The sequence below is a fragment of the Gammaproteobacteria bacterium genome (assembly GCA_022340215.1).
Classification (GTDB): domain Bacteria; phylum Pseudomonadota; class Gammaproteobacteria; order JAJDOJ01; family JAJDOJ01; genus JAJDOJ01.
Genome location: JAJDOJ010000229.1, coordinates 1 through 45728, shown reverse-complemented (window position 1 = coordinate 45728; position 45728 = coordinate 1). Strand labels below are relative to the sequence as shown.

The following is a 45728-nucleotide window of genomic DNA, read 5'->3' as shown; positions in this document are numbered from 1 at the left end:
GATTTGTGGGTCAGCACCTGGTGGCCAGGTTGGCGGATGAGGGACAGGCGATGCGCGTGCCGACGCGCAGACCGCATCGCAACCGTGACCTACAGGTGTTGCCCACCGTGCGACTGGTCGAGTCGGACGTCCACGACCCGGTGGAGCTGGACACGCTCTTCACCGGCTGCGATACCGTGATCAATCTCGTCGGTATCCTCAACGAAAAGGGTCACGACGGGAAGGGATTCGAGCGGGTGCATGTCGAACTCCCGAAGCGGGTCCTGCAGGCCTGCCAGTCGACCGGTGTTACCCGCCTGTTGCACATGAGCGCGCTGCACGCCGACGCCGGGTGGGGCCCGAGCCACTACCTGCGGAGCAAGGGTGAGGGCGAGGACGCCGTGATGGCCGCATCGGGCAAACGGCTCAAGGTCACCGCGTTCAGACCTTCGGTCATCTTCGGTCCCGGAGACAGTTTTCTCAACCGCTTCGCCGGAATCCTCAAGGTTGCGCCACTGGCCCTTCCGCTCGCCTGTCCGGACGCGCGGTTCGCCCCAGTCTTCGTCGGCGACGTGGTCCGAGCTTTCAGCGAGGCGCTGGACGATCCGGGCACCTGGGGTCGCCGCTACGATCTCTGTGGACCGAACGAGTACAGCCTGCAGGAGCTCGTTTCCTACACCGCGCGGCTGACGGGGCGACGGCGCATTATCGTCGGTCTGCCCGACTGGCTGTCTTACCTGCAGGCCGCGGTCCTGGAATACGCGCCGGGCAAGCCGTTCTCGAAAGACAACCTGAGCTCCCTCTCCGTCGACAGCGTCTGTGACGAGGGAGAACGGTGCCCGACGTCACTGGAGTCCGTGGCGCCCGTCTACCTCGGTAGACGCGACCTGCAGTCCAGGATGCAGGCCCTGCGGACAACCCGCGTCGGTGCGCAATCCCGCACCTAGTTAGTTGGCGTCCATGAACACCCGTAATGGTGGAACCGCTGCGCTTGTTCCACCCTACGGAATGTTATAACTCATTGAAAACCCGCAGGTTGGATCAGGCGAAGTGGATCCAACAGGTTGTCGAGAAGAAAAACACAGGCGTTTGTGAACGGATACTGGCTATGTAACCTGCGACTTCTCGCCGAATTTGCCGTGCCTTGCGCTCACCTGCGCCTTTCTTGCCAACCTGCCAGGCGTTCCCCGACCCGGCAAACGTGCCGGGCTCATAAACCCGTTTCGCATTCCGGATTCGCTGCAAGCGTCGCCCGGCGCCGCGACGATTCAGTGGCGCCGATTTTGCGGCTGCGGGCGTAGAACCGGTCAAAGTCACCCCCGCATGCCTCGAGCAGCGCCAGAAACGCCGCCACCTTGTCCGCGTACAGGGACACGGACAGCAGTTTTGCGTTGTTCAGCTCACCCTCGAACCAGGGGTCGTACCCCGGGTAACCGCCCCAGGATACCTTCAAGGCCTCGTAACGCACGCGCATGTCCTCCAGCACGCCGGCCTTTCGCGCACGTTTTCGCGCGTCACTGTCTTCGCTCTCGTAGACCAGGGCCAGCACTTCCCGGGTGTCCCGTACCAGTGTCACGAAGTCCTGCCTGATCCGCAGGCTGCGCCGATAGCCGTCGATCTGCGACTGGTTACCCTGCAGAGCGAGCCAGCGCTGTACACCGGCCTGCTGGACGGCCACCGCAAATGACTCGTTGAAAGAGGTGTCGCCATTGATGTATAGCTGCTGATGGGCGAGCTCGTGAAAGATGACACCGGCCATCGAGGTCTCGCCGCGATCGACCAGGGTATTCAGCAGCGGATCGTCGAACCAACCCAGGGTGGAATAGGCCGCAGCGCCGCCGACATACACGTCCCAGCCCTGCGCTGCAAGCCGGCGTGCGTAGTCGCGTGCATCGACCTCGCGAAAGTATCCGCGGTACGCAATGCAACCTGCGATGGGAAAACACCACTGCTTCGGCTTCAGCGACAGTTCCGGCACGGCGAACACGTTCCACGTCACGACCTCGCGCCCGATGTCTGCGTAACTGCGGTAGCTCCCGTTGTCCGGTAGCGAGAGTTCACGACTGGCGAACTCCCTGACCTCCAGGGCGCGCGCCAGGCGTCTGGCGAGATCGGGGGAAGTAGACGTGTCAGCAATCACGGAATCGACGGGGTCCCGACGTGACATGATGTCCATGTGACCCGACACGGCCTGGTGGTAATAGGCGAGATGACTGCAGGCGCCGAACCCGAGGCTGGATGCGATCAACATCACCGATACGCCAATACCGGCAGTTGGACGGAAAGGATTCCGTTGGTACGGATGGCGGTGGTTGCACGGCATATCGGGGGAGTAATGCTACCATAGCCCTATGAAGATCTATCTGGTTGGCGGCGCCGTGCGTGACGAACTGCTCGGCCTGCCGGTGACGGAGAAGGACTGGGTCGTGGTCGGTTCCACACCGCAGGAAATGGAGGAACAGGGTTACCGTCCGGTGGGAAAGGATTTCCCCGTGTTTCTGCACCCGGACACCTCGGAGGAATTCGCACTGGCCCGCACGGAGCGAAAAACGGCGCCGGGTTACAAGGGATTTACGATCCATGCTGACCAGGATGTCACGCTGAAGGAAGACCTGTTACGCCGCGACCTCACCATCAACTCGCTGGCCCGGGATGACGACGGGACCATCATCGATTACCTGGACGGGAAGCGGGACATCGAGCGTCGTTTGCTGCGCCACACCTCACCCGCGTTCGTCGAGGACCCGGTCCGTATCCTGCGCGTGGCGCGCTTCGCCGCCCGCTTCAAGGCGCTCGATTTCCGCGTCGCCGAGGAAACCATGGACCTCATGCGGCGCATGGTCGAGGCAGGCGAGGCGGATGCACTGGTACCGGAGCGTATCTGGCATGAATTGCTCAAGGCGCTCACCGAGGATGCGCCCGCGGAGTTCTTCAAGGTTCTGAAGGCCTGCGGCGCCCTGGCCGTTATCTTTCCGGAGATCGACCGGCTCTGGGGCGTGCCGCAATCCGAGGTTTACCATCCCGAGGTCGACACCGGCGTCCACACCATGATGGTACTCGAGCAGTCCGCCCGCCTCTGCACCAGGCCCGAGGTCCGGTTCGCCGCGCTGACCCACGATCTCGGCAAGGGCGTGACCCCGCGTGCCGAGTGGCCGAAACACCACGGGCACGAGGAGCGCGGCGCCGCCCTGGTCGAGCATCTGTGCGCGCGCATCCGTGTCCCCAATGCCTTCAGGGATCTCGCGGTGCTGACGGCGAAGTTTCATCTGCACGCCCACCGGGCGCGGGAGCTACGACCCGCGACCATACTCTCCCTGTTCGAATCCCTAGATGCGTTTCGCAGGCCCGCCCGGATTCGCGATTTTCTCACCGCCTGCGAGGCGGACCACCGCGGACGCGGGGGGATGGAGGACACCCCCTACCCGCAGGGCAAGCTGCTCGACAGGTGTCACGAGGCAGCCGCGCAGGTGGACCCCAAGCCGATCGTCGCCGCAGGCGCACGCGGTGGCGCGGTCATGAGCGCGTTGCGGGAGCGTCGACTGGAATCGATTACCGAGGTCGTCTACGGGAACCGGGTGGAGCCGGCGGATTCCTCACCGGCGCACTGACATCGGGGAGTATGCGTTGACGGGCCACGTCAACGCTCCCTTTTTCCGCCGGAGGCGGGGATCCTGGGAACCTGTTCGGCCTCGATAATCCTCGGCGAGGCCTGCCCCCCGTCTGCAGCCCCGATTGACCGCTTGGATTTCGAGAGCCTGTCCTGACGGGCGCGGGCACCGTATCCGACCAGCGCACCTCCGGCGGTCGACAGCGTCAGCAACCCCATGGTCAACAACTCGGTAAACAGCATGATGATCCCGGCACCAACAGCGCCCGTCACCGCCAGTCCCACCTTGAAGTTGGCCTTTGCATGGGCCCGGTTCGCCCCTTTCAGCACCCGCCGGTGGCTCTCCTCGATGACCCGCGTTTTTTCGCGCTCGGTCTTGACCCGCAGATTCTCCCGTTCCTTCGCGTAGCGCTCCTTGACGCGCGAGACCGTGTCCTTGTGCATATGGTTCGCGATGGAGGCAAACCAGAACGAGGCCAGCAGACTGATCACCACGACGATCAGGGAGACCGTGATCCACCAGATCCGGGTTCCGGGGTTCTGTATCGCCAGCACCAGCGCCACGGTCGACGCCAGTACGATGAAGATACCCGGCAGGAATCGGAACATCTCAATCCCCGGTTGGAAGACACACCACGGCCACGGGTATCGTCACGGTAAGCGACGCGCGCTTGCGTGGACCGGGGCAATTCCGGCGCGGGGGTATCGGCAATGCTTGCATCGATCTCTCCAGTTTCCATAACAATGGACGCGTGCCTGCGATCTTACCCCAGCGATTGACTCGAATGTGCCGTGGCGCACGGGGAGCTTGGAAAACCATCCGGGAGCCAAGGCGATGTCTGTCGGTTGACATATGCCATTTTCCGGCAATCGCCTAAACGAACAGGACGAACAGGAAACCGCCCAGCACCAGGCGGTAGACGACGAAGGGAAACATACCCATGCGATCGAGCAGCTTGAGGAAGTAGTGGATGCACAGGTAGGCGCTCACGCCGGAAAGCACGACACCGGCCAGCATGGCGCCCCAGATGGCCGGCTCGGCCTGAGTCGCCAGCTGCAGGCTCTGGTACCCGCCGGCCAGCAGGATGATCGGGATCGACAACAGAAAAGAGAACCTCGCCGCGGCCTTGCGGGTCAGTCCCATGGCGAGTCCCGCTGTCATGGTGACGCCGGATCGCGACGTGCCCGGGATCAGGGCCAGGGCCTGCGCGCACCCGATGACCACGACGTCTTTCCAGCCCACCCCATGCTCGTCGCGGGTCCGCCGGCCACGCACGTCCGCCCACCACAGCAGCAGGCCGAAGACGATCGTGGTCGTCGCGATGACCAGGGGCGAACGCAGGTGTTCCTCGATGAAGTCGTTGAACAACAGTCCGGTCAACGCCGCCGGTACGGTACCGATCAGGACCGCCCAGGCAAGCCTGGCGTCCTGGGTGGGCTCGCTGTGGAAGGACTTCAGCCAATCACGCGTCATTCGCAGGAGGTCCTCCCTGAAATAGGCGAGAACGGCCAGCAGGGTGCCCACATGGACCGCCACGTCGAAGGCCAGCCCCTGATCGCTCCACTCCGTGAGCGCGGGTACCAGGATCAGGTGCGCCGAACTCGAGATCGGCAGGAACTCGGTCAGTCCCTGTACGACGGACAGGACAACGATCTGGGTCAGGTCCACTACGGTTCTCCTCGGGGCATCAAAGACGGTTCCGGAAATCACGCAACGAGAAACCGGACAGGCGCCGCGTCACACCCTTCGACAACGCCATGACATGAAAACGGTCGCCCATCTCGCCCGGCAGCGTCAGTCGCTTGATCTGCTGGGCGACGTGCAAGCGCTCGAGATCGTCCCCGGCCCGCTCCACGAAACCGGTGATCCCGGCACCGAGAAGAAACTGCGCCTGGGTGGTAAACCCCTGCACCGCGAATCCCGCCGCCACCGCGGCCTCGGCCACCGCGGTGAAATCCACATTGGCGCTGATGTCCTGCAAGCCGGGCAAAAAAAAGGGATCGTCGTGCGCCCTGTGCCGGTAGTGACAGAGAAGCGTACCCTCCCGGCGCTGGGGATGGTAATACTCGGCGCGAGGATACCCATAGTCAATCAGCAGCACCACGCCCGCCTCCACAGCATGATAGAGGGCCTCAAGCCACGGCCCCAGGCCGGGATTCAGCTCGGATTCGTAACCCGGTTCCCAGGGATTGCCCAACGACGCGGAGAGGTTTGTCACGAGACTCCGCAAAGCCGGGTCCGCCGGACCGGTTCGCCAAACCGGCTGACCGTCCCCGATCCCAACCCGGCGCTCCCGGACACCGCGATCGCCCCAGCGGAAACAACGGACGGGCATTGCATCCAGCATCTCGTTGGCCACCACCACACCCCGGAACCCGGGTCCGGGCAGAGAGTCCTGCCAATGTGTCCTCTCCAGGTGCGCAGCTGCGCGGGAAGCGACCCGGCGGCGCTGGCGCTCACGCAGGTCGCCGCTCACCTCGAGGATGGCATAGGCCCCGGGCAGGCTGCCGGTATCGCCCAGCGCATTCAGCATATCGGACGCCATTGTCCCGGAACCACCGCCGAACTCGAGGATGTCCCCCCCGCCCAGTTCCCGCAGCACCTCGCCGCACTGATGCGCGAGACAGGCGGAGAACAGGGGGGACACCTCCGGTGCGGTGACGAAGTCGCCCCGCTCGCCCAGCTTCTCGGCCCCGGCACTGTAATAGCCGAGTCCCGGCGCGTACAGTGCCATCTGCATGTATCGATCGAAACCGATCTCGCCGCCGGACTCCCGGATCTCATCCAGGATGCGATCCAGAAGCTCGCGACTGTGGGCCAGCGCCGCATCTCCTGGCGGTGGCAATCCAAACGCCCGGTGACCGGATATCGAGTCAGTCGCCATTTCTGCGATGACGCGGCGGTACGAGGTGTTGGATAATCGGGGATCTCACTCGGCCCATCCGCCTGTTCACATCGAACCTGCGCCGGGCGACGTCAAAGGCATTCACCGGGCGCAAAGGCGATGCAGAATACAACACCGGATCAACCCGGGAAAACAGCACTGATCACCGGGGCGGCCCGGCGGGTGGGCGCGGTCATCGCGCGTGCCCTGCACACCGAGGGAATGAACGTCGTGATCCACTACCGTAGTTCACGGGACGACGCACTGCGACTGCGCGATACCCTTGAGACAGCACGCCCGGATTCCGTCGACCTGCTGCAGGCCGACCTGCTCGACACCGGCTCCCTGCCCGACCTCGCAGCCCAGGCCCACGGGCGCTGGGGCAGACTGGACGTGCTCGTCAACAATGCGTCCAGCTTCTACCCGACCCCCGTGGGAGAGATCACCGAGGTCGACTGGGACGTACTGACGGGCCCGAATCTCAAGGCCCCGCTGTTTCTCACTCAGGCCGCCGCGCCGTACCTGACGTCCAGCCGGGGATGTGTGATCAACATGGTCGACATTCACGCGGACCGACCGTTGAAGAACTACACCGTCTACAGCCTTGCCAAGGCCGGACTGGTATCGCTGACCCAATCGATGGCCCGCGAACTGGGTCCCGGTGTTCGGGTCAACGGAATCGCGCCGGGCGCGATCCTGTGGCCTGAGCGTGAAGACTACGCGGGCGCTCAACGGGATATCATCGAACGCACGGCGCTGAAACGCCAGGGAGAGTCGGCCGACATCGCCCGTACGGCGCTGTTTCTGATCAGGGACTCGGCCTATATCACCGGACAGATCATCACCGTCGACGGCGGACGCACCCTGTCCAACTGATCAACTCCGGCCACCGGCCAATAGATGCGAGTGAGCGCTAACCCCAACAATTAAGGAGTAAATCGAAGCCATGAAAGCCGTCGTCATGACCGCCGCCGGCGGTCCCGAAGTCCTTGAATTCCGAGATATCCCGGAACCGGAAATCCTCAGCGATACGCAGATCAAGGTGCAGGTGAAGGCGGCGGGTGTCAACCCGGTGGACACCAAACTACGCTCGCGTGGGGTATTCTATCCCGACGCGCTGCCCGCGGTGCTGGGTTGCGACGGGGCCGGGGTCGTGGTCGACAGTGGTGCGGCGGTCAAGCGGTTCCGGGAAGGCGACGCGGTCTGGTTCTGCAACGGCGGGCTGGGGGGGGACCAGGGCAACTATGCCGAGTACACCGTCGTCGAGGAGAGCGTGGCCCAGTCCAAGCCGGTGTCCCTTTCCTTCGACGAGGCGGCGGCCGCGCCACTGGTGCTGATCACCGCCTGGGAGTCGCTGCACGACCGCACCCGCCTCGGCATGGGAAAGACGGTGTTGGTGCACGCGGGCGCCGGGGGTGTCGGTCACGTCGCCATCCAGCTCGCGAAATTCGCCGACTGTCCTGTGTGCACGACCGTGGGATCCGAGGAGAAGGCGGAGTTCGTCAAGTCCCTGGGTGCCGATGAGGCGATTCGATACCGGGAGCAGGATTTCGTAGAGGCCGTGAAGCACTGGACATCGGGTGCCGGCGTGGACATCGCCCTCGATACGATCGGCGGCAGGACCTTCGCCCGAACGTTGGCAGCCATGGCCTTCTATGGCGACCTCGTCACCATTCTTGCGCCGGGCCCGGATATCGACTGGCAGGAGGCCCGCCGTCGAAACCTGCGCATCGCCTTCGAACTGATGCTCACGCCCATGCTGGAGGCGCTCCCCGATGCGCGCCTTCACCACGGGGAGATCCTCGAATATTGCGCGCGTCTGTTCGAAAAGCAGGAAATGCGGATCCACGTGTCGCACCGATTTCCCCTGGAAGACGCCGCCGAAGCTCACCGCCTTGTCGAGGAGGGCCACGTCACGGGCAAAGTCGCGCTGATTATCTAACCAGAGAGGGGATCAACGACTGGAATCGAAAGGGTTACGGGGACCCTGCCCGCCGATCGGGCGCCACCGCTACTTCCACAAGCTCTATGCGCTCGTCACCGTATTGCCGGACCTGGACGCACCTACCCAGGAGACGCTGCTCGCGGCGATGGAAGGCCACCGACCGACACGACGACGCCCCCGCGAGTCAAGTGCCTTTACCACCCGCATTCGACGGCCTCCGGGCCAGAAACGCACCGATCACCGCTCGGGAGACCCGATGTGCCTCGGGCCAGTTGCTGGCCCGAGGCCCCGCCACGTTGAGGACGTGAATCGAACGGCCGGCGACGAAGTCGCTGAGCATATCCACCGCTCGGGCCTGCGAAAGCCGCGCCATATCGAGCAGCAGACAGATCTTGTCGAAGCGTCTGCAATACGCTGCCGTCAGCCGGGTCCCTCCCTCGAGCCTGCCGAAGTGCAATATGACCGTCGCGTCGCTGTCCCGTACATTCTGCTCGGTACGTCGGGAATAAACCGCCGATCGGTGCTCGCGCAAGGGATAGCGACCGGGGATGGGTCCATCCTCGGCCAGGCGCCCGCGCGGGCACCATCCACCCGCGGGAACACCCAGATCGAGCGCCGCGTCGAGTGCCCCCCGGTCGACACCGGTCTGGCCACCGGAGACGATCCGGATCGCCCGGACCTGGCCAGGTCCCCCGTTGCTCAGCAAGAGACCGTCCCGTCCGATCGCAGGGCATCCCCGGCCTTGGGCCTCCCGCGCGGGGTCAGCCGGTTCTCACCACGAGTTCGGCGCTGGTGGTCGCTCGGCGGAGGGGCTCCGCAGGGATTTGCGTCAGACTCCGCCAACTGCGGAACTCCGGGCGACCCATCGGGTCGATGAGGAAACCGATAGATTCCTGTAGACTTCGTGCTGCCGATCCCTGTAAACGGCCAACTCGCCCAATGAACCTGACACGCCTCCTCGCGATGCTGGGAGCTGCGATCCTCGCGTCACCGGACACCGAAGCCGCAACCTACCCGCTGCCGCCGGAGGGCGACAGCGTCATTGGACAGATACGCTATGTCCTTCCCGAATACGACGACACCTTCGTCGATCTGGCCTGGGAAAACAATGTGGGCTACCGTGAACTGCAACTCGCCAATCCTGGTATCGATCCCTGGATCCCAGGTGCGGACGCCCGTGTCGCGATTCCATCCAGCCATATCCTCCCGGATACACCGCGCGAGGGAATCGTTCTCAATGTGCCGGAGATGCGGCTGTATTACTACCCCAAGGCCGCGAAGGGAGAGCCGGCCAAGGTCATCACCTACCCGATCAGCATTGGCCGGCAGGACTGGCGAACCCCGCTCGGACTGACCCGGTTGATCAGGAAGGACAGGAATCCCGCCTGGTATCCTCCAGAATCGATCCGTGCCGAACACGAAGCCCGGGGCGACCCTCTGGAAGAGGTGGTTCCCCCCGGACCCGACAACCCCCTCGGCACCCGTGCACTGCGCCTTGGCATCCCCGGATACCTCCTGCATGGCACCAACAAACCCGCCGGGATCGGCATGCAGGTCACCCACGGCTGCATTCGGCTTTTCCCCGAGGACATCGAGAACCTGTACGAGCAGGTCGCGGTGGGGACACCGGTGCGGATCGTGGACCAGCCCTACAAGACCGGATGGCACAATGGGGAACTCTATCTCGAGGTTCACCCTCCTCTGGACCGTGAAGAAGGCGGCGCGAAGGACCTGACACCGATCGTCAGGCACCTCGAGGAAACTGCCGAATTAGAGGGAATCAAACTGGACTGGGCCCTGGCTAGAAACCTCGCGAGCAACCCGAACGGACTCCCCGTAGCGGTTTCCCTTTCGAACACCGCCGGCGGCGGGGCGTCTCCGAATGGGCTGAGCACCGTACAGACGGCGACGCGGGACGACGAGCCGACCGAAGACACCGTCAGCCCGGAAATTTTCTGAACATCAAGGCACCCGCAGGGATCTCAACTGAAGTGGATCAGGCGGGGCATCAGAGAGACTGCCTCCCCGGCGGAAGACCAGTGATGCCATCTGGGAAGCTACGGCGAATCAGGCCTCCCAACCGGGGGCGTCTAGGATTTCGTCAGCGAAGCGTTCGACGAACGCTTACTTGCGCTGTGACTCCTCGAACATCCGGTCCATCTTCTCGTTGGTGCCGACGCAGCAGACCGCCGACTCTTCGGCGGCCGCCTTCGCATCCTCGGCGATCGCCATGGCCCCCGCCGCCTCGTCGTTGGCTGTCCTGGCGTCCTCGCTCGCGGCATTTGCCGTGGCCTCAACCTCGCTGAGATGTTGCTTGACCTTTTCAAGTTGCTGACTGGTCGCACATCCGGACAGACCCAACACCAATGCCACACCGGCAGTGGTCAGAATCTTGCTCGCTGAAACTTTCATTTGTTATAGCCCCTGTTGACTCGATTAAGATGCCAAAATTCGTAAAAAACTTACGTGAAGACTCGCCACAACAGCGATCCGAGTGCAAGTATAAAAGTTTTTCCAGGGGCGAGCAAAAGACAGCATGGCCGATCTACCGGGGAGGTTCGGGAGGGTCGTTCCGATCGTTTTTGGCCCGGGAATCCATCACGACGGGACCATCGGGGTGTTCGATATGGACGTACTCGACGAACCGTGCCAGAACGATGGCGACGCCATGCCAGCGATCGGCGCCATTGAGGCTGTACTCGAACACATAGAACCTGCGCAATCGCACCCGTCCGTTCCGATCCCGGCCCAGCCTCATTCGGCCGAGCCGAACCGTCTGGTCCAGCAACTGGATGTCCATATCCCGGCAGATTCTGGCCACGCGATCGAGCGCGGTCTCCCGTGCATGGAGGCTATCGACCCAGAACCAGGTCAGCAGTGCGATCGCCAGCAGCCCGAAACCGGTGCTCATTACCCGCGACAGTCCTTTAATGAATATCCAGATATTTTCCGAATCAACCGGAAACCCACCGCGTTTCAGCGCGGAGAACTGCCTCACGGGGCCCCATAAGGACCACTGCGTCCCCTGATCGCAGTACGAGTCCCTCACTCGGATCGTCGCCTCTGACAGAACCACGACGCAAGGCGCTTATCCGCGCTCCGGTCCGGTCCAGGTCCAGTTCGCCGCGCGCGGCCCACCTCGCGAGCGCCCTTCTGCAACACGAAGGTATGCCGTTGAATGAAGGAGCGTTCCGTTGCGGAGCTGCAAAATTCAGAACATCGGGGCCCGACAGGGCTGCCGCTGAGGGTCGCCGCAAATGCACTGTGCAATAGAGCGGGCCATTTCCCTGTTCCGCAACGAAAGAACCCCCGACCATTCGAGTCAGGGGTTCGTCGATTCCGCTGTATCCGGAACCGGATCAACCGAGGCCCGCGAAGATCTTGTCCCGAATCTCGTCGACCTTGCCGATACCGTCGATCTTGATGTATCTCGGGGCATCGGCCTCACCGCTGGCCGCCCAGTCCGAGTAGTAGCGCACCAGGGGCTCGGTCTGGTCGTGGTATATCGCGAGACGCTTTCGTACCGTCTCTTCCTGATCGTCGTCGCGCTGGATCAGGTCATCGCCCGTCTCGTCGTCCTTGCCTTCCACGCGCGGCGGGTTGAAAACCACGTGATAGGTCCGCCCCGAAGACAGGTGCACGCGCCGCCCGCTCATCCGCTTGACGATCTCCTCGTCGTCGACATCGATCTCGACCACCGAATCAATCGGCACGCCATCGGTCTTGAGCGCCTCGGCCTGCGCCAGGGTGCGCGGAAACCCATCGAACAGGAACCCGTTGGCGCAGTCGGGTTCAGCGATGCGTTCCTTCACCATACCGAGGATGATTTCGTCCGAGACCAGGCCACCCTCGTCCATGATCTTCTTCGCCGCCTTGCCGAGTTCGGTACCCTGCTTGACGTGCCCTCGCAACATGTCCCCTGTGGATATCTGGGGAATATCGTACTTCTCCTTGATGTAATTGGCTTGAGTGCCCTTACCCGCACCCGGGCCGCCCAGCAGAATGACGCGCATGTCAAATCTCCGTCAGTGTGAAAACTGCTGCGGGATTCTGCCACACTCCCAACCTCTATCACAGTCCGTGGCACCGCAGGTGAGCGGGAATCGTGCCGAGACCGGGTGCCGCGGCAAGCGGCGCGCCGTTACAGCCAAGTGGCATGACAAAGGGCTTTTACGGTATTCTCGGGCGTTCCGCAAATTCAGCTGTTACGGCCCCGACCTTAATGAAGGCAATTCCGGATTTCACAGAAACCGAACGCTGGACCATCCAGACAACCGTCGACGAGCGCTGGGGCAAGGGCAACACCGAAATCCTGGTAGCGGACGTCGATATCAAGCTGAAGCCGGGCGACCCGGGGCTCACCAGTTGTCCTGCCATGTTCTGGAACGTCGGGCAGTGGAACTTCGTCGTGCTCAAATCGGCGGACAATCGCTACCGCTGCCGGTTCTTCAGAAGGGAGGACCTGGAGCAGATGGGCACGGGGATCGACGAATACGACGATATCGCCGAGTGCGTGGTCACCTTGCTGCAGACCCAGGCGGACTGCGCAAGATCGCTGGACCAGGGGTTCCCCGGCTAGGCTTCGGGGGCAGCGCCACTCGACAAACACTCAAAGTCTTTAAAGTCTTTAGGGAGACAAGCATGTCCAAGAAGAACGCCTTTTACGCCCAATCCGGGGGGGTCACCGCCGTCATCAACGCGTCGGCCTGTGGCGTGATCGAAACCGCCCGAGATCACAAGGACAGGATTGGCAAGGTCTATGCGGGCCGCAACGGCATCATCGGTGCACTGGCTGAGGACCTGATCGACACCAGCAAGGAATCGAAACGCGCCATCGCGGCGCTCCGTCATACACCATCGGGCGCGTTCGGATCCTGCCGCTACAAACTGAAGAGTCTGGAAGAGAACCACGCGGAGTACGAACGCCTGATCGAGGTATTCGAGACACACAATATCGGATACTTCTTCTATAACGGTGGTGGTGACTCGGCCGATACCTGCCTCAAGGTGTCACAACTGTCCAAGAGTATGGGCTATCCGATACAGGCGATCCACGTCCCCAAGACTGTCGACAACGATCTCCCGATCACGGACAACTGCCCCGGTTTCGGATCCGTCGCCAAGTACATCGCTGTCTCCACCCGCGAGGCCAGTTTCGATGTCGCATCGATGGCCAAGACCTCCACCAAGGTCTTCGTCCTCGAGGTGATGGGGCGTCACGCCGGCTGGATCGCGGCCGCAGGCGGCCTGGCCTCGGACGAGCATACCGAGATCCCGATCATCATCCTGTTTCCCGAAGTCACCTTCGACAAGGACAAGTTTCTCGCCCGCGCGAAGGAGCTGGTCGAGAAGTTCGGATACGTCACTGTCGTCGTCTCCGAGGGCGCCCGCTGGCCGGACGGCAGTTTCCTCGCCGAGGCGGGAACCCGCGATGCGTTCGGTCACGCCCAGCTCGGCGGGGCCGCTCCCGTGGTGGCCGGTATGGTCAAGGACGCGCTCGGCTATAAGTATCACTGGGCCGTGGCCGACTACCTGCAGCGCGCGGCCCGCCATATCGCCTCGAAATCGGACGTCGACCAAGCCTACGAAGTCGGCAGGGTGGCGGTCAAGTATGCCCTCAAGGGCAAGAACTCTGTCATGCCCGCGATCGTCCGCACCTCCGACAAGCCCTATCGCTGGAAGATCGGCCAGGCCGATCTTTCCAAGGTCGCCAACAAAGAGAAGATGATGCCGGCAGGTTTCATCAGCCAGGATGGATTCGGGATCACGGCGAAGTGCCGCAGCTATCTGGAGCCGTTGATCAAGGGCGAGGCCTATCCGCCCTACAAAAACGGCCTACCGCAGTATGTTCGACTGAAGAATGTCGCCGTGCCGCGCAAGCTGGACGATTTCGACGTCAAGCCCTGATCTATCGCCATCGGGAGCGGGACCGTTTCCCACTCCCGGGACACTCCGATTTACACTTCAACTAGCTGTCGTACCGCCAATGACATTGGACAAGGCAAGAGAACTGCTGGCGAACCAGGTCAAGGTTGCCGGCGGCTATACCCGCAACGGCGCAAAACTGGTCCTGGCCGAGGTTCAGAAAGAGCACGGCCAGGACACCGTCGACGAGCTTATCCGGGAATTCGACCTGGAAAACCTGTTCGGTTTCAAGCCCGGCAGCAAGTTCCGGGGTTTCTGACTATCCGGCCACGTGCCGGAGCAATGCGGGCAACATTCGTCTGGGCCGAAGCGGCTAGAGAACGGACCCTCCGTTCCGAAACCTGTCCAGGGCCCAACCAACCGCAGCTCCCTCCATCGTATCTGCACCGGTGATTCCCGATGTTACAGGCCATTTGTCCGCAGAGCCGAAGATTAAATCTTGGTAATGTTGCGGAGCAATTCAGAACTCCCCGTCGGCCCACCCTGTCTATACGGGGTACTGCGGGCATTGCAGCCGAAGCAAACCTAAAATTTTATTTCTTCCAGGAGTCAACTATGAAACGAAGAGGGCCCTTGCAGATCGTCTGGGTGCTTTTTTTGATGCTGGCCGTGGGGACCGCGCAGGCTGCGCTTCCCGAATTCACGGGACTGGTGCAAAAAAACAGTCCGGCCGTGGTCAATATCCGTACGGTCCAGGTCGCCGAGAACAGCCGGACCAGTATCGGACCGGAGATGCTCCCGGACCTGCCGGACGGCAGCCCGTTCAACGATTTCTTCAATCGCTTCTTCGAAGCCCAGCCCGAGATTCCGCAAGAACACAGGGCGCGCGGCGTCGGTTCGGGTTTCATCATCTCCTCGGATGGCGAGATCCTCACCAACGCCCATGTCGTCAAGGATTCCGACGAGATTATCGTTCGGCTGTCGGACGAGCGGGAGCTGCCAGCAAAGGTGCTCGGTATCGATGAGAGAACCGACGTAGCGCTGATCAAGGTGGATGCCGACAACCTGCCGGTGGTCAAGATCGGTAACTCCGACGACCTGGCGGTCGGCGAGTGGGTCCTCGCCATCGGATCGCCGTTCGGCTTCGAGCACACCGCAACCCAGGGTATCGTCAGCGCCATCGGGCGCAATCTCCCCAGCGAAACCTACGTCCCCTTCATCCAGACCGACGTGGCGGTCAACCCCGGCAACTCGGGCGGCCCGCTGTTCAACACTGAAGGAAAGGTCGTGGGGGTGAACTCGCAGATCTTCAGCCGATCAGGCGGATACATGGGCCTTTCCTTCGCCATCCCGATCAACGTGGCCATGAACATCTCCGGACAGTTGAAGGAGCATGGACACGTCAGCAGGGGCTGGCTGGGGGTCACTATCCAGCCAGTGACTCGCGAACTGGCGGAATCGTTCGGGTTGGATCGTCCCCGGGGGGCGCTCATCGCCGAGGTCAGCGACGGCAGCCCGGCCGACAAGGCGGGCCTGAAGCGCGGCGACATTATACTCGAGTACGATGGTCGCGCCGTCAGCGAGTCGGCAAAGCTTCCACCGATGGTGGGTAGCACCAAAGTCGAGAGCAAGGTGCGGGTCAAGATCCTGCGCGGCGGTAGCGAGAAGACGATGCGCGTCCGCATCCGTCCCCTGGAGGACCCGGATCAGGTGGCCACCGCAAGCCCGCAAGGAGAAAAGGGCAGAATGGACAAGATGGAGATGTCCGTTGCAGCACTCGGCCAGGAAGAGCGCAAGAACCTCGGTCTCAAGCGCGGAGGTGTCAGGGTCACCAGTGTGGCGTCGGGTCCGGCGGCGCGGGCGGGTATCCGTCCGGGTGACGTCATCCTGAGCATCAACAACAAACCCATCGAAGGAGTGGGTGACCTGAAAGGCAGTCTGGACTCCCTGCCCGACGGCAAGCCGGTCCCCGTCCTTGTCCAGCGGGACAGCAACGCCATCTTTCTGGCACTGACGGTCCCCAAGGCCTAATTCTCCGGTGCAGGCGCGGAGGGGCGGCGCCGAAACGGCCCGCCCCTCCGCGACCGGCAGCCCTTCTTGTCAGGTATCATGGTAAAGAAATCCAGGCGGGGACGCGGCGCCGTCTGGGGAACCTGCGCAGTGAAAATCCTCTCATTGCCCCATCCGAAGGACTCGGGCGCGGCAATCCCGCAAAGGCGCAGGTGACCGCCTCCAACCAGTGGCGTTCGGACTGGGCGGACTCGAGTCCGATGTTTGAGGACCTGCGCGAACTGGCCGGGCGGACCGCTTGGTCGGACTGGCCTGATTGCGGCGAACTGAACGCGCTGCTGGCAGACCGGGTGAGCACAGCAACCGGTAAAAACATTCGCTTTTCACCGCAAGACCACACCCTGCCGCTACCCGGGATGTCCTATGAAGAGCGCATCTTCCACACAGGCGTCGTCAGCACCCGGTGTGGAAACTGGCACGACCTGTTCAACGCCCTGATGTGGGTGCAGTGGCCGGGGCTGAAGGCGGCGATGAACGCTGCGCACTGTCGGGGACCGGCGCCCGGCAAGGGAACCAACCGGTCCCGCTTACGGGACGCCATTACCCTCCTCGACGAATCCGGCCTCGTTGTGGCGGCCAGTGATCGCGCACATCTCGAAGCGCTGCGCGAGCACCAGTGGAAGACGCTGTTGTTCTGGGACCGCGGGCAGTGGAATCGTTCCATTCGCACCTTCATCGTCGGACATGCGCTGTACGAGAAGGCGCTGAAGCCCTACCCTGGCATGACCGGACGCAGCCTGCTGGTCCAGGTCGACCCGGATTTTTTCTCCCTCGAACCGAAACTCCGGTACGAGGTCCTGGATCGACACGCCGCAAGTCTGCTGACCGGCTCGCCCGTACCGAAAACACCCCGCGAACTCGGCGTCCTGCCGCTATTTGGCGTTCCGGGATGGAACTCGAACAAACCGGATGAGGCGTTCTACGAGGATCCCTGGGTCTTCCGCCCCAGGGAGAACCCGGCCCGTTCACCGGGTCCGATCATTACGAGGTGCGCACTGACTGCATAGCTTTCGCGAACCGGCGCACAGGACCAGCCACGGACGACCGAACCCACCTGTGACCGGTGCCTACGACTCGACTTTTTATATTATAATGTTCTAATATATGGCTGGCTCACCAGGCGGCGGCAACCGTACCCGAGTCGACGGCGGGTGGCAGGTAGGTTCCGCCGAACGTCTCAGGAAGATCTCGGGACGACATCCTCGAGTTGCGGCAGTTCGGCGCGGACTCCTCTTTCGCCCATAGCGACAGAACTCTCAGAAAGGCCAGGGGATTACGTATATTGTATCGTAAGGAAAGCTGGGCGGAACCCCGGGGATTGACGAGAAGATCACCGGTCGAACTGCCTCGCGAGCGGATACCTACAGACTACACCCATCGGCAAGAGCGATATGTACGAAGCATTCTACAAGTTGCGCGCGGACCCCTTCATGATGAGCCCTGATCACCGGTTCTCGTATCCGCACCGCAGCTACACAAAGGCTCGCAGCCACCTCGAATACGGATTGCTGCGAGGTGAAGGGCTGGTCGTCGTTACCGGCGCCCCCGGCATGGGCAAATCCACGGTGATCAGCGATGTTCTGGAGCAGTACTCCAGACAGCACAACATTCAGGTTGCGCGCCTGCAGACTACGCAACTGGAAACCAACGAACTGCTGCGAATGGTGGCCTATTCCTTCGGGATCAACGCCGATCGAATGGACAAACCCACGGCGCTCAACCGGATCGAGGAATACCTGCACCAGCAGTATGACGCGCGTCGCAGAGTCCTGCTGATCATCGACGAAGCGCAGCACCTCACCGAGGGTTCGCTGGAGGAGCTTCGGTTACTGACCAACATTCAGCGCGACAGCAATCAACGCTTCCAGATCTTCCTCCTTGGGCAACCGCAGTTGCAGAGTCTCGTGAGAGGGCCTTCGATGGAGCAGTTGCGACAGAGGATCGTCGCAATCAGCAACTTCGAGCCGCTGGACGAGGAGGAGACCCGGGAGTTCATTCTCCACCGTCTCACTGTAGCCGGCTGGGAAGGCGATCCGGAGATCACTGGCGAGGCGGTGTCGCTCATTCACCGGTTCAGCGAGGGGATCCCCCGGCGGATCAATATGATCTGCAGCCGTTTGCTGCTCCACGGCGCGGTCGATGAAAAGCACCTGCTGGACGTGGATGATGTACGCGGCGTGCTGGACGAACTGCCCCTCGAGATGACGGAGGATTCGAACCGCAAAACCCACAACCCACCATTGAGAATACCGGGCAGGGGATCGAAGACGATCAAGAAATACGAGCGCTGGTACGCGGCCGCGCGCGGCGAGGCCTCGGGAAAACCGTCAGCGAAACCGACGATGTCCAGCACTGCCGAGAAACAACTAGAAACCGTGGCGCACGATGCCTTAAGTGACACGGATCTCGACGTGGACGAATTCGACACCGCACACCCGGAGACACGGAGTGTCGATGACGAAGTCGACTCGTTGGCGAATCTCCAGGACATCAAGGCGCCGGTGCATCTGAGGACGGTCGCAACGCGGGAAATCCCCGAGAGTCCCCAATATGATTCCCCGACCGTGTCCATGGACAGCACCCGGGTCCGAAACGAGACCGAACCCCGCATGTACTCCAGCGACGATGTCGCCGGGGATAATCAGCACATCGACGAATGGGAGCGGCTGAAAAGCTCCCAGTCTCGCGCCGCCATGCCGACATGGGTCGCGGCGGTGTTGCTGTTCGGTGTGATCTTCATCGGTACGCTTGCGGTGCTGTACTGGGTCAGCGGTGCGAACGGTACGGTACCGGACCGTGAGGTCAAGGGACTCGACATTCCGAAGAAACAACTGCTGCACGGTCACTCGGGCCCCGACCAGGGCGCACGGGAGACCTCTCCCCGGGTTGCCGCGATGGAGTCTACTCGCTCCGAGACGCCGGATTCGGGCGACGCACCCGGTGTCGCTCAGGTGAGCGGCAGGGCAGTCATCAGCGACGAGGTGGAACAGGCGCTCAAGACCCGTTCGATCAGCGTCGATCGTCTCTCTCAATCACTCAGAATCTCACTGAATTCCAACGCGCCCTTTAAGCAGGACAGTGCCCAACTGCTACCCCCGACGCGGCACTCCCTTGAAGAACTTGCCCGCGTACTGGGCCACTATAACGGGTTCACCGTCAACGTCGTCGCCTACTCCAACGACAGCGCTAAAACCGCCGGTGACGAGTCGCCCAGGCTCTCCCGCCTGCGTGCCAGGGTCATCGCTGACTACCTCATCGCCCACGGCCTGGAAGGATACCCAATGCGCACCGAGGGGCTCCCCGCGGACGTCAGGGTTGGTAGCCCGGGCAGCGCCGTCGCTGCTGATCAGGTGATCGACATCTACCTGACCCCGGTGGCGTAGTCCCGGCAGGGCCATCGGCGCCTCGCCGCAAACCGGCGTCCCTCTGTCCCCCAAGGATCGGGGTGGCGCTTAGCGATATCACCCTGTCAATGCCCCCGGGGGGGGCCAGCGAATCCGCTGACCTTCGCCACCGGCGGCGGCGTGCCCGTCGATCTCGCGCCTTCGTAGCCGCCAGGGGATTCCCGACGAGGATACCGCCTGCATTTGGAACTACACTTGTTTTGGAGGGGTCCCAAATCACATGCATCCCCTTCGACACCCGGGCAGAGGGACTGCAAGCGCGATCACAATGTTCATCCATTCGGCGATTCGAATCGGTGCTGTCGGTCTGGCGATGGCACTGCTCCCGGCCCAGGTATCCGGCAGGAACGACGAGGCGGAATTTGCACAGATGCGGCAGGAGATGGTCAGCGATCTCAAGCGCTATACGAGGCGCGTCGGAGACGAGTCGGGCTCGCCTACCCTCAGTGACGAGGTCTGGGCATCCATGGAGAAGGTACCCAGGCACCAGTTCGTACCAGACGACGAAAAGGACTACGCCTATGAAAACCGGCCCCTGCCCATCGGTTACGGTCAGACCATCTCACAGCCCTATATCGTGGCCCTGATGACCGACCTTGCCCAGGCGGACAAGGACGACATCGTGCTGGAAATCGGCACCGGATCAGGATATCAGGCGGCCGTGTTCTCGGAAATCGCAGCGCATGTCTACACGATGGAGATCGTGGAACCCCTGGCGGAAGCCGCTGCCCGAAGATTCGAGGACCTCGGTTACACCAATATCACGACACGTACCGGCGACGGCTACTACGGTTGGCCGGAGCACGCCCCCTACGATATCATCCTGGTCACAGCAGCTGCCACGGGTATTCCCCCGCCGCTGATCACGCAACTCAAGCCGGGAGGGCGAATGGTCATTCCGGTCGGGGAGGTCTTCTTCACGCAACAGCTCCTTGTGCTGCGCAAAGACGACCAGGGAAAGGTCACGACCCAGCACATACTGCCGGTACGATTCGTCCCGCTCACGGGCGATCACCGATCCCGGAGATGAGCGATGACCTGCCGGGACACCCCACCCGGCGGTACCGAATTGTCCAACTGACACCGGGACATCGGCCGCAATGCGAAACCGATCGACGCCCGCTGACGCCCCGGCCTGGCACCCGGGCGGCGATAGCGCCCGGCAAACGGCCCCTCACACAGATCTGTATCCCTGCATCGGACTGGTCTCGGCCGCGGCGCTGGCCTACGAGATCCTCCTGATGCGGCTTTTCTCTATCGCCCACTGGCACCATTTCGCCTACATCGTCATCAGCCTCGCCTTACTGGGCTATGGTCTCAGCGGCACCCTGATCACACTGGTCCGGGAGCGCTCGAAGATGCAGCCCGCGGTCTGGCTGCGGGGAAATGCCCTGCTGTTCGGCATCACGGCGTTGCCCTGCTATGTCCTGGCGATGCATGTGCCGTTCAACGGTCTGGAGATCGTGTGGAACCTCGATCAGATCGGCTGGTTGACGATCCTCTACACGCTCCTCGCGATACCGTTCTTGTGCGCCGCCAATTTCGTCGGCGCGGCGCTGACGATCTATGCCGACCGCGCGCCGCGGATCTACGGTTGGGACCTGGCCGGCGCTGGAATCGGTGTCATCGTCGTCGTCGCGATGGCCTGGTTTCCGCCGCAATGGTCCCTGAAAGGTGTCTCCATGGTTGGAATCGCCGCCGGCGCATACCTGTGGAGGCCGTGGAGGCCGGGAACGATCGTCGCCGGCCTGCTGCTGTGTGTCGCAGTCCTCCTCGTCCCCCAGGCATGGTTGAGTCCCGTGATATCGGAGTTCAAGTCCCTCCCCCGGACCCTGACCATCAGGGGCGCCAGAATCGTGCACGAATCGTTCTCGCCCTGGGGCATGCTCACCGCGGTCGAAAACCCCGATATCCCCTTCCGCCACGCACCCGGCCTGAGCCTGGTCACCACCGACGAACCGCCTCCCCAGGTGGCTGTGTTCACCGACGGGGACGCGATGACCACCATCACGCGGACTGGCGGGTCACAGGATTCCCTGCGTTATCTTGAGCAACTCCCCTCCGCCCTGCCCTACGCCCTGCTCGACGAACCCGATGTGCTGATACTGGGCGCGGGCGGCGGGACCGACGTCGTTCAGGCCCTCTACCACGGCGCCACGCGGGTCGACGCTGTTGAACTCAATCCCCAGTTGTCAGAACTGGTGCGTGTCGCTTACCGCGACTTCACCGCAGGGCTTTACGATCGATCGGATGTCAGCATTCACGACTCCGAGGCGCGAGCCTTCCTTCGCCGCAGCGAGCGGCGCTACAAGCTCATTCAGATCCCCCTCCTGGGTTCGTTCGGTTCCTCGAGTGCCGGGACTCGCGCGCTGGACGAGAACTACCTCTATACCGTGGAGGCGTTCGAAGACTTTCTCTCTCACCTGACCGATCACGGGATTATCGCTGTCACTCGCTGGCTCAAACTGCCGCCCCGGGACTCGCTGAAGTTGTTCGCCACGGCCCGCACCGCACTGGAGCATGACGGATCGTCGTCTGCGGAATCGCACCTGGCGATGATCCGGGGATGGCAGACCGTGACGCTGCTCGTCTCGCGACGACCCTGGCGAGCTCAGGATCTGGAACGTATCCGCCGGTTTGCGGAATCGCGACGCTTCGACCTGGCGTGGATTCCCGGCATGCGCCCCGAAGAGGCCAACCGTTACCACCTGATCTCCGGACCCTCCCTGCACGACGACCTGAGGACACTGCTGGGGGAAAATGCAGAAGCGTTCCTCGAGTCCTACAAGTTCGATATCTTGCCGCCGTCGGACGACCGCCCGTACTTCTCGAACTTCTTCCGCTGGCGGCTGCTGGGTGAACTGCTGGAACGACGAGAACAGGGCGCGCTCGTGCTTCTGGACTCGGGATACCTGGTAGTGGTCGCTGCCCTGGCGCAGGCCATACCGCTTGCCGTCGTCCTGATCCTTTTACCACTGCTGCTCCTGCGTCGCAGTCGCCGGCCCGCATCCGGTGGTGTCGGGACGGCCACGTATTTCCTGCTTCTCGGCCTTGCCTTCATGTTCATCGAGATGGCCTACCTGCAGCGCTTCGTCATGTACACGGGACATCCGGTATTCGCCGCGGCGATCGTGCTCGGCAGTTTTCTCGTGTTCGCGGGACTCGGGAGCGTGACCGTGTCGCGGCTTCAAGCCGCCGCGGCGCACCGCGGTCTCGACATCGTCGCGCCCGTAGCCTCAATTATCGCGTTGCTCGGACTGATTGATGCCGCCGTTCTGCCGTGGCTGTTTACGATGAGTGCAGGGGCCGCGTTCGGCGTCAGGCTGGCAGTCGGTGTCCTGGCCGTCTCACCCCTGGCGTTCGCCATGGGTATGCCGTTTTCACTGGGGCTATTGCGGCTCGAGCGGACTTCGCCCGAGTTCATCCCCTGGGCATGGGGTATCAACGGCTGCGCCTCGGTCCTGGGCAGTCTGACCGCGCCCCTGCTGGCGATTCACTTCGGATTCAGTACGGTCATCCTGATTGCGGCCACATTGTACCTGGGCACGGCCTTGATACCCTGGGGTCAGGGCAGCGCGGGACCGGCCGGGCACCTCGCGACCTGAACGACCTTTGCGGAACCCGACCCTGCGGCAATGCCGCCGCGAGCGGGTGACGGAAGGCCCGGGCGATTGTGCTAATCTTTACCCCAGAGCAAGGTACCGGTAAACAGTCAATGGACTCCATCAACACCATTCTCGCGCCCACCGACCTGTCGATATCCTCAGTGACGGGGGTGCGGTATGCGCTCGAGCTGGCGGCGACGGTGAAGGCAGACGTCATCGTTCTGTACATCGCCAGTTACGAGGACGAGTTTCCCTATCCGCTGGGTATCGGTGACGTCCCAGCTGCGTACGTCCCGCCGCAAAGTTTCGACGACTACATGAATGACAGCAGACAGGCGCTGGAGCGGTTCGTCGAGGAACATTTCAAGTTGTTGACGCGTAACCTGGACGTACGTCTCGAACTCGACGTCGGGAACGCGGACTCGCTGATCATCGAGAAGGCGGAGCAGCTTGGGGCGGACCTCATCGTCATGGCAACACACGGACGCCGTGGCCTCGAGCACATCCTCATCGGCAGCGTCACCGAACATGTGGTCCGCCGCGCCGGGTGTCCGGTACTCTCGGTTCGCGTCAAATAGTTCGCGGCCGGCAGCGGGTCGCTCTTCCACAGGGCTCGCGAACCGAGCCAGTCGGTCGGAATGACACCAATTGGGACATTCCGTTCCCTGCCGCTCAGGCGGAATTGATGTATTCCCTCAGCGCCTCGGCCTCTCGCTCGATTTCCGCGATTCGCGTCTTGACGGCGTCCCCGACACTGACGATGCCCTTCAACTCGCCACCCTCCAGGATGGGAACGTGACGCAGGCGCCTGCCCGTCATCATTGACATTGCCTTGAACATGGTGTCGTTCGGGGAACAGGTATGGAGTTCCCGCAGCATGAGGTCTTTGACGCGTTTGCGGAGCACCGACTCCCCGTAGGACGACAGACCGAAGATGATATCCCGCTCGGAAAGGACGCCGCTGATCCGCCCATTGGCGTTGGTGGCAACGACAGCACCGATCTTCTTTTCGACCAACTGATTCAGCGCGTCCGCGACACTGGCATCTTCCGCGATGGTGGCGACATAATCCCCTTTTTCGCGCAGTACCTGAGAAATCTTCATAGCCCGTCTCCCGTTCGTACGTTAAGGCGATTGCCGGAAAATGGCATACCAGATTGCGCCGGATTTTCGTTCGTCATCAAGGCGCGACAACAGGCGCATAGTCGAACTATGGAACGGTTGTCGCAACACAGGGGACGGACGAAAAGACAAGCTGGATGGTATGTCATTTGACAGAACTCGCCTAAGTATAGCCCCGGATGCGGGACCGATCCCGGATCAGCGGGGGTGCGATTACCTCACCCATTGGTCGACCAGGCGGGGATCTGGCCCACCGGGCCATGCCCAGCCCGCGGACGCCCTGGCGATCTCCAGGGGGCGGGACACCTGCAAACTTTGTCGCGGCGCAATCACTTATACTTTCACGTTGCTGCACGAGCGCCAGCCGATCCCCAATCCAGGAATCCCTTCAGGATCATGTCCAGCCCGGGTCATATCTTGATCATTGACGACGACGTCTCCCTGAACAAGATGCTCATATTGCATTTCGAGGACCAGGGTCACGAGGTTTCCAGTGCGCTCGATTGCGCCCAGGCCCTCGACAAGCTGGCCGAGCACGAACCCGACATCGTGCTCCTGGATCAACAGCTACCGGATGGCACCGGTCTGGACCTGATGCCCAGATTACTCGAACGAGATCCCGGACTCGCCGTCGTCATGATGACGGGCCAGTCCGACCTCGAGATAGCCATCGAGGCGATTTCACGCGGCGCGCTGGATTTCGTACACAAGCCACTCAAGACCGACGAGCTCAATCACGTTGCGAACCGGGCACTGGAGCAGCGCAGCATGGCCCGGCAGCTGGCTGCCGCCCGACAGGAACCGCAGGCCAGCCAATCGCCCGCACGCCTGATCGGTGGAAGCCAGGCGATGGTTGAGGTCAGCAAGGAGATCGCACGGGTATCCCCCACCGACGCGACGGTACTGATAACCGGGGAGAGCGGGACCGGCAAGGAGCTGGTCGCCAGGGCGATTCACGTGCACAGCAAACGAACCGGCCCGTTTGTCGCAGTCAACAGCGCGGCAATCGTCGATACACTGCTGGAGAGCGAGTTGTTCGGTCACGACAAGGGGGCGTTCACCGGCGCCACCTCGCGCAAGGAGGGTAAATTCGAACTCGCCCGGGACGGTACGCTGTTTCTGGACGAGATCGGGGACCTACCCCTGTCGATGCAGGCGAAGCTCCTGCGCGTGCTGCAGGAACACAGCTTCGAGCGCGTCGGCGGAAACCAGCAGATCACGACCAACGCACGCATCGTCACCGCAACCAACCGTAACCTCGATGAGGACGTCGCCCAGGGTCGATTCCGGCGCGACCTCCTGTACCGGCTGCGGGTCATCAATATCCAGATCCCGCCACTTCGCGAGCGGCGCGAGGACATTCCGGCGCTCACAGGCGCCCTGCTGGAGAAGATCGCGATCGCTCTGCACCACAGGCCCCTGACAGTCGAGGACACGGCGATGCGTGCGCTTGAGGACTATCACTGGCCCGGAAACGTCCGCGAACTGGATAACGTATTGACTCAGGCTGCCGTTCGCGCGGTCTCCCCCCTGCTCACCCTTGAGCTGATTGCCCCCGCGCTCGGAACCGCCCCCGAAATGCGCACCCCGCCGCAAAGCGAGGCCTACCCGCTGCTCAGCCTCGACGAAGTCGAGGCGAAACACATCCAGACCGTCCTGGACCACGTTTCCGGCCACAAGGGCAAGGCATGCGGAATCCTGGGCATATCCCGACCGGCACTCGATCGCAAGATTCAGAAATACCAGCTTCGCTTGAACAAGTAAGGTCCCGCCAACCGGTGTATCACGCCCCGGAATTGCAACGATTCGTTACGATTCAGTCATACGGGTTAACGATCCGTACTGACTCCCACTGAAACTGATATCTATAACGCATTGTTTTATCGAAAAACATAGCCCTGGCACGTTCCGTGTATTACCAGATTGGCAAGCACCACTTTTCGCAGAAGGAGAACCTCATGCTGGCCATTCAATCCACCCGGAACAACGCCGTATCGACACCGGAGCGCGGGACCGATTCACGCACCGATCGCTTTAACTCGCTGGTCGAACTGCACGCTTCCTACCTCTACCGCTACGCTTACTGGAAGTGCCAGAACCGTGCCCTGGCCGACGATCTGGTCCAGGAGACCTTCCTCAGGGCATGGCGGCACCTGGACCAATTGAAAGGCCCTGAAACGGCCAGAAGCTGGCTCACCACGATCGTGCGCCGTGAGTTCGCCCGGCTCTTCGAACGCGCCAGGGTGGATATCGATCCCGAGGCCTCCCCCGACAATGTCGCCGCGGCGATGGACCACGACACGCGTCCCGAGGCCTTCGCGCTGCGTCAGGGCCTGCGGGAATTGCCCGAGAAGTATCGCGAGCCGCTGCTGCTGCAGGTGCTCGGTGGATTCAGCCTCGTGGAGATCGCCGACATCGTGGGAATTTCGACCAGCGCGGCGACCACAAGGTTGTTCCGGGCGCGCGAGAAGATGCGTCAGATCCTGACCATTGAAGAGCCCGGTGAACACATTGACGTCAATGCATTCCGCAGTTGACGAATCGACCGTGGGCAGCACCCGGGCGAGACGCGGCACGGCCGATATGGGAACGACTCGCGAGGGCGGGCGCCTGCTGATCGTCGACGATGACGCTTCACTGACCGCCATGCTGGCCCTGCACCTGGTGGATCGCGGATACGAGGTGACCCGGGCCGACTGTTACACCCGGGCCAGACAGCTGTTCAAGCCGGGCGCGTTCGATGCCGCCCTCCTTGACTACCGGCTGCCTGACGGCTCGGGCCTGGAACTCGCACTGGAACTGCGAGCTGCGGATCCGCGGATCAGGCTCATTCTGATGAGCGGCAGCACGGAAAACGGGCTGGCCCGCCGTGTCGCACGGTGTGGTATCCAGAGCTTTCTCGGCAAACCCTTCCCGACGTCCGAACTCGATGTTGCGCTGGGCGACCGATGGCCCGCACCGCGCCTGTGAGCCGCAGAAACCATCCGGTCTACCCCCCCGGCATCCCCCGCGACAGATCGGACTGACGCCCCGAACCCCACGCGTGTCAATGTACAAATCAACGGAATAAACCCCATAGCCAATCGGAAAATCCTGTAGCATAATCGCGATACGGCTGACGACCCGTCCCGGAAAAACTAATAACTGAGACTCTCCCGAACCTGACGCATGCACAATCCGTGAATCGTTGCGCGGGCCGCCTGGACTACGCACGCGCGGAACTCGTAGGAACCGCTGTCCCACGTTCGAGAGGTGTGGCCTGTACGGTCAATGCACGGACGCGTTGGTCCTGTTTACAAGGGATCGTGGAAACGTTCGATCCGTGTCGCCGGCTGTCATACCAAGGGGGGGCATTTCGATTCCAGAAAAGGTTTTCCAACCCCGGCTCTCGGTGACCCCCGGCTTCTGCCTCGCGAGGCCGCGGAGCGCAATTCGCGTTGCGTTCCGCGCGCGGTTCGTTCATGCAATCGGGCGAATCTATCTGTTATAAGGAGAACTGACCTTGAGCAAAATCATCGTTGTCACCTCCGGCAAGGGGGGTGTGGGAAAGACGACTACCGCCGCGGCGATAGCGACTGGCCTGGCACAGAAAGGCCATATGACCGCGGTCATCGATTTCGACGTCGGGCTGCGAAATCTCGACCTGATTCTCGGCTGCGAACGCCGGGTGGTCTACGACTTCGTCAACATCATCAAGGACGAGGCCCGGTTGAGTCAGGCGCTCATCAAGGACAAGCGCACCGATAACCTGTACATACTCCCGGCCTCACAGACACGCGACAAGGAAGCGCTGACCCACGAAGGTGTGGAATCCGTGCTGAACGACCTGCAGGAACAGGGATTCGACTACATCGTCTGCGACTCACCCGCAGGGATCGAGCACGGCGCGTTGATGGCGCTGTACTTCGCGGACGAGGCATTTGTCGTCTCGAACCCCGAGGTCTCTTCCGTACGCGACTCCGACCGGATTCTCGGTATCCTGCAAAGCCGCTCCAGGCGGGCCGAGAATGGTGGTGAACCGGTCAAGGAGCACCTGATCCTGACCCGGTACGACCCGCAACGTGTCGACAACGGGGACATGCTTTCGGTGGACGATATCCTGGAGATTCTCGCCGTTCCGCTACTCGGCGTGGTGCCGGAATCGAAGAGCGTACTACAGTCCTCAAACTCGGGGGTCCCCATCATCCTGGATGAGCTCAGCCCGGCGGGTCAGGCATATCAAGACATCGTTTCGAGGTTCCTGGGTGAGGACCTGCCTCATCGCTTCATGCGCGTCGAGAAAAAGCCACTACTGAGAAGACTGTTCGGGTGACACGATATGAGACTGCTGGATTATTTTAAGAGTACGCGAAATACCGATTCCGCCAGTACGGCAAAGGATCGCCTTCAGGTCATCATTGCACATGAACGGCAAGCGACGCGCGGACCTGACTTTCTCCCCGCACTGCGTCGAGACATTCTGGCGGTGATAAAGAAATACATACCCGTCTCTGAAAATCAGCTGGATCTGCATGTCGAGCAGGAAGGTGGCTACGAAGTGCTGGAACTGAACGTCACCCTGCCAGACGAAGAGAAGATCGCGAGTTGAGCACCCGACCCCGGCATGCGATGCCGATCGGGGCAGGCGGATTCACCGTCGACAAAGTGACAGTACAGATGCCAACACGATCCATCGCCCTGACACTGGCGCTACTGATTCTGCCTGGCCTGTGCGCCGGGGCAAACCCGGAAAAGGTCGGGGCAGCTTGGATATACAGCGCCGACAGCAGCTTTGAGTTCGCCAAAGAGGACCTGGTCTCGGCCATCGAGGGAAGGGGCCTGGTTATCAGCTACGTCTCTCACCCCCAGGATATGCTGTCTCGCACCGCCGATGCAGTAGAGGGATCCCGGTCAGTCTACGGCGATGCCGAGATACTGCTGTTCTGCAAGGCTGACCTGTCTCACCGGCTCGTCGGTGCGAACCCGCACAACATCGTGCTGTGCCCCTATGCCATCGCAGTCTATACGCTTGCCGGGGAACCGGAAACCACCTACCTCGCCTTCCGGTCGCCCCCGCCGGACAACGAAGCCTATCAGCCGATCGAGGAGCTGCTGAAGGGTATCGTGGAGGAAGCGATAGGACAAACCCGGGCATCCGTCGACGCTCTACGGCCTGGCAAATAGACCCGGAATGAACCGTCCACGACCTATGGTTTTGCGTTCCCGTCGTGATGATCACGGGTCATCCTGGCAAGAACCTTGAAAACGGCAATCTTGATCGCGACAAGGACGGCAGCGAATCCAATCCCGACCCATAGCATGTTCTCGATGATCCAGGTCGTCATGATTCCGGAGCCGCACGCCGGCATGGCTCCAAACGCCGTATTACCGTCCCCGAAAAACCCGGGTTTATCTCACACACCTTCGTCTGATTGAATCGAAATCCATGTATCGTCCCGCCCGCGGGCATCGGTCCAGGTCGGCACGAGGATAACCCGAACCTCATCACAAAGAAATTCGCGCGCCCGGTTCAATCGCTGGCCTAGTTTTGGAGCAAGATCAAATGCCTGAATTTTCAGAGAAAACCGTCATGATCACTGGCGCCGCCGGCAACCTGGGTAAGGCCGTCGCGAGCCGTTTCCTGGCAGAAGGCGCCAACCTTGTCCTGGTCGACCTGTCTGCCGACCGCCTCGGGCAGGTTTACAGTGAACTGGAAGCGTCACGCGATCGGCGTCTGCTCATACCCGCCGATCTGACCAGCGAGCAAGGTGTGTCGGGGATGACGCAGCAGGCCATGGCAACTTTCGGTCGTATCGATGTTCTGGCAAATATCGCCGGTGGATTCACCATGGGACCGCCACTGCACGAGACGCCGTTGATCGACTGGGACTTCATGATGAACCTCAACGCACGAACCATGTTCCTCACCTCTCGTGCCGTCATACCCCAAATGCTGGCTCAGGGGGGAGGCAAGATCGTCAGCGTGTCGGCCAGGGCGGCCAGGTCGGTAAAATCCGGGATGGCGCCCTATTGCGCATCGAAGGGCAGCGTCATCACGCTCACCGAATGCCTGGCGGTCGAACACAGGCATGACAACATCAAGGTCAACTGTGTCCTGCCAGGGACCATCGACACCCCACAGAACCGCAATGCGATGCCGGACGCCGATTTTGCCCGATGGGTCAGTCCCGAGGAACTCGCCAATGTGATCCTGTTTCTCGCGTCGGAACAATCCCGCGCGGTCTCGGGCGCTTCGATACCCGTTTACGGCGAGAGTTAGGGAGTCGGGTCGGCGGAGCTGGAGGTGCCGGGCACCGAGGCCCGGCTCGAATTCGACATGGATCGCAATCTTGTGATGCCGGGCGTCAGGGAACGACGACGACGTCACCGCTTTGCAGCGTGATGTTCTGCTGCAGTTTCCTTCCCTTCTTGACATCGGAGTAGTCAAACTTGAAGACAATCTCCTTGCCACCGGCCCGGCGCAGGATATTGATGTTGTCCTCGTTGGCGAAGGGGGTGACCCCGCCGGCAAGGGTGAGGGCTTGAATGACGTCCACGTAGCGACCGAGGGTAAACTGGCCCGGATTCTCGACCTTTCCGATCACGAAGACCGAGTATCCCGAAATGGTCTTGACCGAAACCGTCACCACCGCCTCGGGAATATAGCGCCTGATCCTGCGGGTGATCTCCGCCTCTACTTCGGGCACCGTCTTACCCGCCACCTGCAGATTTCCTGCCAGGGGAAACGAGATGCCGCCATCGGGCCGCACCGTCACCTCACGCTGCAGTTCCTCCTCCTTCCACACGGAGATGAACAGGAGATCTTCCGCACCGATACGATATCCCTCATAGACCTCGGCGGTCGTTGCAGGCTGCTGCTTTGTGGAAGCGCCGGAACTCCCCGCACTGGCGGCCGCTCCCGTGGTCACGGCACCCATCGACGGCGTCGAGCTGCCCGAGTCACCCGTCGGCACGGTCTCGCAGGCGCTGAGTGCCCATACGAGAAAAACCCCGGCCAGCAGCCGCGTTAAAGTGCTGATTGTCGATCCAAACATTCTACGTGTACCTGTAACCTGTTAGAGCGCACAAGTCTAACGGCTTTGCGCGTAACCCAAAAGCGGGAAGGGAAAAATGTGAGCGGCGAATCACAGGGTGAAGGGATTCTACCGCGTTGCCGGGGTGGCCGCCCGGTCCCGCCCAACCAACCCGGCCGACCATTTCCGGTCGCAGATACGTCCCGGGAATGAGGCTTCGACATCCTCGACCGATGCGTGGCCATACTCCTGAGGCATGGAGGGTCCTACGGATGCACCCCGCCGACGTGTCATGTCCCAGTCCGTTGAGCCGCCTTCACCGTATTCCACATCAGCATCGCGACGGTCATCGGACCGACGCCACCCGGAACCGGCGAAATGGCGCTGGCGACGCGACTCACGGAGTCGAAGTCCACGTCGCCGACCAGCCGATAGCCGCGCCTGGCGGCGGTGTCATCGACACGATTGATACCTACGTCGATCACCACCACGCCTGGCTTGACCATGTCAGCGGTCACGAATCCGGCTCGCCCTACCGCTGCAATCAGGATATCCGCCTGCCGTGAATATGCCGCGAGGTCGCGAGTGCCGCTGTGGCAAACCGTCACCGTCGCGTTCGCACCACGGTCCTTCCGGACCAGGAGATTCATCAGCGGTTTGCCGACGATATTGCTTCTGCCGAGGACCACGACGTGCTGTCCCTCGATCTGGACGCCCGAGCGCACGAGCAGTTCGACAATCCCGGCCGGTGTGCAGGACCTGAAGGAGTCCAGCCCGATCACCAGCCGTCCGATGTTGACCGGGTGGAAACCGTCCACGTCCTTGTCGGGATCTATCCGTTCGATGACACGATGCGAATCGATCTGATCCGGTAGTGGCAACTGAACCAGGATTCCATGGATGGAACGGTCGTGATTGAGTTCCGCGATGAGTTCCAACAGCCCCGACTCGGGTATGTCCACGGAAAGGCGGTGGAGCACCGAGCGGATCCCCACCGCCTCACAGGCCCTGCGCTTGTTCTTCACGTAGGCCATGGAGGCGGGATCGTCCCCGACCAGCACGGCGGCCAGCGTAGGCTCGGTTCCCCTCGACCCCAGCGCCAGAACACGTTCCCTGACCTCGCCAAGGACTGAATCCGCGATCGCCTTGCCGTCAATGATTCTAGCAGTCACCTGCCCATCCTTGTCTGGCGTGACACCGAACACCGCATCAGCACTCGCTCCATCCTTTTCTCCTGCGCCAGGGTATACGTGGAATGTCCAGGCCCAGCAACAGACTCCCTAGCGCAACCGCCGCTCCCGCAAGAACCTTGGTCCCCTTTCCCTTGCCGGCGGGGATCTCTGCCTCATCGGTGATGCATCTCACGGATTCCGCCCCGAGCGTACTCGCCGCCAGCGCGAATAGTGTAATCAGGATCGTCAACTTCGCCATAGATCTGAGGATGCCGGGCTCTGGAGGTGCGAGCTTCGCGAGTGGTAGCGGACGCCGGTCGTGACGAGCGGCATTGTATCGATCGCACCGCAGACAGGAAAGGGGCCTGGATCCGAAACCTGGCTCCGCGCAGGGTAGGGTTAGCCAACCCTGCCGGAATGGGATATCCTAACCGCGCTGGAAAACACTAGAATAAGCCGGTCTTGCGCCCATGGGCCGCTCGGATTCAAGTCCAGTTTCGCGAATACGGTGCCCGAATCCCGCGCCTGGTCCTTCCTCGGCGCGCACTGTCGCCTCGCACATGAACATCGCGTTGAGACACAACGACGCTGGTGCATCCAGCCAGGATCCCCGAGCAAGCCCTGAAACGTCGCGGGCGCTATTCATCACATCAACCCTATACGCGTGAGACTAGACATTATGGCCGAAAAAGATACCACGGACGCGACGAAGGCCGAGGACAAGCCCGATACGCCGACGCCAGGCGAGAAATCCGGTGCCGGGCAGGAACCCATGAAGACCTCTGCGCCTGAGGAAGCCGAATCGGCGCCCGAGAAGAAATCGGCACCGAAAAAGAAATCCGCTGTAAAAAAGAAAGCGGCACCCCGCAAGAAGACCGTCAAGAAGGCCTCACCGGCTGCAGGTGCCGCTGCCGCCAGTACGACTTCGGGAAATACCGTCGCACCAGCGCAGGCAACCACGCACACGCCGAGGAAAGTCGCAACGGCAAAACCCGTCAGCACCAAGGCAGGTCTGCTGCCCTGGGTCATCCTCGCCTCGGCCATCGCAGTGGCAGCCTACCTGTACGAACAACCACAATCCGCACGGGCACCGAAGGGCAGCGAGGCGGCTCGACCGGCCACCTCTACCACAGACCCTCAACCTGTCATCGCCGGGAAAACGTGGTTGGAGGTGGAAGAAGTGGAGGTGGAAGAAGTCGTGCCATCCGCGCCGACGGTTGAACCGGCAATGACCGAGGTCAGGCAGCCGGCCCCCGTATCCCTGGGCGACGCGCCGGCGCCACCAGATACCGAACCGCAACAAGTCACGGCCGATGTGGCCCCGGGCGACGGCACGCAATCGGACGAGGCGACCCCACCGATTTCTGCGGACCGGCCCGCAGTGCCCGAACCCCAACCGGTCGCCGGCGGGCAGCCGCAGATCCCCGACACACCGGCCGTTACGGAGCCGTCCCAGGAACCTCAGGCTGTAGTGACAACGGATGACCTGCAGCCAACGGCATCGCAGGGGGAGGGCGCCGCGGGCGAACCGGCGGCAGAGGCCGAAGAGCGCGCGACGAGGCCTGTGGATCCTCGCCAGGCCCGTCGACAGGAAATGCTCGAGGCGCGCGCGCGCATGTTGTCGGAAAGGCGCCGCCCACCAGCACGCCCTAGCCCGTACCCCTACTACAATCCGGGATGGGCACCACGCCCCTATTCGGTACCTGGCTACGGGAGCGCGCCGGAAAACCGTCAACCCTGAACGAGGTTAGGCGATTTCTGTCAAATGACATACCATCCTGCTTGTCCTGTCGTCCGTCCTCTGTGTTGCGACAACAGTGACATAGTTAGACTATGCGCCTGATGTCGCGCCTTGATGACGAACGAAAATCCGGCGCAATCTGGTACGCCATTCTCCGGCAATCGCCTTAGGGAACGCGTATGCCAAGTTCTCGAACCGGACAACCGGGCGGCGATGAAACACCGCCGCCCGGTCGCTCGGCATTGCCCGGTTTGCCCGGTGCACCCGCCACCCCGGCCGAGACCCGACCGACAATCAGGTCAAGCCTGTAGTCCGCTCAACCGCGTCCCGCATGCCCGCGGTGACCCTCATTGCACCGGCAGCCGAGCACGAAGGGCATCCCGATCGATCCACCATTCACCTGCTACCATCGCATCCAGCACCGTGGCGAGCTTCGACAGCAGTTCCCCGGGATCGTTGAGTTCATGAATCTCGATCCACATCCGGATCGAATCCTCATCTTCGATGCCGCGGTGACGTTTGGCGACCTTGGCAACGATCTGGCTGGTGAGAAAGGTGAGGTTTTCGTGTTGCCTGCCTTTCGCGCGCATGTCGGCGATATAGTGGGCAGCGACCGCCGCCACGGCCCCACCGTCGGAATCATCCGGGGTTTCATCGACGATATGGTGTAACAGGTTTACGGTGAGTTCAGGCGGTACCGGGTACGTCACCGCCAGCCATACGCCGTTGCCCAGCGCAACGATGGCATCCTCTTGTTCGCAGCCGTAGATGAGATCGCAAGCCTGAACCGCATCGGACCAGACTTCGGCGGCTACCAGTACATCGAACGCCCCACGCGCCAGGTCCCTCGCTTCGACCTGCTTCCCCAGCCCGAGCAATGCACCGGCAATGTCCAGCTCTACCCGAGCGCGATCCTGTGGCGCGCAGTCCTGCGGCAGCTCCCTCAGGTGTTGGCGATGCTGTATCAATTCATTCTCGAGCTGCGCCCTGGTCTCACCGGCATCCAGGCCGGTAATAGCGTCCCTGAGTGGTTTTTCCTGACCGGGAATGTCCATAGGTCCTCGCTATGCGGTCATCGTGACCGTCGATTCATTGCACCAACAATCGTCTTCGTGGGAATCGGGCTGCTCGCGATCGACCGGCGTCCGGACCGACCCGTTGGCGAAGTGTCGATGGTGCCGCGTCGCGCTGCGTTCCGACAGAAGACGAGACAGCTAGAACTCGGCCGTTGACATGAACAGGCCAACTCGCAGATCCGTCGCGGCGTAGATCTCCCGCCCGTCGACCGACATGTTGCCGTCGGCGATGCTCATTACCAGACTCCGCCGTATTACACGCTTCATGTGTATGTGATAGACGACCCGCTCCGCGCTGGGGAGAACCTGCCCGGAGAACTTCACTGCCTTGACACCCAGGGCCCGGCCGCGACCCTTGTTCCCAAGCCACGCGGGAAAAAACCCCACTAGCTGCCACATTGCGTCGAGTCCCAGACACCCGGGCATAACCGGATCGCCGGGAAAATGGCATTCGAAAAACCAGAGCCCCGGGTTGACATCCAGTTCGGCGATGATCTCGCCCCTACCGAATGAACCGCCCTGTTCCGAAATATGCGAAATCCGGTCGAACATCAGCATGTTCGGAACCGGGAGTTGCGCGTTGCCAGGCCCGAACATCTCGCCTCGACCACAGCTGAGTAATTCGTCTCGATCGAATGAGCTTTTCCTATCTGCCATGCCGGTGGGCCACGGGTCCAAGTAAGGGGGCCTATTCAATCAGAATGCGAGCATGCAGTGCAAATTTCGGTACCGACGGTCCCTGCGAGTACCGATATTGAATCTAGGGAAACCGGGCGGCTACGACTCAGGTCGGCCGGAACGGTGTAACACCTGCGCTATGCGCGCTTGCGGGTCAAGGCAGGATATCGATGCGCGTATTGACGGCAACCGTTTCCCAGATCTCGTCCATCACTTCGTTGCTGACCGCGATGCATCCCTCGGTCCAGTCGCGCCCCTTGACGCGATAGACCAGGGAGCCAATCGTGTTGGGAAGGCCGTGCAGCATGATGTTACCGCCGGGAGAAAACCCCCGCTTGCGTGCCTGATTCCGATCTTCCGCGTTTGGATACGAGATATGGTAAGCCCGGTAGAACTTGCTGTTGGGGTGTTTCCAGTCGAGGGTATAACTACCCTCCGGGGTACGCATATCTCCTTCCCTGACCTTGGGACCGAGAGGGATTCGTCCCAGGGAGACATCGTAGCGTTTCAGTATCTTATCGCCGTTCATCAGGTAGAGCTTGCGCTCTGACTTCTTGACCACCACGAGGTTCGGCTGCAGGGAATGTTCCGAGGCAATGGCCGGGATGGTTGCCAGGGGAATCGTCAGACCGATGACGATCAACCAGATGCAGCGCACACAAAAACTCATCGGGTCGCCTTGTATCCCGTTCTCATTCATCTCTCTTGAATTCGTCTATCCCAATACGATTTCCCTGGCCGGGGGCTTGCGCGAAGCCGCCCGGGAGCCCTTCTCCACGCCCTGCAGACAGCGGCGCAACGCGCTGCCCATCAGGCCCGCGCGCTCGTATCTGGCGTCGGGACCCTTCTGCAACGCCTTATTCATAATAACACTGACACATTCCGGCAACCCCGACCGGAACTTCCTCACATCTCCATGCGGTTCATTTGCGATGCGGTACATCAGGGTCGATATGGAATCCGCCGCCCAGGGCAGTTGTCCCGTAAGCAGTTGAAACAGGGTAACCCCCAGGGAAAAGATATCGGATCGACCGTCAACCTTGCGTCCCGTGAGCTGCTCGGGCGACATGAAGGCTGGCGTGCCCAGAATCACCCCGGTCTTCGTCTTGCTGGTATCCGTTATGCAAGCGACGCCAAAGTCCGTCACCGAAGCCACACCGGTCTTCTTGTCGTAGAGGATGTTCGCCGGTTTGATGTCCCGGTGGACGATGTTCTCCCGGTGCGCCGCTTCCAGTGCCGACGCTACCTGGATACCGATCTTGAGCACCGTTTGCAGGGGCAGAAGGACGTCCGGTTTGGTGTATTCCGATACCGGCACGCCGTCGAGAAAGTCCATCGCGATATAGGACAGTCCCTGGTCCTCACCCACGTCGTAGATGGTCACGATGTTTGGGTGATTCAACCGGCCCGCAGTGGAAGCCTCGCGCAGGAAACGGTCCTGGACATCATTCAACACCTGTCCATCGAATTCGTTGGACAGTGCCATCGTCTTGATTGCGACCTTGCGTCCGATCTTGGGATCGTGCCCCATGTACACAACCCCCATCTCCCCCTTGCCCAGTTCCCTGTCGATGCGGTATCGCCCGAGCATCGGTTTCTGCATGCCGTCCGAACCGATGATCAGGGCGGCACCGACGCCTTTTCCAGTCACTCCAGCCGGGGTAATGCTGTTCTGACGACGGTCGTTGCGCGCGATCCTCTCCTTGATGTCCTTGTACCCGGACCTGTGCTGTCCGATGTAGCCGAATACCTCGCTGGCGCGTCCGAATTGTCGCTTCCTCTCATAGTCCAGCCCCAGATGATAGATGCGATCCAGCACGGCTTCGTCCGGTTCGCACTTCTGGTACCTGGCGAACGCATCCTCGAGCTGCCCCTTTGCTTCCAGCGCCTGCGCCAGCAGGAAATTCGCCTCCGAGAGCTCGGACGAGTCAGCCCGTGACCGCCCACGCAGGAACCTGGCTGCCGTCATCAGGGCGTAGCCCCCAAGAATCGCCAGCAGCGGCGCCATCAACGGGATCCAGATATGATTGACCACCATGAGCAGCAACTGCGTGTTGAGTACCACCAAGGCCAGGAACACCGTGGCCAGGAGTCCCGTAGCCAACCCCAGGCGGGGAAGGATCATCGCCAGAAATGCCGCGACCAGGAAATAAGTCAGCAGCAGCGCCAACGGCATCCACGCGGGACGGACGATCTGATCGTTGTTGACGATCGTGGTCACGATATTGGCAACGATTTCGACCGGTGTCAGCACCTGACCGCCGGGCGTCCCGATCCGGGGCACGAACGCACCCTCGGTCAAGCCGATGACGACCGTCCTGCCGGCGAAAACTTCCGGCGACACCTGCCCCTTACGAACGTCGAGAAACGAAGCCACCTTGAACGGCGATTCCCCGTCACGGCCCTGGTAGAAAAAGGGCATGATCCGGTAACCCCGATCCGATGAGACCGGACTCCCGTTGACGAGCACGCCCCTGCCTGGCTCGACACTGAGGGCATCGGGGGACAAATCCAGCGCCCGCAGCGCCAGTTGCAGCGAGAACGTGGGAAAGAGGACATCGCCGACACGCAGGGCCAGTGGCAACTCCCGCGTGACCGTCGAAGGGATGTCGCGCCAGCCGGGGGGACCGACGCCGATGGCGGCTGCGGCCTCGGCGAACGTCGCCAGCGGAGGGCTCACTCCCGGCACCGCAACGGGTTCGGGCCCGCCGGTCAACCAGGCCATGTCGAGAAAGGAACTCTCTCCCGGCCCGGGGATACCGAATCTGGTGACGGCGGCACCCAATTCAAACGGGTTCTCGTGACCGTCCGACGTATTGACGGCCGGCATCGACAGCACGGTGGCAGCGGTACCCCGCATCCTCGAGGCGAGATACGTATCGGTGTCCAGGCTTCTTCGAACCTGCGCCATGACCGCGTTGCCGGTCTTGCCCATATCGTTCCCGTACTTACGTCGTAACACGTCGACGACCTGCAAGGCTTCAGCGTTCTGGGATCCGGACAGGGAGAATGCGTACCCTATGCTCTTGGGATTGCCCTTCTCGATGATACGCGTGACCTCGGCAAGGGAATGGCGGGAAACGGGCCAGGAGCCGAGACTTTCAAGACTCTCCGCATCCACCGCCACGATCACGATCGATTCGATGTGCGCCTCGTCGGACGCAAGCGCCATCCCAAGATCGTATCCGCGCCATTCGAGCCGCTGCAGTCCACCTGAGACCGACAGGATGACGACCACGGCCACGAGGGACACCCCGAGCAGCTTGTCGAGGTCTGCCGTCAGCCACGCGACGCGACGACGGATCTCGCCAAAACCGCGTATATTGCCCTGCGTCCCGTATCGCACGATAGAATGCTGTCAGCCTGAAGGGGGTCTCGAACCATCTGCACACGCATTGACCGGACCCGGAACAGGACTGGTGTGGCGAGCACGAGAGTATCGGCTCGAGATCTGATGATAGGGAATGCTGCGGACCATAGACACAATAATAGACAATGACGACAAAGGCGCGGACCAAATGTCGGATTGACGCCGTGGCGCGCCCTTGATGTCGGGCATTGAACCGCAGGATAGCGACGATGTCTGAACCCCGACGACATCGCGACCTCCCCCAGGGAATCTGGCCGTAACGGCACCGGAAGTCCGGTCGGAGCAAGCGGCATGAAATCCACGGGGATCCCTGCGTTGTCCGACCGCCAGATTCAATTGTCTTGGTCGCCGCGAACTAGAATCATCTCTGCAAGGGCATTTCCCGTAGCCACGAACCGGTGTCATGGAAGCGCTTCGAAGAAAATTAGTTGCAGCGACGACGTCGCTCGCGGACAAGGCGATCGACCGGCTCGCAAAGAAGGCGAAACTGCCGGAGTTCAGGCGCGACCCGGCGTTCACGGATGTCTACCTCCGCTTCGATGCCCTGGACACCCTGGTCTCTCTACAAAAGGACATCGCCACCGCCACGCGCGACAAACTCCGAGCGGGATTCGACACGGAAGACGAGGTCGACGCCCCTTCGTCCGGCGACCTCGAAATGCCCACTATCATCGATACCCGGTCCGAAGAACTGGAGCAATCGAACCGCCCCCTCGTCGAACGACTGGAGAAGATACACGAAAGGGACCTCGACGCCATCGAGAGTGAACTGAAGCGACTGTCGGCGGTCGACCGGACCGCCGGTCCACGGGCGATGCACCCCGGCGCACTGATCAGGGCGTTTCAGGGCGCGCTCGGCCCTCTGTCCCTCGATCAGCGTGGAAAGCAGTTGCTTTGCGAGCTGTACGCCCAGGAACTCGAACCCGGGCTTGCGGGATTCTATCGGCGCCTGTCCGGACAACTCGCAGGTATCGCGGCGCCCGAGTCGGCCGAAGCTGAACGAACGTCCAAGGTTCCAGCCACATCGGGGCGACCCGCGGACGAATCCGAGGCGCCCGACCAGGATGCGCGTCAGCCCGAACCCCGCCTCGCCACCACCGTACCGGGATCCCAGGATCGGGCGCTGCCACTGCTCGAAACACCGGGCGTGAGACGCGAACGGTCGCCCAGGGCCATCAGCGACGACGACGTGCTCGATACCGTAATTCAGGCAACCGCTACCGGCAAGGGAAGCCCGCTGAGCATCTACCAGCGCCAGCAGATCGCCGACGCGCTGTCCGTCATCCAGCACCAGGCGGACCAGCCGGGACCAGACGATGTCAAGTCCAGGATCAGCAAGGTACTCTACGAGGGTGGCGCGTTCGACGCCGGCGACCTGATACGCAAGGAAGGGCCGGTGATCGACTTCGCCTCCCAACTCTTCAAGGAGGTCTTGACCAGCGAACGGATCGGCGAACGACTACGTGTCATGGTGGGAAAACTCCAGATTCCCGTTATCCGGCTCGCCGTGATGGACTTCGACGTGTTCAAGGATCCCAAAAATCCGACACGCCAGTTTCTCAGTGTCCTGCTGGACATGGCGGTGTATGCATCCTACCGGGAAGAGGCGTTTACGGAGACACTCGAGAAGATCGTCGATATCCTGACCAGTCGCGTCGAAACCGGTCCGCACGACTTCCAGAGAGGCCTCAATCGACTTCGGGCATTGGAGACACGTTTCGACATAGCGCAGAACGTCACCGGGGACCCGACGCGGCAAATCGAAGGCCTGAGCCTGCGGGTGGAACAGGCGCAACAAACCGTGGACGACCTGATCACACGCGACGCGGAGCAGTGGAAGACACCCCGCCGGGTGGGAGAATTCGCAACCGGCGTCTGGGCGCCGTACATGGTCCGGATGCTGGCGGAACGCGGAGAGTACAACGCCGATTGGAAGGAAGCGTTGTACGTGTATCACCAGATCCTCGCAACATCACACCCGGGAAGCCTCGAAAGGCCGGAAGAGGCGCTGAACCAGATCAATGCGCTCATCGGTCCCATCGATCTCTACTTCGAGGCCATCGCAGCCCGGCTCGAGTCGGTTACACCGGCCGCCGGGGACTGGAGGCAACAGCTGGAGTGGGTGAAACGGTGGTACAAAGGACTGCACTATCGACTCGTCAGCGCGACCCTGGACATCGATCACGTTCCCACTCGGGCGGACAGAGCGAAACCGGGCGCGGAACCTAGAGATCTTCGAACCATTCCGGGAACCGCAACCACGTCGGATGCCGCTGACGATAGCGTGGAGCAGACGGAACCGAAGACCCGGTCCCTGCCCTCGAGCGTAAAGGCGGGGATGTGGTTCGAGATCTACCGGGGACCCAACCGGGGAAAGCGGCGTCTGAAGCTCGCCACCACCCGGAATCTGGAGAATGGCGTCAGATTCGAGAATCGCTCCGGTCACGAGGAACTCAGCATCGAACTCGACGCCTTTCTCGACGACCTGCTGGCGGGCAGAACACGGCCGATCAGCGACAGCAACGTCTTCGACGAGGCCTTGAGCCAGGTCATCGCCAACATACGCGCCACGCAGGAGCCAAGAACGTAGTTTGGCGCCTCGGCAAGGCAAACGACCTCAACGGAGGCCTGCGAGGCTGCAACCGGCGAGTTAATTCGTATTGACGGCGCGTAGAGACCCCGGGCCCGGGTCTCGTTATAATCTCCGGAGCCAACTGGAGGACCCAAGGAGGTCTTGCGTGATACCGCTCTCGGAAGCATCCACCCTGCCGGCGATCGCAGCGGCATGGCTCGCGTATTTCCTTCTGCACTCCCTGCTGGCCTCCCTGCGGGTCAAGAACGCCGTCGCCAGACATCACCCGGACTGGATGCCTGCTTACCGTCTCGCCTTCAACCTGCTTGCCGTGCTGCTGATCCTGCCACCGTTGTGGCTGATCTGGCGGTATCCCGGTGCGACCCTCTGGCAATGGATGCCGCCCTGGTCCTGGCTGTCGGACGCCGCCGCACTGGCGGCGGGCGGCGGATTCTTCTGGTCCCTGCGATACTATGACGGGAGCGAATTCCTCGGTCTGCGGCAGTTGCGGTCGGCCGAGCACTCGATACTGGATCAGGAACGCTTACGTATCTCCCCGCTGCACCGCTTCGTTCGCCATCCCTGGTATTCGCTCGGGCTGATCATTATTTGGAGCCGGGACATGACCGAGGCATGGCTGATCACCTGCGTCCTGGCGACGCTGTATTTCATCTTCGGATCGCGTCTCGAGGAGGCCAAGTTGATGCGCTACCACGGGGAGGCATACCGGCGATACCGTGCCGCGGTGCCGGCGCTGTTGCCGTTGCCCTGGCGGTATCTGAGCGGGGAGGAATCAGCCAGGCTGTTGGCCTCGGCGCGAGGATTCGAACACAGGTCTGACTGAAACCCAACCTCGTCCGCCGCGGCACGGGGCACCCATGCCTCGCCAATTCACGTGCCCGGCCCGGCCTTCCACTGCATCGGAACATTTCCCGATGGCGGCAGGTCTGCAAGAATGAGAGATCGCCACCGACACCCGGGCCCGATTCCATGTACGACATCTCCCCAATACACGCTTTCTCCGACAACTTCATTTGGCGGCTCGGCGATCCCGGCGGTACCCGGGCCGCCGTGGTCGACCCGGGCGACGCCACGCCAGTCCTCCGGGGACTGGAAGAAGGTGGGCTCGATCTGGCCGCCATCCTCATCACCCATCGCCATGGCGACCACGTTGGTGGCATCCGGCGACTGCTGGCGCGCTACCCGGGGATACCCGTTTATGGTCCCCGAAACGAACCGATCCCGGGCATGACCCACCCATTGGGCGAGGGCGACCGTATCTCAATCCCCAGTCTCCAGGCTGGATTCCGGGTCATGGACGTCCCCGGCCACACCGAGGGGCACATCGCCTATTTCGATGACAGCGCCGAGAGACCAGTGATTTTCTGCGGGGACACCCTGTTCTCGATCGGTTGCGGCAGGGTCTTCTCCGGGACCCACGAGCAATTGCACGACTCGTTGATGCGCATCGCCGACCTGCCTGCCGAGACGCTGGCCTACTGCGCGCACGAATACACCCTGGACAATATCGGATTCGCGAAGTGGGTCGAACCGGACAATCCTGCCCTCGGCGACCGGGAACGCCAATGCCACCGGCAACTGGATCGGGGACAGGACACGGTGCCGTCTCCTCTGGAGACGGAAAAGGCCGCCAATCCTTTCCTGCGGGTGCGCGAGACCTCCGTCGTCGAGGCCGTGGAGCGGCATGCCGGACGCCGCATGCGGGACAGCCGCGACACCTTCCGCACACTGCGCCACTGGAAGGATTCGGAATACGACTAGCCGGATCGTGACTCAGGCGATTGCCGGAGAATGACATACCAGATCGCGCCTGATTTTCGTTCGTCATCAAGACGCGACAACAGGCGCATAGTCGAACTATGGAACGGTTGTCGCAACGCGGAGGACGGACGACAAAGACAAGCAGGATGGTATGTCATTTGACAGAAATCGCCTCAGGTGTCATAGGCCAGGACCGGCGCAAGCCAGCGCTCGGCCTCCTCGACCGTCATCCCCTTACGGTGCGCGTAGTCCGTAACCTGATCCTTCTGGATCTTGCCCGTGCCGAAATAGCGTGATTCGGGGTGCGAGAAATACCAGCCGGAAACCGCCGCGGTCGGCAACATGGCGAAGTGCTCGGTGATCTCCAGCCCAATGGCCTCGTCCGGCCCGAGCAGTCCCCACAGGGTTGCCTTTTCCGTGTGGTCCGGGCAGGCCGGGTAACCCGGCGCAGGTCGAATACCGCGATACCTTTCGGCGATCAGTTCCTCGATCCCGAGCTGCTCTTCCGGGACGTAGCCCCAGAACTCGGTGCGCACCCTCTCGTGCATCCGTTCGGCCAGGGCCTCCGCCAGCCGGTCGGCGAGCGCCTTGAGCAGGATGGCCTGATAGTCGTCGTGGTCGGCCTCGAAACGGCGAACATGTTCGTCGATCCCGATCCCGGCCGTGACCGCGAAGGCCCCAATATGGTCCTTCACGCCCGAATCGGCCGGCGCGACGAAATCCGCCAGCGAATAATTCGGCTTGTCGGTGCGGCGCTGCATCTGTTGCCGGAGATGATGCAGTACCGCACGCACCTCCCCGTTTTGTTCGACGTCGTAGACCTCAATATCGTCCACTCCAATACTGTTGGCCGGAAAGAATCCGATGACCGCCCGGGCCGTCAGCCACTTCTCAGCGACGATTCGACGCAGCATCGCCTGCGCGTCGTCGAACAGTCGGCGCGCCTCCCCGCCGACCATCGGATCCTCCAGGATGCGTGGATACTTCCCGGCCAGCTCCCAGGCCATGAAGAACGGGGTCCAGTCGATGCGTTCGGTCAGCTCCTCCAGCGGATAGTCGTCGAAGACCCTCACACCGAGAAATCCGGGTGTCGGCGGGGTGTAGGCCGCCCAGTCGGTGCGCAGCCTGTTCGCGCGGGCCTGCGCCAGGGGACTGTAGGCCCGGACCGTCTTCCCCTGTTCGCGCTGGCGGCGCAGATCGGCGTACTCCTCACTCACCTCGACCGCGTAGCTTTCCCTGGTTTCGTCGCCGAGGAGATGTCCTGTCACGCCGACGGCCCGCGAGGCGTCGGTGACATACACCACGGACCCGGAGTATCCCGGGGCGATCTTCACCGCGGTATGGACCCTCGAGGTCGTGGCACCCCCAATCAGCAGGGGAATCTTGAAACCCTGTCGCTCCATCTCCCGGGCCACGTTCACCATTTCGTCGAGAGACGGCGTGATCAGGCCGGACAGCCCGACGATGTCGCAGTTTTCGCTACGGGCGGTCTCGAGGATCCTGTCCGCCGGCACCATGACACCGAGGTCGATCACCTCGTAGCCGTTGCACTGCAGCACCACGCCGACGATATTTTTGCCGATATCGTGCACGTCCCCCTTGACGGTCGCCATCAGCACCTTGCCCGCAGAATGTACGGCGCAACTGTCCTTCTCCGACTCGAGGTAGGGCAACAGGCAGGCCACGGATTTCTTCATCACGCGCGCACTCTTGACCACCTGCGGGAGAAACATCTTCCCCGCCCCGAACAGATCCCCAACGACGTTCATGCCGTTCATCAGCGGACCCTCGATGACATCAATGGGGCGACTCGAGGTCCGGCGGGCCTCGTCCGTGTCCGCC

General features: G+C 62.0%; 42 protein-coding genes and 1 pseudogene. 26 read left to right on the top strand and 17 right to left on the bottom strand.

Translation table 11 applies throughout. The features are described from left to right. The coding region (locus tag LJE91_16130) for a complex I NDUFA9 subunit family protein (GenBank protein MCG6870197.1) at nt 1-926 on the top strand (926 nt) is incomplete at its 5' end. Nucleotides 927-1189: 263 nt separating this feature from the next. Here the strand turns inward: LJE91_16130 and LJE91_16125 are convergent. After that, complete coding sequence (locus LJE91_16125) at nt 1190-2230, bottom strand: aminopeptidase (GenBank protein ID MCG6870196.1); 1041 nt, start codon at nt 2228-2230, stop codon at nt 1190-1192. A 100-nt stretch (nt 2231-2330) separates the two neighbouring features. Between LJE91_16125 and LJE91_16120 the strand changes: the two genes are divergently transcribed. Next, a complete protein-coding gene (locus LJE91_16120; GenBank protein MCG6870195.1) occupies nt 2331-3587 on the top strand; it encodes a multifunctional CCA addition/repair protein in 1257 nt (418 codons plus the stop codon). A gap of 29 nt (nt 3588-3616) precedes the next feature. On the opposite strand, the gene LJE91_16115 is transcribed toward LJE91_16120, so the two are convergent. The 3 genes from LJE91_16115 to LJE91_16105 form a co-directional block, all read right to left on the bottom strand. Beyond that, nucleotides 3617-4195 carry a hypothetical protein gene (locus tag LJE91_16115; GenBank protein ID MCG6870194.1) on the bottom strand — a complete coding sequence of 193 codons (579 nt, stop codon included), beginning with the start codon at nt 4193-4195 and terminating at the stop codon, nt 3617-3619. Between the two features lie 265 nt (nt 4196-4460). Continuing rightward, a complete protein-coding gene (locus LJE91_16110) occupies nt 4461-5255 on the bottom strand; it encodes an undecaprenyl-diphosphate phosphatase (protein MCG6870193.1) in 795 nt (264 codons plus the stop codon). 19 nt (nt 5256-5274) lie between these two features. Beyond that, nucleotides 5275-6432 carry an SAM-dependent methyltransferase gene (locus tag LJE91_16105; GenBank protein ID MCG6870192.1) on the bottom strand — a complete coding sequence of 386 codons (1158 nt, stop codon included), beginning with the start codon at nt 6430-6432 and terminating at the stop codon, nt 5275-5277. Between the two features lie 159 nt (nt 6433-6591). On the opposite strand from LJE91_16105, the gene LJE91_16100 reads away from it, so the two are divergent. The 3 genes and pseudogenes from LJE91_16100 (at nt 6592) to LJE91_16090 (ending at nt 8573) form a co-directional block, all read left to right on the top strand. Next, nucleotides 6592-7347: a pteridine reductase gene (locus tag LJE91_16100; protein MCG6870191.1), complete on the top strand. Its 756-nt coding sequence runs from the start codon at nt 6592-6594 to the stop codon at nt 7345-7347. A 70-nt stretch (nt 7348-7417) separates the two neighbouring features. After that, nucleotides 7418-8413: a zinc-dependent alcohol dehydrogenase family protein gene (locus tag LJE91_16095; protein ID MCG6870190.1), complete on the top strand. Its 996-nt coding sequence runs from the start codon at nt 7418-7420 to the stop codon at nt 8411-8413. Then, nucleotides 8413-8573 (top strand): annotated as a pseudogene (locus tag LJE91_16090) (YbhB/YbcL family Raf kinase inhibitor-like protein). Before LJE91_16095 ends, LJE91_16090 begins: the two are co-directional and overlap by 1 nt. A gap of 27 nt (nt 8574-8600) precedes the next feature. Here the strand turns inward: LJE91_16090 and LJE91_16085 are convergent. Next, on the bottom strand, nt 8601-9122 hold the full coding sequence (locus LJE91_16085) for a putative molybdenum carrier protein (protein ID MCG6870189.1): 522 nt from the start codon (nt 9120-9122) through the stop codon (nt 8601-8603). Nucleotides 9123-9355: 233 nt separating this feature from the next. On the opposite strand from LJE91_16085, the gene LJE91_16080 reads away from it, so the two are divergent. Further along, a complete protein-coding gene (locus LJE91_16080; protein MCG6870188.1) occupies nt 9356-10375 on the top strand; it encodes a L,D-transpeptidase family protein in 1020 nt (339 codons plus the stop codon). Nucleotides 10376-10540: 165 nt separating this feature from the next. On the opposite strand, the gene LJE91_16075 is transcribed toward LJE91_16080, so the two are convergent. From LJE91_16075 to adk, 3 genes are all read right to left on the bottom strand, one after another. Next, complete coding sequence (locus LJE91_16075) at nt 10541-10828, bottom strand: hypothetical protein (protein ID MCG6870187.1); 288 nt, start codon at nt 10826-10828, stop codon at nt 10541-10543. A gap of 133 nt (nt 10829-10961) precedes the next feature. Beyond that, the gene (locus LJE91_16070; protein ID MCG6870186.1) at nt 10962-11327 is read right to left on the bottom strand and encodes a DUF3301 domain-containing protein; all 366 of its coding nucleotides are present in this window, start codon (nt 11325-11327) and stop codon (nt 10962-10964) included. Nucleotides 11328-11775: 448 nt separating this feature from the next. Further along, nucleotides 11776-12429: an adenylate kinase gene (gene adk / locus LJE91_16065; GenBank protein ID MCG6870185.1), complete on the bottom strand. Its 654-nt coding sequence runs from the start codon at nt 12427-12429 to the stop codon at nt 11776-11778. Between the two features lie 209 nt (nt 12430-12638). On the opposite strand from adk, the gene LJE91_16060 reads away from it, so the two are divergent. The 9 genes from LJE91_16060 (at nt 12639) to LJE91_16020 (ending at nt 23938) form a co-directional block, all read left to right on the top strand. Continuing rightward, complete coding sequence (locus tag LJE91_16060; GenBank protein ID MCG6870184.1) at nt 12639-12995, top strand: hypothetical protein; 357 nt, start codon at nt 12639-12641, stop codon at nt 12993-12995. Between the two features lie 62 nt (nt 12996-13057). Further along, nucleotides 13058-14323, top strand: a complete 1266-nt coding sequence (locus LJE91_16055; GenBank protein MCG6870183.1) for a 6-phosphofructokinase — start codon at nt 13058-13060, stop codon at nt 14321-14323. Between the two features lie 79 nt (nt 14324-14402). Next, entirely contained in the window at nt 14403-14600 is a 198-nt protein-coding gene (locus tag LJE91_16050) for a hypothetical protein (GenBank protein ID MCG6870182.1), read from the top strand. Nucleotides 14601-14896: 296 nt separating this feature from the next. Next, a complete protein-coding gene (locus LJE91_16045; GenBank protein ID MCG6870181.1) occupies nt 14897-16312 on the top strand; it encodes a DegQ family serine endoprotease in 1416 nt (471 codons plus the stop codon). A gap of 191 nt (nt 16313-16503) precedes the next feature. After that, the gene (locus tag LJE91_16040; GenBank protein MCG6870180.1) at nt 16504-17358 is read left to right on the top strand and encodes a DUF3025 domain-containing protein; all 855 of its coding nucleotides are present in this window, start codon (nt 16504-16506) and stop codon (nt 17356-17358) included. 384 nt (nt 17359-17742) lie between these two features. After that, nucleotides 17743-19734, top strand: a complete 1992-nt coding sequence (locus tag LJE91_16035) for an AAA family ATPase (GenBank protein MCG6870179.1) — start codon at nt 17743-17745, stop codon at nt 19732-19734. A gap of 289 nt (nt 19735-20023) precedes the next feature. After that, on the top strand, nt 20024-20785 hold the full coding sequence (locus tag LJE91_16030; protein MCG6870178.1) for a protein-L-isoaspartate(D-aspartate) O-methyltransferase: 762 nt from the start codon (nt 20024-20026) through the stop codon (nt 20783-20785). Nucleotides 20786-20855: 70 nt separating this feature from the next. After that, on the top strand, nt 20856-23360 hold the full coding sequence (locus LJE91_16025; protein ID MCG6870177.1) for an SAM-dependent methyltransferase: 2505 nt from the start codon (nt 20856-20858) through the stop codon (nt 23358-23360). A 110-nt stretch (nt 23361-23470) separates the two neighbouring features. Further along, on the top strand, nt 23471-23938 hold the full coding sequence (locus tag LJE91_16020) for a universal stress protein (GenBank protein MCG6870176.1): 468 nt from the start codon (nt 23471-23473) through the stop codon (nt 23936-23938). Between the two features lie 94 nt (nt 23939-24032). Here the strand turns inward: LJE91_16020 and LJE91_16015 are convergent, their stop codons facing one another. Further along, on the bottom strand, nt 24033-24464 hold the full coding sequence (locus LJE91_16015; GenBank protein MCG6870175.1) for a CBS domain-containing protein: 432 nt from the start codon (nt 24462-24464) through the stop codon (nt 24033-24035). A gap of 414 nt (nt 24465-24878) precedes the next feature. On the opposite strand from LJE91_16015, the gene LJE91_16010 reads away from it, so the two are divergent. The 7 genes from LJE91_16010 to LJE91_15980 all read left to right on the top strand — a co-directional run bounded on the left by LJE91_16010 (nt 24879) and on the right by LJE91_15980 (nt 30741). Beyond that, complete coding sequence (locus LJE91_16010) at nt 24879-26246, top strand: sigma-54 dependent transcriptional regulator (protein ID MCG6870174.1); 1368 nt, start codon at nt 24879-24881, stop codon at nt 26244-26246. Nucleotides 26247-26440: 194 nt separating this feature from the next. Continuing rightward, nucleotides 26441-27019: a sigma-70 family RNA polymerase sigma factor gene (locus LJE91_16005; GenBank protein MCG6870173.1), complete on the top strand. Its 579-nt coding sequence runs from the start codon at nt 26441-26443 to the stop codon at nt 27017-27019. Next, a complete protein-coding gene (locus tag LJE91_16000; protein ID MCG6870172.1) occupies nt 27003-27452 on the top strand; it encodes a response regulator in 450 nt (149 codons plus the stop codon). Before LJE91_16005 ends, LJE91_16000 begins: the two co-directional genes overlap by 17 nt. A gap of 532 nt (nt 27453-27984) precedes the next feature. Next, the gene (gene minD, locus LJE91_15995) at nt 27985-28794 is read left to right on the top strand and encodes a septum site-determining protein MinD (GenBank protein ID MCG6870171.1); all 810 of its coding nucleotides are present in this window, start codon (nt 27985-27987) and stop codon (nt 28792-28794) included. A 6-nt stretch (nt 28795-28800) separates the two neighbouring features. Beyond that, nucleotides 28801-29070 (top strand): cell division topological specificity factor MinE, encoded by a 270-nt coding sequence (minE, locus tag LJE91_15990; GenBank protein MCG6870170.1) that lies wholly within the window; start codon nt 28801-28803, stop codon nt 29068-29070. 68 nt (nt 29071-29138) lie between these two features. Continuing rightward, entirely contained in the window at nt 29139-29645 is a 507-nt protein-coding gene (locus tag LJE91_15985) for a DUF302 domain-containing protein (protein MCG6870169.1), read from the top strand. A gap of 379 nt (nt 29646-30024) precedes the next feature. After that, the gene (locus tag LJE91_15980; GenBank protein MCG6870168.1) at nt 30025-30741 is read left to right on the top strand and encodes an SDR family oxidoreductase; all 717 of its coding nucleotides are present in this window, start codon (nt 30025-30027) and stop codon (nt 30739-30741) included. Nucleotides 30742-30826: 85 nt separating this feature from the next. Here LJE91_15980 and LJE91_15975 read toward each other — a convergent pair whose 3' ends face one another. The 3 genes from LJE91_15975 to LJE91_15965 form a co-directional block, all read right to left on the bottom strand. Further along, nucleotides 30827-31516 (bottom strand): polysaccharide export protein, encoded by a 690-nt coding sequence (locus tag LJE91_15975; GenBank protein ID MCG6870167.1) that lies wholly within the window; start codon nt 31514-31516, stop codon nt 30827-30829. A gap of 269 nt (nt 31517-31785) precedes the next feature. Next, entirely contained in the window at nt 31786-32667 is an 882-nt protein-coding gene (folD, locus tag LJE91_15970) for a bifunctional methylenetetrahydrofolate dehydrogenase/methenyltetrahydrofolate cyclohydrolase FolD (protein MCG6870166.1), read from the bottom strand. A gap of 37 nt (nt 32668-32704) precedes the next feature. Then, the gene (locus LJE91_15965; protein MCG6870165.1) at nt 32705-32926 is read right to left on the bottom strand and encodes a hypothetical protein; all 222 of its coding nucleotides are present in this window, start codon (nt 32924-32926) and stop codon (nt 32705-32707) included. A gap of 420 nt (nt 32927-33346) precedes the next feature. Between LJE91_15965 and LJE91_15960 the strand changes: the two genes are divergently transcribed. Further along, on the top strand, nt 33347-34408 hold the full coding sequence (locus LJE91_15960) for a hypothetical protein (protein ID MCG6870164.1): 1062 nt from the start codon (nt 33347-33349) through the stop codon (nt 34406-34408). A 347-nt stretch (nt 34409-34755) separates the two neighbouring features. On the opposite strand, the gene LJE91_15955 is transcribed toward LJE91_15960, so the two are convergent. The 4 genes from LJE91_15955 to LJE91_15940 form a co-directional block, all read right to left on the bottom strand. Further along, nucleotides 34756-35463 (bottom strand): hypothetical protein, encoded by a 708-nt coding sequence (locus LJE91_15955; GenBank protein MCG6870163.1) that lies wholly within the window; start codon nt 35461-35463, stop codon nt 34756-34758. Between the two features lie 159 nt (nt 35464-35622). After that, nucleotides 35623-36141 carry a 3-hydroxyacyl-[acyl-carrier-protein] dehydratase FabA gene (gene fabA / locus LJE91_15950; GenBank protein MCG6870162.1) on the bottom strand — a complete coding sequence of 173 codons (519 nt, stop codon included), beginning with the start codon at nt 36139-36141 and terminating at the stop codon, nt 35623-35625. A gap of 175 nt (nt 36142-36316) precedes the next feature. After that, a complete protein-coding gene (locus LJE91_15945; GenBank protein ID MCG6870161.1) occupies nt 36317-36862 on the bottom strand; it encodes a L,D-transpeptidase family protein in 546 nt (181 codons plus the stop codon). Between the two features lie 15 nt (nt 36863-36877). Beyond that, complete coding sequence (locus LJE91_15940; protein ID MCG6870160.1) at nt 36878-39508, bottom strand: serine/threonine-protein kinase; 2631 nt, start codon at nt 39506-39508, stop codon at nt 36878-36880. Nucleotides 39509-39935: 427 nt separating this feature from the next. On the opposite strand from LJE91_15940, the gene LJE91_15935 reads away from it, so the two are divergent. From LJE91_15935 to gloB, 3 genes are all read left to right on the top strand, one after another. Next, nucleotides 39936-42122, top strand: coding sequence for a DUF1631 domain-containing protein (locus tag LJE91_15935; protein MCG6870159.1), 2187 nt, complete (start codon nt 39936-39938; stop codon nt 42120-42122). A gap of 148 nt (nt 42123-42270) precedes the next feature. Continuing rightward, nucleotides 42271-42948: a hypothetical protein gene (locus LJE91_15930; protein ID MCG6870158.1), complete on the top strand. Its 678-nt coding sequence runs from the start codon at nt 42271-42273 to the stop codon at nt 42946-42948. Between the two features lie 146 nt (nt 42949-43094). Next, nucleotides 43095-43886 carry a hydroxyacylglutathione hydrolase gene (gloB, locus tag LJE91_15925; protein ID MCG6870157.1) on the top strand — a complete coding sequence of 264 codons (792 nt, stop codon included), beginning with the start codon at nt 43095-43097 and terminating at the stop codon, nt 43884-43886. 173 nt (nt 43887-44059) lie between these two features. On the opposite strand, the gene LJE91_15920 is transcribed toward gloB, so the two are convergent. After that, the coding region (locus LJE91_15920) for a cobalamin-dependent protein (protein ID MCG6870156.1) at nt 44060-45728 on the bottom strand (1669 nt) is incomplete at its 5' end.

Excerpts from the sequence above, each read along its gene's own strand:
- LJE91_16125 (MCG6870196.1), bottom strand. The coding sequence starts at position 2,230 with ATGTTGATCGCATCCAGCCTCGGGTTCGGCGCCTGCAGTCATCTCGCC.
- LJE91_16120 (MCG6870195.1), top strand. The coding sequence starts at position 2,331 with ATGAAGATCTATCTGGTTGGCGGCGCCGTGCGTGACGAACTGCTCGGC.
- LJE91_16115 (MCG6870194.1), bottom strand. The coding sequence starts at position 4,195 with ATGTTCCGATTCCTGCCGGGTATCTTCATCGTACTGGCGTCGACCGTG.
- LJE91_16100 (MCG6870191.1), top strand. The coding sequence starts at position 6,592 with ATGCAGAATACAACACCGGATCAACCCGGGAAAACAGCACTGATCACC.
- LJE91_16095 (MCG6870190.1), top strand. The coding sequence starts at position 7,418 with ATGAAAGCCGTCGTCATGACCGCCGCCGGCGGTCCCGAAGTCCTTGAA.
- LJE91_16080 (MCG6870188.1), top strand. The coding sequence starts at position 9,356 with ATGAACCTGACACGCCTCCTCGCGATGCTGGGAGCTGCGATCCTCGCG.
- LJE91_16075 (MCG6870187.1), bottom strand. The coding sequence starts at position 10,828 with ATGAAAGTTTCAGCGAGCAAGATTCTGACCACTGCCGGTGTGGCATTG.
- LJE91_16070 (MCG6870186.1), bottom strand. The coding sequence starts at position 11,327 with ATGAGCACCGGTTTCGGGCTGCTGGCGATCGCACTGCTGACCTGGTTC.
- adk (MCG6870185.1), bottom strand. The coding sequence starts at position 12,429 with ATGCGCGTCATTCTGCTGGGCGGCCCGGGTGCGGGTAAGGGCACTCAA.
- LJE91_16060 (MCG6870184.1), top strand. The coding sequence starts at position 12,639 with ATGAAGGCAATTCCGGATTTCACAGAAACCGAACGCTGGACCATCCAG.
- LJE91_16055 (MCG6870183.1), top strand. The coding sequence starts at position 13,058 with ATGTCCAAGAAGAACGCCTTTTACGCCCAATCCGGGGGGGTCACCGCC.
- LJE91_16050 (MCG6870182.1), top strand. The coding sequence starts at position 14,403 with ATGACATTGGACAAGGCAAGAGAACTGCTGGCGAACCAGGTCAAGGTT.
- LJE91_16045 (MCG6870181.1), top strand. The coding sequence starts at position 14,897 with ATGAAACGAAGAGGGCCCTTGCAGATCGTCTGGGTGCTTTTTTTGATG.
- LJE91_16035 (MCG6870179.1), top strand. The coding sequence starts at position 17,743 with ATGTACGAAGCATTCTACAAGTTGCGCGCGGACCCCTTCATGATGAGC.
- LJE91_16030 (MCG6870178.1), top strand. The coding sequence starts at position 20,024 with ATGTTCATCCATTCGGCGATTCGAATCGGTGCTGTCGGTCTGGCGATG.
- LJE91_16025 (MCG6870177.1), top strand. The coding sequence starts at position 20,856 with ATGCGAAACCGATCGACGCCCGCTGACGCCCCGGCCTGGCACCCGGGC.
- LJE91_16020 (MCG6870176.1), top strand. The coding sequence starts at position 23,471 with ATGGACTCCATCAACACCATTCTCGCGCCCACCGACCTGTCGATATCC.
- LJE91_16015 (MCG6870175.1), bottom strand. The coding sequence starts at position 24,464 with ATGAAGATTTCTCAGGTACTGCGCGAAAAAGGGGATTATGTCGCCACC.
- LJE91_16010 (MCG6870174.1), top strand. The coding sequence starts at position 24,879 with ATGTCCAGCCCGGGTCATATCTTGATCATTGACGACGACGTCTCCCTG.
- LJE91_16005 (MCG6870173.1), top strand. The coding sequence starts at position 26,441 with ATGCTGGCCATTCAATCCACCCGGAACAACGCCGTATCGACACCGGAG.
- LJE91_16000 (MCG6870172.1), top strand. The coding sequence starts at position 27,003 with ATGCATTCCGCAGTTGACGAATCGACCGTGGGCAGCACCCGGGCGAGA.
- minE (MCG6870170.1), top strand. The coding sequence starts at position 28,801 with ATGAGACTGCTGGATTATTTTAAGAGTACGCGAAATACCGATTCCGCC.
- LJE91_15985 (MCG6870169.1), top strand. The coding sequence starts at position 29,139 with ATGCCAACACGATCCATCGCCCTGACACTGGCGCTACTGATTCTGCCT.
- LJE91_15980 (MCG6870168.1), top strand. The coding sequence starts at position 30,025 with ATGCCTGAATTTTCAGAGAAAACCGTCATGATCACTGGCGCCGCCGGC.
- LJE91_15975 (MCG6870167.1), bottom strand. The coding sequence starts at position 31,516 with ATGTTTGGATCGACAATCAGCACTTTAACGCGGCTGCTGGCCGGGGTT.
- LJE91_15965 (MCG6870165.1), bottom strand. The coding sequence starts at position 32,926 with ATGGCGAAGTTGACGATCCTGATTACACTATTCGCGCTGGCGGCGAGT.
- LJE91_15960 (MCG6870164.1), top strand. The coding sequence starts at position 33,347 with ATGGCCGAAAAAGATACCACGGACGCGACGAAGGCCGAGGACAAGCCC.
- LJE91_15955 (MCG6870163.1), bottom strand. The coding sequence starts at position 35,463 with ATGGACATTCCCGGTCAGGAAAAACCACTCAGGGACGCTATTACCGGC.
- fabA (MCG6870162.1), bottom strand. The coding sequence starts at position 36,141 with ATGGCAGATAGGAAAAGCTCATTCGATCGAGACGAATTACTCAGCTGT.
- LJE91_15945 (MCG6870161.1), bottom strand. The coding sequence starts at position 36,862 with ATGAATGAGAACGGGATACAAGGCGACCCGATGAGTTTTTGTGTGCGC.
- LJE91_15935 (MCG6870159.1), top strand. The coding sequence starts at position 39,936 with ATGGAAGCGCTTCGAAGAAAATTAGTTGCAGCGACGACGTCGCTCGCG.
- gloB (MCG6870157.1), top strand. The coding sequence starts at position 43,095 with ATGTACGACATCTCCCCAATACACGCTTTCTCCGACAACTTCATTTGG.